General features: G+C 36.1%; 39 protein-coding genes, 2 tRNA genes, 2 rRNA genes, 1 other RNA gene and 1 pseudogene. 21 read left to right on the forward strand and 24 right to left on the reverse strand.

Features of this window, described 5'->3' with window-relative positions; genetic code table 11:
- A pseudogene (locus tag E0946_RS07395) lies at window positions 1–346 on the reverse strand (helix-turn-helix domain-containing protein); the annotation flags it as partial.
- A 33-nt stretch (window positions 347–379) separates the two neighbouring features.
- Entirely contained in the window at window positions 380–526 is a 147-nt protein-coding gene (locus tag E0946_RS07400) for a hypothetical protein (RefSeq protein WP_243713753.1), read from the reverse strand.
- A 251-nt stretch (window positions 527–777) separates the two neighbouring features.
- On the opposite strand from E0946_RS07400, the gene E0946_RS04680 reads away from it, so the two are divergent.
- From E0946_RS04680 to E0946_RS04720, 9 genes are all read left to right on the forward strand, one after another.
- Window positions 778–853 (forward strand) — tRNA-Thr (locus E0946_RS04680).
- A gap of 117 nt (window positions 854–970) precedes the next feature.
- On the forward strand, window positions 971–1,774 hold the full coding sequence (locus E0946_RS04685) for a hypothetical protein (protein ID WP_133201312.1): 804 nt from the start codon (window positions 971–973) through the stop codon (window positions 1,772–1,774).
- Between the two features lie 10 nt (window positions 1,775–1,784).
- A complete protein-coding gene (locus E0946_RS04690) occupies window positions 1,785–2,762 on the forward strand; it encodes a tRNA (5-methylaminomethyl-2-thiouridylate)-methyltransferase (RefSeq protein WP_133201313.1) in 978 nt (325 codons plus the stop codon).
- A 10-nt stretch (window positions 2,763–2,772) separates the two neighbouring features.
- Entirely contained in the window at window positions 2,773–3,399 is a 627-nt protein-coding gene (locus E0946_RS04695) for an MBL fold metallo-hydrolase (protein ID WP_133201314.1), read from the forward strand.
- 4 nt (window positions 3,400–3,403) lie between these two features.
- Window positions 3,404–4,942, forward strand: a complete 1,539-nt coding sequence (gene guaA, locus E0946_RS04700; RefSeq protein WP_133201315.1) for a glutamine-hydrolyzing GMP synthase — start codon at window positions 3,404–3,406, stop codon at window positions 4,940–4,942.
- Window positions 4,943–5,106: 164 nt separating this feature from the next.
- Window positions 5,107–5,475: a membrane protein insertion efficiency factor YidD gene (gene yidD, locus E0946_RS07405; protein ID WP_243713754.1), complete on the forward strand. Its 369-nt coding sequence runs from the start codon at window positions 5,107–5,109 to the stop codon at window positions 5,473–5,475.
- Window positions 5,472–6,281 carry a tetratricopeptide repeat protein gene (locus E0946_RS04710; RefSeq protein WP_133201316.1) on the forward strand — a complete coding sequence of 270 codons (810 nt, stop codon included), beginning with the start codon at window positions 5,472–5,474 and terminating at the stop codon, window positions 6,279–6,281. The genes yidD and E0946_RS04710 overlap by 4 nt, the downstream gene beginning before the upstream one ends.
- A 9-nt stretch (window positions 6,282–6,290) precedes the next feature.
- Window positions 6,291–6,797: a hypothetical protein gene (locus E0946_RS04715; protein ID WP_133201317.1), complete on the forward strand. Its 507-nt coding sequence runs from the start codon at window positions 6,291–6,293 to the stop codon at window positions 6,795–6,797.
- Between the two features lie 86 nt (window positions 6,798–6,883).
- Window positions 6,884–6,959, forward strand: a tRNA-Gly gene (locus E0946_RS04720).
- A gap of 454 nt (window positions 6,960–7,413) precedes the next feature.
- Here the strand turns inward: E0946_RS04720 and ssrA are convergent.
- From ssrA to E0946_RS04745, 5 genes are all read right to left on the reverse strand, one after another.
- Window positions 7,414–7,761, reverse strand: a transfer-messenger RNA (tmRNA) gene (ssrA, locus tag E0946_RS04725).
- Window positions 7,762–7,894: 133 nt separating this feature from the next.
- A complete protein-coding gene (locus E0946_RS04730) occupies window positions 7,895–8,797 on the reverse strand; it encodes a dihydroorotate dehydrogenase (RefSeq protein WP_243713755.1) in 903 nt (300 codons plus the stop codon).
- The gene (locus E0946_RS04735; RefSeq protein WP_133201319.1) at window positions 8,794–9,531 is read right to left on the reverse strand and encodes a dihydroorotate dehydrogenase electron transfer subunit; all 738 of its coding nucleotides are present in this window, start codon (window positions 9,529–9,531) and stop codon (window positions 8,794–8,796) included. Before E0946_RS04735 ends, E0946_RS04730 begins: the two co-directional genes overlap by 4 nt.
- Window positions 9,531–10,805, reverse strand: a complete 1,275-nt coding sequence (locus E0946_RS04740; RefSeq protein ID WP_133201320.1) for a dihydroorotase — start codon at window positions 10,803–10,805, stop codon at window positions 9,531–9,533. Before E0946_RS04740 ends, E0946_RS04735 begins: the two co-directional genes overlap by 1 nt.
- 11 nt (window positions 10,806–10,816) lie before the next feature.
- Window positions 10,817–11,755 (reverse strand): aspartate carbamoyltransferase catalytic subunit, encoded by a 939-nt coding sequence (locus E0946_RS04745; RefSeq protein ID WP_133201321.1) that lies wholly within the window; start codon window positions 11,753–11,755, stop codon window positions 10,817–10,819.
- Between the two features lie 249 nt (window positions 11,756–12,004).
- Here E0946_RS04745 and E0946_RS04750 point away from each other — a divergent pair, with 249 nt between their 5' ends.
- Both E0946_RS04750 and E0946_RS04755 read left to right on the forward strand, forming a co-directional pair.
- Entirely contained in the window at window positions 12,005–13,090 is a 1,086-nt protein-coding gene (locus E0946_RS04750; RefSeq protein ID WP_133201322.1) for a tetratricopeptide repeat protein, read from the forward strand.
- 54 nt (window positions 13,091–13,144) lie between these two features.
- Window positions 13,145–14,062 (forward strand): DMT family transporter, encoded by a 918-nt coding sequence (locus E0946_RS04755; protein WP_133201323.1) that lies wholly within the window; start codon window positions 13,145–13,147, stop codon window positions 14,060–14,062.
- A gap of 7 nt (window positions 14,063–14,069) precedes the next feature.
- Here E0946_RS04755 and dinB read toward each other — a convergent pair whose 3' ends face one another.
- The 9 genes from dinB to serC all read right to left on the reverse strand — a co-directional run bounded on the left by dinB (window position 14,070) and on the right by serC (window position 22,230).
- Window positions 14,070–15,137, reverse strand: a complete 1,068-nt coding sequence (gene dinB, locus E0946_RS04760) for a DNA polymerase IV (protein WP_133201324.1) — start codon at window positions 15,135–15,137, stop codon at window positions 14,070–14,072.
- A 563-nt stretch (window positions 15,138–15,700) separates the two neighbouring features.
- Window positions 15,701–16,909: an MFS transporter gene (locus tag E0946_RS04765; protein ID WP_133201325.1), complete on the reverse strand. Its 1,209-nt coding sequence runs from the start codon at window positions 16,907–16,909 to the stop codon at window positions 15,701–15,703.
- A 204-nt stretch (window positions 16,910–17,113) separates the two neighbouring features.
- Entirely contained in the window at window positions 17,114–17,734 is a 621-nt protein-coding gene (gene coaE, locus E0946_RS04770; RefSeq protein ID WP_133201326.1) for a dephospho-CoA kinase, read from the reverse strand.
- A 20-nt stretch (window positions 17,735–17,754) separates the two neighbouring features.
- Window positions 17,755–18,501: a diadenylate cyclase CdaA gene (cdaA, locus tag E0946_RS04775; protein ID WP_133201327.1), complete on the reverse strand. Its 747-nt coding sequence runs from the start codon at window positions 18,499–18,501 to the stop codon at window positions 17,755–17,757.
- Window positions 18,489–19,316, reverse strand: a complete 828-nt coding sequence (folP, locus tag E0946_RS04780; protein WP_165942087.1) for a dihydropteroate synthase — start codon at window positions 19,314–19,316, stop codon at window positions 18,489–18,491. Before folP ends, cdaA begins: the two co-directional genes overlap by 13 nt.
- The gene (locus E0946_RS04785) at window positions 19,316–20,029 is read right to left on the reverse strand and encodes a hypothetical protein (protein ID WP_133201328.1); all 714 of its coding nucleotides are present in this window, start codon (window positions 20,027–20,029) and stop codon (window positions 19,316–19,318) included. The genes folP and E0946_RS04785 overlap by 1 nt, the downstream gene beginning before the upstream one ends.
- 4 nt (window positions 20,030–20,033) lie before the next feature.
- A complete protein-coding gene (locus tag E0946_RS04790) occupies window positions 20,034–20,435 on the reverse strand; it encodes an ExbD/TolR family protein (protein ID WP_133201329.1) in 402 nt (133 codons plus the stop codon).
- 4 nt (window positions 20,436–20,439) lie between these two features.
- A complete protein-coding gene (locus tag E0946_RS04795; protein ID WP_243713756.1) occupies window positions 20,440–21,063 on the reverse strand; it encodes a MotA/TolQ/ExbB proton channel family protein in 624 nt (207 codons plus the stop codon).
- Window positions 21,064–21,144: 81 nt separating this feature from the next.
- Window positions 21,145–22,230 (reverse strand): 3-phosphoserine/phosphohydroxythreonine transaminase, encoded by a 1,086-nt coding sequence (gene serC, locus E0946_RS04800; RefSeq protein ID WP_133201330.1) that lies wholly within the window; start codon window positions 22,228–22,230, stop codon window positions 21,145–21,147.
- 143 nt (window positions 22,231–22,373) lie between these two features.
- Here serC and E0946_RS04805 point away from each other — a divergent pair, with 143 nt between their 5' ends.
- From E0946_RS04805 to gltX, 4 genes are read left to right on the forward strand one after another with little or no spacing between them, the layout of a single operon-like run.
- Entirely contained in the window at window positions 22,374–22,979 is a 606-nt protein-coding gene (locus tag E0946_RS04805) for a Maf family protein (RefSeq protein ID WP_133201331.1), read from the forward strand.
- A 4-nt stretch (window positions 22,980–22,983) separates the two neighbouring features.
- Window positions 22,984–24,453 carry an amidohydrolase gene (locus E0946_RS04810; protein ID WP_133201332.1) on the forward strand — a complete coding sequence of 490 codons (1,470 nt, stop codon included), beginning with the start codon at window positions 22,984–22,986 and terminating at the stop codon, window positions 24,451–24,453.
- Window positions 24,440–25,048 carry a hypothetical protein gene (locus tag E0946_RS04815; protein WP_133201333.1) on the forward strand — a complete coding sequence of 203 codons (609 nt, stop codon included), beginning with the start codon at window positions 24,440–24,442 and terminating at the stop codon, window positions 25,046–25,048. Before E0946_RS04810 ends, E0946_RS04815 begins: the two co-directional genes overlap by 14 nt.
- A 21-nt stretch (window positions 25,049–25,069) precedes the next feature.
- Complete coding sequence (gene gltX, locus E0946_RS04820; protein WP_133201334.1) at window positions 25,070–26,497, forward strand: glutamate--tRNA ligase; 1,428 nt, start codon at window positions 25,070–25,072, stop codon at window positions 26,495–26,497.
- A gap of 19 nt (window positions 26,498–26,516) precedes the next feature.
- On the opposite strand, the gene E0946_RS04825 is transcribed toward gltX, so the two are convergent.
- The 5 genes from E0946_RS04825 to hydE all read right to left on the reverse strand — a co-directional run bounded on the left by E0946_RS04825 (window position 26,517) and on the right by hydE (window position 30,458).
- On the reverse strand, window positions 26,517–27,800 hold the full coding sequence (locus tag E0946_RS04825; protein ID WP_133201335.1) for an Ig-like domain-containing domain: 1,284 nt from the start codon (window positions 27,798–27,800) through the stop codon (window positions 26,517–26,519).
- Window positions 27,797–28,435, reverse strand: coding sequence for a riboflavin synthase (locus tag E0946_RS04830; RefSeq protein ID WP_133201336.1), 639 nt, complete (start codon window positions 28,433–28,435; stop codon window positions 27,797–27,799). The genes E0946_RS04825 and E0946_RS04830 overlap by 4 nt, the downstream gene beginning before the upstream one ends.
- Complete coding sequence (gene recR / locus E0946_RS04835; protein ID WP_133201337.1) at window positions 28,407–29,003, reverse strand: recombination mediator RecR; 597 nt, start codon at window positions 29,001–29,003, stop codon at window positions 28,407–28,409. The genes E0946_RS04830 and recR overlap by 29 nt, the downstream gene beginning before the upstream one ends.
- Window positions 29,004–29,315, reverse strand: a complete 312-nt coding sequence (locus E0946_RS04840; protein ID WP_133201338.1) for a YbaB/EbfC family nucleoid-associated protein — start codon at window positions 29,313–29,315, stop codon at window positions 29,004–29,006.
- Between the two features lie 78 nt (window positions 29,316–29,393).
- Window positions 29,394–30,458, reverse strand: coding sequence for a [FeFe] hydrogenase H-cluster radical SAM maturase HydE (gene hydE / locus E0946_RS04845; protein WP_133201339.1), 1,065 nt, complete (start codon window positions 30,456–30,458; stop codon window positions 29,394–29,396).
- Window positions 30,459–30,669: 211 nt separating this feature from the next.
- Between hydE and E0946_RS04850 the strand changes: the two genes are divergently transcribed.
- From E0946_RS04850 to hcp, 6 genes are all read left to right on the forward strand, one after another.
- Window positions 30,670–32,037, forward strand: a complete 1,368-nt coding sequence (locus tag E0946_RS04850) for an aminopeptidase (RefSeq protein WP_133201340.1) — start codon at window positions 30,670–30,672, stop codon at window positions 32,035–32,037.
- Between the two features lie 13 nt (window positions 32,038–32,050).
- Complete coding sequence (locus E0946_RS04855; RefSeq protein ID WP_133201341.1) at window positions 32,051–35,317, forward strand: T9SS-dependent choice-of-anchor J family protein; 3,267 nt, start codon at window positions 32,051–32,053, stop codon at window positions 35,315–35,317.
- Window positions 35,318–35,337: 20 nt separating this feature from the next.
- Window positions 35,338–36,993 (forward strand): choice-of-anchor J domain-containing protein, encoded by a 1,656-nt coding sequence (locus tag E0946_RS04860; protein ID WP_133201342.1) that lies wholly within the window; start codon window positions 35,338–35,340, stop codon window positions 36,991–36,993.
- A gap of 124 nt (window positions 36,994–37,117) precedes the next feature.
- Window positions 37,118–37,702, forward strand: coding sequence for a TetR/AcrR family transcriptional regulator (locus E0946_RS04865; RefSeq protein WP_133201343.1), 585 nt, complete (start codon window positions 37,118–37,120; stop codon window positions 37,700–37,702).
- An 11-nt stretch (window positions 37,703–37,713) separates the two neighbouring features.
- On the forward strand, window positions 37,714–38,031 hold the full coding sequence (locus E0946_RS04870; protein WP_133201344.1) for a cupin domain-containing protein: 318 nt from the start codon (window positions 37,714–37,716) through the stop codon (window positions 38,029–38,031).
- 27 nt (window positions 38,032–38,058) lie between these two features.
- Window positions 38,059–39,702, forward strand: a complete 1,644-nt coding sequence (hcp, locus tag E0946_RS04875; RefSeq protein ID WP_133201345.1) for a hydroxylamine reductase — start codon at window positions 38,059–38,061, stop codon at window positions 39,700–39,702.
- Window positions 39,703–39,797: 95 nt separating this feature from the next.
- Here hcp and E0946_RS04880 read toward each other — a convergent pair whose 3' ends face one another.
- From E0946_RS04880 to E0946_RS04890, 3 genes are all read right to left on the reverse strand, one after another.
- The gene (locus tag E0946_RS04880; RefSeq protein ID WP_133201346.1) at window positions 39,798–40,094 is read right to left on the reverse strand and encodes an LVIVD repeat-containing protein; all 297 of its coding nucleotides are present in this window, start codon (window positions 40,092–40,094) and stop codon (window positions 39,798–39,800) included.
- A 352-nt stretch (window positions 40,095–40,446) separates the two neighbouring features.
- Window positions 40,447–40,563: ribosomal RNA gene (gene rrf, locus E0946_RS04885) — 5S ribosomal RNA — on the reverse strand.
- 98 nt (window positions 40,564–40,661) lie between these two features.
- A 23S ribosomal RNA gene (locus E0946_RS04890) occupies window positions 40,662–40,801 on the reverse strand; the annotation flags it as partial.

A 40,801-nucleotide genomic window follows, 5' to 3' on the forward strand; every position in this document is an offset into this window, starting at 1 on the left:
CGGTGATAAGATATTCCGGAAGATGGTGTTCCCATCTCCAGATTTCGTATTCCGGTATATCAGTGAGATACTTTATATCCACCTGAAAACGACTAAACACTCTCTTCTGCTTCCTCACTTCTTGCATATCCTTTCTTTTCTTATAAGTTTTCCTCTTAGCCTTAATCAATCCTGCTTCCTTAATTACTCTGTGAATGGAAACATGAGAATAATTAAGCTCTAGCACTTCCTTAATTCTCCGGGAACCCCAACCCGGATGCCTTTTTCTACATTCCAGAATCTTTAGCTCCGTCTCCTTATCAATCTTGATAGAACAGTGCTCCTTCTTCCGGGGAAGATCTGACAAACCAGCCTCCTTATTCTCCTGGTATCGCTTCACTTATTTACGCACCGTCTTAATTGTGGTTTGATAGGCTTGGGCACAGGGCTTTATCCCAAACTTTAGCGCATCTTGAGCCATGTTTAAACGATATCTCTTGACATCTTCCTTATTCATAATGAGTATGTTTTCAATATAGGTGTTCATAAAGGTTGCGCTCCCTCTATCTGTCTCAATAACTACCATTTATATAACCTTTAATTTTATTCTGTATAAGTTTTCTTTTGCTCTTATTTATTATCTCCGGGTAGGGGATACCCTTTCCCTTTACTAACCATATTTTTTCTTTTCGTGTAGACAAATAAACCTTAATATGAATCTTCAAATCCTTCTTGACGGAAAACGCTTTTATGAATTATGATACCTTTATACAAACATGAAAGGTATATCTTCTTTAAGCTAAATTAGCTCAGTTGGTAGAGCAGCTGATTCGTAATCAGCAGGTCGGGGGTTCAAGTCCCCCATTTAGCTCCAGAAGAAGTCTTTCTTGAAGCAAATTTATTCTTCTAAATCATAAATATTATTTGTTATTCTTTAAAATACAAATACACTTTTATTATAGAGTCGTTAATTTTAAAGGAGGATCAAAAAATGAGACATTATCTTTATATTCCGTCAATGTTACTTTTAACCTTTTTGATTTTAGGAGGATTATCCTGTTCCAAAGAAGAAACTCCTACCACTCCCAATTTTGAAGAATATGGTATATCCTCACATATATGGGATTATAATTATGTGGTCTGGTTTGATCTGGATTATACTGCTCAAAGCAAAAATATGATTGCAGCAGATATATGGATGACTGCTAAAGGAAATGCTTCAGATGCTTCGTTGAAAATTGGAACAGCTGATATTGTATTTAATACTATAGAATCCTACACAGATGGTAAAATTTATAGAGGTGCGACTATAAATTTAAGCACGGATCAGCCTATTTCATACAAAATAACGAACTTAGCTAATAACAAAACCTATACTGGCAGTATAAACTTTCTTCCGAAAAATATAGTGGTTGATCCCTGGCCCTCTTTTTCTCAAGATTATAATTATTCTCCACTCTGGTCTATTGACGAAAATCCTGATTTTAATGTGATAGATGCCGGATGGGATGGTCGTAATCAGCATTATGAATACATTCGTCAAATTGATGGTAATATTAATACTTATACCCTGGTGAAAACGGAATGGCAAAATCAAACTCCGATTGAGAATTTCTACTTTGGGATTAATGCTATTGGCTATCAGAGAAAACACGATAACAAAGTTCTAATTGTGGGAGTTAGTAATAATTATTACTGGTGGAATGCAAATGGTAAGGGTCAAAATGGATGGCAAGCTCATCGCTCTCCTTTAAAATTTATGGATTTGATTCAGGAGGATATCAATAGCAAATAAAGTAGAATTTATGCCTCAGCGTGCTATAGCACTATTTTCTGGAGGTTTGGACAGTGTTTTAGCAGTTTTTTGGATGCAACATCTCGGTTTTGAGGTTATTCCAGTCTTTTTTGCAGCTGCTTATATATTTCCCGATAAAGCATTAAAAGTGGCAGAAGAAAATGGACTTAAATTGGAAGTTAGAGATATTTCGGAGAAGCATTTAGAGATGTTGAGACATCCCAAAAGAGGTTATGGGAAAAATCTTAATCCTTGTATAGATTGTCATTCGTTGATGATTCAAGAAGCAGCATTGATGTTACCGGAATTGGGAGCTGATTTTATTATTACTGGAGAAGTGCTGGGACAGCGACCTATGTCCCAAAATCTGGATTCTCTTAAAGCAGTAGATAAAATGAGTGGAGCTGGAGATTTAGTTATCCGTCCCCTATCTCAAAAATTATTACCTGATACTAAACCCATTAGAGAAGGATGGGTAAATAAAGATCAAATGCTGGATATTTCAGGAAGAGGACGTTCTCGTCAGCTACAGCTTGCAGAGCAATTTGGAATATCTCATCTTCAACCAGCAGGAGGTTGTCTTCTTACCGATCATAATTATTCTCTGCGATTAAGAGATTTGATGAGACATAATCAGGATAGCCTGCAAAATGTAAAACTTCTACGCTGGGGCAGGCATTTTAGATTAACAGATGAGATTAAATTGATTGTAGGAAGAGATGCTGCTGATAATGCAGGAATTGAAAGTGAGAACTATCCTGGCTTATACCTAAAGATTAGAGATGTAGAAGGACCTTTGGGGTTATTAACAGTTCAAGAGCCATCTGAAGAGGTTCTTAAGCTCGCTGCTTCTATTGTTCTTTTTTACAGTCATAAAGCAAGTTCTCCCGCATATATTAAATATGGAGTTGACAAAAAGTTCAATCAAGAGATAAAAGTTGAAAAATGTCCTGAAAATATCCTCAGGTCATATCTAATTACCTCATAAAGGATTCCTGATGTTAAAGATTGAAGGTTATATTCTATTACCTGATTTTGAAACTAATACCTGGCTTTTATGGGATGAAGATTCTCGAGAAGCTATATTGGTAGATCCGGCTGCTCCTTCTCCTGACTTATTAAAAAGGATAGAAGAGCTGAAGTTAAAGGTTAAATATATAATTAACACGCACGGACATATGGACCATATAGGTGGCAATAGCTGGTTCAAGAATCATCTTTCTGTTCCACTTATGATTCATTCTGCTGATGCTCCAATGCTGGTTAATAGCGCAATGAATTTAAGTTTATATGTGGGAAATCCTGTATCCAGTGCTCCACCTGATGTGCTTTTAGAAGATGGTATGGAATTGAGTCTGGGAAAGTATCCTGTGAAAGTGATTCATACTCCTGGACATACTCCTGGTGGTATTTGTCTTCTGGCAGATAAATTTTTAATAAGCGGAGATACCCTTTTTGAACAGAGTATAGGAAGAACTGATTTGCAAGGTGGAAATCATCAGCAGATTATCAATTCTATAAAAAATAAACTTTTCGTCTTACCTGATGATGTGATAGTTTTTCCAGGACATGGACCTCGCACTTCAATAGGTATGGAAAAGAAGAACAATCCTTTTGTGAGTTAACTTGATGCATTACGATACCGTTTTAATTCTTGATTTTGGTTCCCAATATACTCAACTCATAGGAAAGGTGATACGTTCTTTCAATGTCTATTGTGAGATTCATCCTTATCATTTGACGGAAACAAGGATAAACCAAATCAATCCTAAGGCAATAATTCTTTCTGGCAGTCCTTTCAGTACAAATCAAGAAGATGCACCTCAACCAGATTCTTCTATTTGGGAAATGAATATTCCTATTTTAGGTATTTGTTATGGGATGCAACTCATTGTTTCACATTTTAGAGGGAAAGTCCAGCATCAAACTAAAAGAGAATATGGACAGGCTATTCTTCAGATAAAAAAATCACATCCTTTGCTGGAAGGTTTAGCTCTGGAGGAAAAGGTATGGATGAGTCACGGAGACACTATTTCAGAACTTCCACCAGAGTTTATCGTTTTAGCTTCAACTTCCAGTGCACCTTATGCAGTTATAGCTCATAAAAATCTTCCTATTTTCGGATTGCAATTCCATCCTGAAGTTGTGCATACTCCAAATGGCAAGACCATCTTGCAGAATTTTGTTCTTAAGGTGGCAAAATGTTCAGCGAATTGGACGCCGAGTAATTTTATTGAGGAATCCATAAAAAGGATTAGAGAGCAGGTAGGCAATCAAAAGGTAATTTTAGGGATTTCTGGAGGTGTGGATTCTTCGGTAACAGCAGCACTCTTGTATAAATCCATAGGAGATAATCTTATTCCAGTCTTTGTTGATAATGGTTGTATGCGTTATAAAGAAGCAGAGCGCGTGCAAGAAGCTTTTTCTGCTATAGAAAACTTTAAGATTAACTTTGTAGATGCCTCAGAACTGTTTCTTTCGCGGTTAGCTGGGGTTTCAGACCCTGAAAGAAAGCGGAAGATTATCGGCTCCACCTTCATTGAAGTTTTTGAGAAAGAAGCGGCAAAATATGAGAATGTAGGATTTTTAGCTCAAGGGACACTTTATCCCGATGTCATTGAAAGTGTTTCTTTCCGTGGTCCTTCCGCAAAAATCAAAAGCCACCATAATGTTGGCGGTTTACCGGAAAAAATGGGGCTAAAACTGATAGAGCCATTACGAGAACTCTTTAAAGATGAAGTTAGAGCTGTAGGAAAAGAATTAGGCTTACCTGAAAGTCTCATAAATAGACATCCATTTCCGGGACCTGGTTTAGCTGTTCGGATTATAGGTGCAGTTGATAAAGAAAAAGTGCAAAAATTGCAGTTAATAGATGAAATCTTTATTCAGGAATTGCATAATTGGAACCTATACAATCAGACCTGGCAAGCTTTTGCTATCCTCCTCCCTATTCAAAGTGTTGGAGTGATGGGAGATGAAAGAACCTATGAAAATGTCTGTGCGCTCAGAGCAGTGAATTCTCAGGATGGGATGACAGCAGAAGCTACTGAATTCCCTTGGAACTTTTTGAAGTATGTAGCGAATCGCATTATAAATGAGGTTAAAGGCATCAATAGAGTGGTCTATGACCTCAGTTCAAAACCACCAGCTACTATTGAATGGGAATAAATACTTAGATTTTGATTAACTAGGTTATATATAAAGTAACTAAAAAATCTTAAAATTTACTTGACTTTTTTATTTGCATGAGAATATTGAATTTGTTTTTAAGCTGACAATACAAAAATAGAATATTAAATAGATATTTCATAATGGAGATAAAGATTAGTTAGATGAGAAAAAGTATAGGAGTTATATTGTTTTTTATTTTAATTACTTTATCTGCTATATCTGCAAAAAATAATATAACTAATATTTCTATACCCTCTACCTTAGAGAAAAATAAAGGCATAAAATTAGATAATCCCACAACCATCATAGAATATATGGTAGAATTTTATCAGAAAGCTATCTCACCGGTCAAACAACAAAATTGTCCTATGTATCCTTCCTGTTCTAATTATGGATTAGAGGCATTAGAAAAATATGGATTAAGGGGCATATTTTACACAGTTGATAGATTAAATCGTTGTGGTCACGATTTACAATATTACATAAAAGTAATTGTGGATGATGAAATATATTTCCTGGATATACCATGAATTTAAGAGTTTTTGCTATTTTATTTATTTTACTGTTTTTTATCTCTTTAAATGGAGAAGTTACTAATAATTTTGCCTATGCCGACTTTTTAAAAAGTGAAAAATTGTATGATTTAGCTATTGGTGAATATTATCGTAGTATGTATAATGGAAGTAAAGAAGACACTACCAGAGCCTTATTTGGGATAGCAGAATGTTATGCGAAGTCCCATAAATTTATTGAAGCGGCAAAGACTTATGAAAAGCTTGAAGACCAGGAAATAAACTGGGACGCCATAAAATTACATACATTTCTTTTAACTGACATTAAATATTACTATGAGTCTAATAAATTGATTGATAAATTTATTCAGGCTTTACCTAAAGAAAAACAAGACTCTTTGCTAATTTATAAAGCAGTTAATTTAATAAATCTGGGAAAATATAACGAAGCAGAAGAAACATTAAATCAAATTAGTACGGACTATCCAAAATCAAGAGCTCTTGACATTCAAGCAATAATGGATGAATCTTTACCTCTAAAATTCAAGAAAAGTGGAAAAGCAGTATTTTTTCAAGCAATCTTACCAGGAGCTGGGTATTTATATTGTAAAATGCCACAAACTGCACTTGCAACCTTAGTGGTTAATTCTTTATTTGGCTATACTATTATGGATAATTTTAAACGAGGAAATACCGGTTCAGGTGTTTTCTTTTCTGTAATAGGAACAGGATTTTATCTGGGATCTATATATGGAAGTTTACAAGCTGTTTCCAAATATAATAAAAGAGAAATGGAAAATTTCTCTAATAAAATAAGACCATAGGAGGTTCTTATGCCTAAAAATTGTAGGTACATCGCCTTATTTCTGCTTACGATTGTTTTTCTAAACCTTTTTCTTCCCATCGTAGCTGAAAATGTTGTCGTTCGCCCAACAAGAGTTCAATTATCGTTGGCTCAAACTATTGATGCGGAAACTGCAAATCAAGGTGACCCAGTAGAGTTTGTTGTAGTACATCCTGTATATCAGGATGGAAAAATAATAGTACCAGCTGGAGCAAGAGCTTATGGGAGAATTGAACAAGTTACTCAAAATGGATTGTTAGGTAAACCTGCATCTTTAGCTATTTCTCTAACTACCGTTGATGCTATTGATGGTTCTAAACTCCCCATAATAGCAAGTAAGACCTTAAAGGGTGAATCAAGAACCGCAATATCAATAGGAGTATCATTATTTTTATGTATATTAGGCGTATTTATTAAAGGAGAAAATGTTACAATGCAAGCTGGATACATTATAGATGCAGATATTTTAGGAGGTAATGTAGTTAATGTACCCTAATTATACAAATAGTTATTGGTGATATCCCATTATATTCTCATTATAGATTAGCAGTTAATTTTCCTAATCAAATTTTTTTTTTATTAGCGGGCATAGCTCAGTTGGTAGAGCATTAGCTTCCCAAGCTGAGGGTCGCGGGTTCAAGTCCCGTTGCCCGCTCCATTTTATTTTTTTCCCATTCTATATTAACTCTCCTATATAAGCAAAAGAATAGAGCTTCAGCTTTTTTAGTACGATTGGGCTTTTTCTGGTTTTTCTCCTTTTAAAAAGTTTCTACTATTTCGTCAATTTATCTTGAGCTGATGTCCAGCTTATGTCCAACTGATGTCCAGCTTATGTCCGAAATGGGACATAACCTCCCTATCAGCTACACATTATCTATGCATTTAAGATAGAAAAAGAGTTAAATAATAGAATGGCGATATAAAAGGAATATAGAGTAAATTTAAACTGTATCTATTATCTGGATTTTCTGATGTGGAAAGAATAAGTAGAAGAAATAATCTCAAATAGCAATGATTATAAAATGAATAATAAATATATGATTACTCCTACACAGATTGATTTACTATTTTTGCTTTAGAAATTCTCTTTTAGTTTAGATATATCAATTTATTGGTGGAGGTGGCGGGAATCGAACCCGCGTCCAAAGAACCGACTATGAGCGAATCTACATGCTTAGTCGTCTTTAAGTGTTGTCATAGCAGTGCAAGACGATCAGACCTGCTATGACCAAGCCCATAATCTTAACTGGCACTTATGGGCATTCGTGCCAGTGCAACCGAACTGTTCCGACGCTTAATCCCATCCCGTCGGTTCGGACGGGTTAAACGTAGCAGCCTATGCTGCTAATGCGTAATTGTAGTTTGCAGTTAATTTTGTTTGCTGCTTGGTAACGGAGTGGACAGCATCTCCGGCATGCATCACTCACACCCTGATTCCCTGTCGAAACCTAATCACCCCCCTATAAACTTGTAAAAGAGCACATAACAATATATAATGTAAAAGATTCGGGTTATTTGTCAAGTTCAAAAAGATTTTCACCCTATATGGAGTTATTATTATTATGCTTGCTTATTATATATACTTCTGAAGTTTCAATTTACTTTACCAATAATATCTTTCAAATTCAGGTTTCGTTGTGTTAAAAAATTCAGAAGTCCCTGATAAACTTCAGGAATGGTTAAAGGATTACTGAAATTAGCCGTGCCAATAGCAATAGCAGAAGCACCGGCATAAAAGAATTCCAGAGCATCCTGCCAGGAATGAATTCCACCCATAGCGATAACTGGAATTTTTACTGCTCTGGCAGTTTGATAAGTTAAAGCAAGAGCCACAGGTTTAATCCCTATTCCACTGTAACCACATACTGGAATGGATAATCTTGATTTGCCTGTTTCCCAATTTATTGCCATTCCATAAAGGGTATTGATTAAAGAAATGGAAGTTGCTCCTCCTGCTTCTGCCGCTTGAGCAATTAAGGCAATATCAGTAACATTAGGGCTGAGCTTTACAATCAATTCCCTATCAGTTAACCTTGCCAGTTTTTCAACCAGATTAAAAACAATATCAGGATTGGTCCCAAAAGCAATTCCTTCATTTTCCACATTGGGACAGGAGATATTAATTTCATAGCCATAGATTCCACAATGTAGTTCCAGTCCTTCCAGCATTCTAATAAACTCTTCTTGAGTAGCTCCTGAAAAGCTCACTATCAAAGGGATTTTAAGATATTCTCTCAAATCAAATAAATCATTATTGAGGAAGGATTTTAATCCTGGATTCTGCAGACCGATAGCATTTAGTAATCCTGCTTCAGTTTCATAAAGTCTGGGAGGTGGATTTCCTATTTTTGGTTTCAAGGTAATTGTTTTGGTTACATAAGCACCCAGAATTCCCTGCTGAAAAAAGTTAAAGTATTCAGTTCCAAAAGTCCCTGAAGCATTTAAAATAGGACTTTGAAGATTGATTTTGCCCAGAGAAGTGGAAAGTTCACTCATAATTCTTTCCAGAGTATTTTTTCTGCTTCAAAGATAGGTCCATCATAACAGACTCTTAGATAACCTTCATTGGTTGGAATAACACAACCATAACAAACGCCAACTCCACAAGCCATATATGCTTCCATAGAGACATAATGTGGAATGGGAGCAACTATTTGAGCCAGAGTTTTTAGCATATTAACAGGTCCACAGCTATATATACAATCAAAAGATTCTTTTTTCAACAAATCAGCTATATCTTTTGTCACTATTCCCTTATTTCCAAAGCTTCCATCTATGGTATAAGAACAGTCACAGGGAAAAACATCATCTTTTGAAGCTCCACCATGCAAAAAAAGAATATTATTGGAAGAATCAAGCCTTTTTTTCAAAAAAGCTAAAGGTGGATAACCTGTTCCTCCACTTACCATAAGTATTTTGCTATCTTGCCTTAAAGGAAAGGCATTTCCCAGAGGTCCATAAATCTTCAATTTATCGCCTGTTTTTAGAGCAGCTAAAGCTCTGGTTCCTCCACCTATGACCTTAATGAGGAAGGAGATACTATCTTCTTCTATATTGTAAACACTGATAGGTTTAAAAAGACGCCTGCATTGTGAAGTTATATCAGCTTTTATCTGAAAGAAATTACCTGGATTGCATTGAGAAGCAAAATCTTCATCCTTAATAGTTATCTGGATGTAGTTGGTTCTAATCTTTTCTATTTTTTCTACAGGTAAGATTTTATATTGCACTACTCAGCCTTCCAGGTTTGTCTTCCTTCCAGGAAAGTATATAATACCTTACTGGAAACTTTTTGATTAAGCCAGGGTGTATTTTTACTTTTAGAAAGGATAGATTCAGGAGTAAAGATAGTTTCAGCCCCCAGGTCAATGATAGTTAAATCAGCAGGATTTCCAGTTTTTAAGGCACTTTCAGGAAGATTTAAAATTTTAACCGGTGCTGAAGTTAAAGCCTCAACTAACCTTTCCAGAGATAGATAACCTTGTTTAACTAAATAGTGATAAAGCACAGGGAAAGCAATCTCTAAACCGATGATTCCAAATGGTGCCTGGTCAAATTCTCTGGCTTTTTCAAAATCTGCATGAGGTGCATGGTCTGTTGCAATACAATCTATTATTCCTTCTTTTAAAGCTTTAACGCAGGCTTGACGGTCTTTTTCGGTTCTGAGAGGAGGTTTCATTTTAGTGTTGGTATCAAAATTAAGGCAGGCTTCTTCAGTTAGTAAAAGATGATGAGGTGTAACTTCACAGGTTACTTTAACTCCTCTTTCTTTTGCTTCTCTAATCAATTCTATAGAACGAGCAGTGCTAATATGTGCTATATGCAATTGTGCACCGCAGTTTTCAGCTAACATAATATCACGAGCTACAATAACTTCTTCTGCCAGGGGAGAAATTCCAGTTAACCCAAGTTTTGTAGCTACTTTTCCACCATTAATTTGTCCTTTTCCGCTTAAATTATAATCTTCGGCATGAATGATGAGAGGAAGTCCAAAATTGGTGGCATAACGCATACAATTCAGCATTAATTTAGCATTCTGGACACAATTTCCATCATCGGAAACCGCAACTATTCCACCTGATTTCATAGTAGCCATTTCGCTTATTTCAAGTCCTTCACTTTTTTTAGTGATAGCACCTATAACAAAAACTCTGGCAGAACCAAGGTCTTTTGCTCTACGCTGAACATAATCTACAGAAGCAATATTATCCACTACTGGTTCGGTATTAGGCATAGCACAAAGAGTGGTAAAACCTCCATGAGCAGCAGCACGAGTTCCAGAAGCGATATCTTCTTTATAAGTTTGTCCAGGGTCTCTTAAATGAGTGTGAATATCAACAAAGCCAGGAAAAACATATTTACCGCTTGTATCTATAATTTGATCTACTTTATCCAAATTTATGGTTTGAGCAATTCTTTGAATCTTTCCGTTTTTGAGCAAAATGTCTTTGCGAGAAAAGCGATTATTGATATAAGCAATTCCATTTTTTATGAGTGTAGTCATTTCCCCCTCCTTTAGAGCTTGCCACCAAGAATAAGAAACATCAGTGCCATTCTAACTGCTACACCGTTTGCTACCTGTTCTACAATGATACTTTGAGCGCTATCAGCTATCTCTGGTAAAATTTCTATTCCCCGATTCATAGGACCTGGATGCATAATTAGAGCATCTTTCTTAGCATATTTAATCGTTTCTTTGGAAAGAACATAATGACGACTATATTCTTCCAGACTGGGAAACAGACCTTCCGTCATTCTTTCCAGCTGCATTCTTAGACCCATAACAATATCAGCATCTTTCAAGGCTTCTGCTAAATCATATTCTACCTTACATCCATAAATCTGTTCCATATTAGCAGGCATAAGCGTGCGAGGTCCACAGACGGTTACTTCCATTCCCAATTTAGTCATTCCAATTAAATCAGAACGCACCACTCTACTATTTAAGATATCACCCACAATAGTGATTTTAAGCCCTTTTAAATTACCCAGACGTTCCCAGATAGAAAAGATATCAAGTAAAGCTTGGGTGGGATGAGCATGTCTTCCATCTCCCCCATTGATTACTGGTTTTCCAGAATACTTATGCACTAATTGAGGACTTCCTGGACTGCTATGACGGATGCAATAGAGGTCTATTCCCATAGCGTTGAGAGTATTAACCGTATCCTGCAGGCTTTCTCCTTTTTTTAAAGAGGAAACTGTAGCCTGGAAACTTACTACATCTGCACTTAATCTACTGGCAGCAAGTTCAAAACTCATTCGGGTGCGGGTGCTATCTTCTACAAATAGAGTACAGACAGTTTTCCCTCGCAGAGTAGGGATTTTTTTGTATTCCCGGAGGTTTATTTCCTTCATACCTTTGGCAGCTTCCAGGATATACATAATTTCGTCAGAAGAATAGTCATCTAAGTCATATAGACTTCTACCGACAAATTGAGGTGTTGATTCCATTTTTTACTCCTTTCCGGCTCACTGGCTCGGATTAAAGGTTTATTTGTATCTTTCTATTTAAAAAGCTGCTTTTGGTCAAGATTTTTTATCCACTCTTTTTTCATTTATCAATTTCCTTGCAAGACAATATAATACATTTCCTGCTCTAAGATATTCTCTCTTATCATATTGGAAAAATCCTTGACTTAACACCTTGCTTAATATTAATGTATTAATTAAATTGCATATATAAGAAAAGGAGTCATTTAAATGAAACGAATCTTTCTTCTTACCTTAGCTGTTTTGCTGTTCTTAACTGGTTGTGCGACAACCAGACATAGACTTAGTCCACAAGCTAATGTAGATTTGAAAACAGCTAATGTCTACTATTCTCAACAAAATGTTGAGGAAGCTCTCAAATATTATAATCGTGTATTACAGGATAATCCTGATCATGCTTTAGCTTTAAGACGTGTGGCCGATATTTATCTTTATTATGGGGAACAGAATCCAGAAAAATCTCTGGAATACAACAAAATGGCTTATGAATATTACGATAGAGCCATAAAGATTATGGAAAAATATGAAAAGCCTACCGAAGATGAGTTAGCTGCAATCCGAGATATGAAGAAAAGGAAACTTAGTGCCTGGACTCGTGTGTATAATAAAGGAATTGAAGAATTGAATGCTGGCAACACTCAGCAAGCAATTAAGATTTTTGAACAAGCTGCGGAAATGGATCCCACAGAACTAAAACCATTGAATATGCTGGTCAATATCTACCAAAATGAACTTAAAGATATGGAAAAAGCAGGCGAATATCTTTTCAAATTATATGAACAGAATCCAGAAAATATTGAAGTAATAATGAATCTTGGAGCTTATTATTATAATAAACAAGACTTTGAAAAAGCTATCCCCCTCTTTGAGAAAGTGAAAGAAAAAGAACCTACTAATATCAAGAATTTACTGGTTTTAACAGATTGTTATTATGCTAGCGAGCAATACGATAAAGCTAAAAACAATATTGAGTTGGCTTTGATTATAGAGCCGCGAAACACCGATGCTTTAGCCACAGCTTATGATATTGCTGTAAAAATGGATGATAATGAGGCTGCTCTGAATTATCTAAAACAACTTCTTGATATTAAAGAAGACAATATCTATTATGAAAACATCGTTATCCTCTTGAATTCTATGGAAAGATGGGAAGAACTGGCAAATTATGCGCAGAAATGGCATAAGTTTGACGAAACAAATAAGATTCCAGTTCAATTCGTTATCTTAGCTGCTCAAAAAATGAAAAATCAAGCGCTGGAAACTGAGTATACCAATATTCTGAAACAGATGAAATAAACTATTCTGATAAATCTAAAGCCTGTTCCTCAAGGAGCAGGCTTTTTTAATGTTATGCATAAAACATTTCAAAAAGCCTATTACTATGCTTTTGCGGCTATTCTTGCTTGGTCAACTGTTTCTACTGCATTTAAATTAAGTTTAAGACATCTCACTCCGCTGGGTTTACTTTTAATCTCCTCCTTATGTGCTACTATATTTTTAGCTATTATCTTTCTGGTTAATTACAAAAGAGATAAGACAAATAAACCTTCTTTTAACTGGAAGATACGAATTCTATCTGGCTTGTTGAATCCTTTTATCTATTATCTAATGCTTTTTGAAGCTTATCATCGGCTTAGAGCTCAAGAAGCTCAAGTGCTTAATTATACTTGGGCTATAGTACTGTCTTTTCTTTCTGCCCTATTCTTAAAGCAAAAACTCAGGATTAAGGATATCATCGCTCTTTTCATTAGTTTCTTTGGTGTCCTTCTGGTCTCAACTCAAGGTAGGTTCTGGGAATTTCAATTTGATGACCCGGTGGGTTCTCTTTTAGCTGTTTCTACATCTTTAGTCTGGGCTTTTTATTGGATTTTAAATATGAAAGATAGTCTTCCCGCTATTCAAAAACTTTTGGGGAATTTCTTAATTGGGACTCTGGCAACTTTTTTCTATGCATTAATACTGGGAAAATTGAATTATAATGGTTTATTTAGTTCTGAGGCAAATATAACATTTGGCATTCTGGGAGGGATTTATGTGGGAATTTTTGAGATGGGTCTCACTTTTCTTCTTTGGCAAAAAGCTTTGGAATACAGTACGAGCACTGCTTCTACAGCTAATTTAATCTTTTTAACTCCTTTTCTATCACTCATCTTTATCTTCTTTATCTTGAAAGAACATATTTCTCCTGCCACTTTAATTGGTCTGGTTTTGATTGTTTTAAGTAATTGGTGGCAGAAATCTTCTCGTCCTGCTAAAGTTCTAAAATAGAAGAAGTTTATATAGGAATTTCCAATTGTTCTTCCTTTTCTGGTCTTTCTAAGTCAAGTTTACCAACACCTACACCTAACAATCTTATCTTACGAGAATGGTCCCAGTTAGAAAGAAGTAGTTTTTCTGCATATTCATAAAGAATAGCGCGGTCAGCAGTAGGTTCAGGTAAAGGACAAGAACGAGTTATGACCTCAAAGTTATCATATTTTATTTTGATAAAGATATTTTTCCCCATTATACCTTGAAAGGCAAGACGATTTATCAAACGTTCAATCAATTTTTCCAATTCTGCTAAAATATCATTGATGTCATCCAAGTCTTTCTCAAAAGTATTTTCACAGCTTACCGTTTTGGGTTCAAATTCAGTAATAACTTCTCTATCATCAATTCCACGAACAACCTGATAATAATAAACTCCAGCCTTACCAAAATTGCTGATTAAAAAGCTTAAATCTTGATTATATAAATCTTCTCCATTTTTTATTCCCATTTTCTTCATTCGGGCAGCAGTGACCTTTCCAATACCATAAAATTTCTCTATAGGCAGTGAGAAAAGGATTTCACGAGTATTTTCTGGTGTGATGACACTAAGACCATCAGGTTTTTGCAGTTCAGAAGCTATTTTGGCAAGAAATTTATTATAAGAAACACCGGCTGAACAGGTTAATTGAGTGGTATTCCAGATATCCTGTTTTATTAGTCGGGCAATTTTGACTGCATCAGGTTCATTGATTTTATTTTCAGTTACATCCAGATAAGCTTCATCCAAGGACATAGGTTCAACTAAATCGGTATATTGATGAAAAATAGCCCTGATTTGTTCCGAGACCTCTTTATAAAGCTTGAAATGACCGTGAACAAAAACTGCTTGCGGACATAATTTCCAGGCTTGATAGGAACTCATACCACTATGAATACCATATTTTCTTGCTTCATAAGAACAGGTTGCTACCACACCACGACTATCAGGTAATCCTCCAACTATTACACATTTTCCTTTCAGAGAAGGATTTTCCCTAATTTCTATGGAAGCAAAATAGGCATCCATATCAATATGAATTATCTTTTTCATACCCTCATTTTTGGAGACATTTTTCTGCAGTCAAGATTTTTTAAACTACTTATTTTAGAAAATTCTATCTCTTATAACTCTCAGTGAATTTAATTATGTTTATCTGATAATCTTAGCTTATAGAGGAAAAACCACTTTGAGGAGGTTATAGTATACAATTCACAACCCGATATATAAACCGAGAAAGTAAAGTGCAATAATGGTCACTACAAATAACTACCAACTTTTATAATATTCTATGATTGTTATCAAGGGAAACATTGCCAGCATAATTTAACTCAAATTGTCTCTTAGCTCTCCCTTAGCTCTTTTGCTTATAAAGTGCTAAGAGAGAGTCAATTAGGAGTTTGGGATAATAATATTCATATAACTGTCTAATTTTAATGTAATTAAATGTATAATTTGTCCCCAAACAGAAGTTTAAAAGAGTTTAATTTACTGCTATCGTTTTGAAGAATAAAATTGTATCCATTAGTTATTCGTCATAATTATATCATCGTTAATACGGGATAAAGAATATTAAAACTGGTTCTTTTATATCAGTATAAATCTACACTTGAGTTTTATTCCGGATTAATAGCTGTCTGAGGAACAGGAGTAGAGTGCACTTTCAAAATAAAATAGAGAGTTCCCAGTAGACCAAAACCCGCGGCAATCAGGAAATTTAGCGCAGGACTCACCTTCCAAAGAAAAGCTCCGGCAAAAGCTGCAACGGATACAATGACATCCCGGATGAAATAATAAGTGCCAAAAGTCCAAGCTTTTGAATCTTCAGGTGCCAGGTCCATAATAAGAGCTTTGCGAGTGGGTTCCCCAAACTCTTTTAGACCTCTTATAATAAATGCGAAGATTAAAGCTGGAAAGGTTTTACTAAAGAGCAGGACTATTGGGAAAATAGTGAAATTGAAGAAAGTTATAGCTACGTAAGGTTTGCGGGTACTTCTATCAGCTAAATAGGCAACTGGAATGTAAATAAGCATTGCTGTTACCATTTCAATGGCAGTCAAAATGCCAAATTGCATTTCGCTTATGTGATTATTTTCTACCACCCAAACCACCACAAAAGCATAAGGAATCTGTTCACAGAATCGCACTAAGATATCAGATACCAGAAGATTAGTAAGATTTTTAGAAAAGCGTCTGGACCCTTTTTTCTGTTTTGTCTTTTTCTCTACGGGAGGTTCAACGATTAACTTCTGTTGAACAAAGAGAGCTACAATGGCTAAAATTATGGCTACTATAAAGGCATAACGGACACCCTGAATCCTTCCAAATTTCATAATAAGTGCACCACCCATAATAGGACCCAGAGCCATAGGAATTCTTTTTACGATGGAATTTAAGGAGACACCCATAGAACGACGATTTGCAGGCACTACAGAAGATATTAAACTCATAGTTGCAGGTAAGGATATAGCTGTCCAGGAGATAAAAAAGATAGCACCAATCAGCACTGCTTGCCAGGTTGGAAACAAAACTACAATCAAATATCCGAATATAGCCATTAAATTGAAGATAGCTAAAGCTTTTTTATAGCCTAATTTTTCCGCTAACCAACCACCTGGATAAGAATACAAAGCACTGAGAAGATTGTCCAATCCATTTAAGAGACCAATTATAATAGGAGTACCGCCCATCGCAATAATATAGAGAGGAAGAAAGCGTTCTGCCATCTTTTCTCCCATCCCTACCAGAATGACCATCAACAGCATTCCTGCCAGACTGGAATTCATTCCCAGAAAATCAACTATTCTCTGAAAAAACTTTTTCATCTTTTCTATTGCTCTTTCTCTATATTCTCTTTACTTTAGATAATAAACATCTCACTACTTTCTTGCTTTATACTTAGATATCTTAAATATTTTATAGCAGGAGATATTAAATCCTTAGTATATTATAAGGGAGTTTTAACGGTTTGTCAAATAAGTGATGGTCTATGATATTGTAATCAGTTAGATAAAATTAACCGTAAAATATCATAAAGAGAAGGGTATTTTTTCCTTTGGCTTAATGTCTTTTAAGGTTGAAAGAAGAGAATTTAGCTGATTATTTAATTCAATGAGGTCTTTGGAATTATCTATAACTAAATCACATAGTGGTATTTTATCCTGGTCATCAATCTGGGCATTGATGCGTGCTTCTATCTGCTCTCTTGTTTCTTTTCCCTTTTGTAATAATCGGTTTATACGGACTTCACGAGGTGCACGAATGAGAATAATATAATCAAAACATAGTTCTAATCCTGCTTCAAAGAGCAAGGGTATTTCAAAAAAGAGGTATTTTTCAGTGCTATTATCCACTATTTGTTGTAAAGCAGAAAGGGTTTTGGGATGCACGATACTATTTAGGAAATCCAGTTCAGATTTATTATTGAATACAATTTCGGCAATTTTATCTCTCTGGGGTTGACCATTTTTTACTATACCTTTCCCCCACCTTTTTATCAAGGTCTTTAAAGTATCGGGTTGATTTAATTGTTGTTGCGCAATCTCATCTGCGTATATAACTTTAAATCCGTGCTCTTCTAAAAGATTACAGAAGGTGGTTTTACCACTTCCAATGTTACCGGTAATTCCAATCAATATAGGTTGAGACATCTTTATACCTTTCTATTTTATCAAGAAGTTGCATCCATAAGAATCTGAAGCAATTCTTCATATGCCACATTAACTTTAATCTTTCCATTTTGAGCCACCGATATCTGACTGTTCTGTTCTGAAACAATGATAGCAATAGCATCGGAAACCTCAGTGATTCCAATTCCAGCAAGATGACGAGTGCCAAAATGCTTTATGTATTCAGGATTTTTAGAAAGAGGAAGCACCACTTTGGCAGCAATAATACGATCTCCTCTGATAATGATTGCTCCATCATGTAAAGGAGATTTAGGATTGAAAATAGTTAAAACCAATCTTAAAGAAAGAGCTGCATCAATTATCTCACCATTATTGATATACTCAGTTAGTTTCCGCCTATTTTCAATAACAATGAGAGCACCAATTTTACGAAAAGAAAGAGAGGAAATAGCATCAATCAGAGGCATATATACATAGTTAGTTTCTCTCTTTCTAAGACTTAGATTCAATTCCCGGGAAAGATTAATTTTACTTAAAAGAGTTCGGATTTCAGGTTGAAAAAGAATTATTAAAGCCAGAGCCCAGTATCTACTGATAGAATTGAGAAGTGAAGAAACCATCCGAAGATTTAAAGCTGTGGCAATGGTAGCTAAGATGATTATAGCCACTACAGCCACGAGAATTTGCCAACCTCCACTTCTTCTTAAGACCAAGAGTATCTGATAAATCAGAAAAGCTATAATGAAGATATCAACAATATCGGCAAATTTCGGTATTAGGATGTCCATTCACTAACCTCATTTATTTCCTTAAGTACCTGAAAGAATTGACGATGAGCTTGCACATTATGCACTCTCAGTATCTCCACACCTTTTAAAACTGCTACCAATCCCGCAGCTAAAGTTCCTCCCAATCTTTGCTCCACAGAAGAATTATCCAGGGAAGCTATAAAACTTTTTCTGGAAACACCTATGACCAGTGGAAGCTGATGAATTTTAAATTCTTCCAGGTGTGCCAGCAACTGAAAATTATGTTCTGCTGTCTTCCCAAATCCTATACCCGGATCAAGATAGATACGGTCTCGCGAAATACCTTTCACTTCAGCATAGGCAATCCTTTCCTCAAAGAAAGCGTTAATTTCTCCCAAAAGGTCTTCATAATGAGGATTATTCTGCATATTTTGAGGTTCACCTTGCATATGCATCAATATAACTTTCACTTGAGGATGAGATGATAAGATATCAGCCATTTCAGGGTCAAAACGAAGGGCAGAAACATCATTTATAATTCTGGCTCCTAAATCTATAGCTGCTTCTGCTACCTTACTTTTCCGTGTATCTATAGAAATAGGTATATCCTGCCATTTATTTCTAATTTCCGTGAGCACGGGAATTATTCTTTGCAATTCTATATCTTCGGGAACAGGTTCTGCACCTTGACGAGTAGATTCTGCGCCAATATCCAGGATATCAGCTCCCTCCGAGATTAGTTTTTCAGCCTGAAGCAAAGCATCCTTTAGATTTATAAACTTTCCCCCATCAGAAAAAGAATCTTCTGTAATATTTAATATTCCCATTAAGGCAGGTATTTTAAATTCTATCATTACTGAAAAATAAAAGTTAGTTCACATTCAATTCCTGGTTGTGGTTCACCAATAATGTGGAATTTATCCCGATACATTTCTAAAATTTTTCTTGCTTCCGCAAAATAACGAGGTCCACTCTGCTCAATTGCATCCACTGTACTCATTATTGGTTTACCATATTGGTCTACTTTAAAACGAACAGTAACGGTTCCTGGAGCACCTAAAGAATGACGATAATCTTGAGGAAAATCAAAACGGACTCTTCCCTTGCCTTTACCAAAGGAGACATTAACTGTTCCCGCTGCCGAACTTTTGTCTCCTCCGGTCAAACCTTTTAAAAAACCATAAGCTAAAGGATTGTTTACTACAGGAGCAGTGGTTTTAGGAACTGGTTGAGTAGATAATTCAGGTGCCTCCATCACTTCTCCTGCTAAAGGTTGAGGGATAGTTTCTTGCTCTAAAGTTTGAGGAGGAACTTCAGATTTTTGAGGAGCTATTACTTTATTGCTGATTTGAGGTAATGGCGAGACTTCTTCTTTAATAGATTCTCGGGCTTGATCCTTGATGACTGGAGTTTCTTCCCACTGAGTTAAAGGGTCATAAGGTTCTATTTGATACCAGTGAATAGCGACTTGGGGTTTAATATAATAAAAACTAAATATGAGCAGCAAAATACCATGCAAGATAATAGAAATTAGCCAGGGACTATATTTGCCACTCGGTAATGTCATTATATTATTCCTTAATCGGTTCAGTACCTACGAATATTCTTTCAAAGCCCACACCACGGATTATATCCATTATCGTAATCACATCCTGAAGAGGTGTGGAACGGTCTGCAGAAAGACGCACTACTTGGTCTTTACTTCTGAATTCCTTTTGTAAGGCGGGACCAAGATTTTCCAAGCTATATTCTGTACCTTGAAACACAATAGTTTTATTGGGAAGATATTGAATTTGGAGCACTTGATGCACTTGTCGTTCTTGTGATACGGAAGCTGGAAGTTTTAATGGTAAACCAGTCTGAGCGGTAAAATTTGATGCCAGAACCATAAAGATAAGTAGCAAGAACATCATATCCGTCATAGAAACCAGAGTGGTGCTGCTAATTTTCTTTTTGGAAATTTCCAGTCGCATAATATTAAGCCTTTTCCAGCATTTTACGATATCTTATTTCGTGTTCCATAACTTCGTGCTGCATATCTTTTGCCAGGTCATCCAATTTTTGTACTAAATTATTATAGAAAATAATAGACGGTATCCCCACTACTAAACCACCAACTGTAGTTAATAAAGCAACCCAGATACCTCCAGCCAAAGTACTTATATCCACCGTATTTTGTCCCTGTCCCTGGATATTCATAAAAACCTGAACCATACCAATCACTGTCCCTAAGAATCCGACTAAAGGAGCAATAGTGGAAAGAGTAGAAAGCCAGTCCATTCCTTTTTCCAGATTATGAAGTTCCCGATTACCTACAGCTTCCATACTTTCCTGAATCAGTTTAATATCATCAGTATCAGCATTGTAAAGCTTGTCCAGCATTAATCCAAGAGGACTGCTCTGTCCATGTATTCTCAGAATAGCTCTAATATTTTCCGGTTTATCTTGTTGAGCCAGATAAAAAGATAGTTTTTCATTAGCCTTTCTCACTTTATGAATCTGATAGTATTTTTCAATTACAATAGCAATAATAACAACGGAAATAGCCACCAGTACATACATCAGAAATCCGCCACGCATTATGAAATCCAGTAAAGACATATAGTTATTTCCTCTCATGGGAAAGGCGGGAGAGAGAATCTCCCGCCTTCTTTATTGTTTGATTATAAATTATAGTGATTTTCAACCGTGTTGCCGTTGAAATTCTTTCATAAATTCGCTTAATGTTTTTGCCGCTTTAAGAGGTAAGCTGTTATAACAACTGGCACGGCATCCGCCCACATCTCTATGACCTTTTAAGCCTATCATTCCATTCTTCTTGGCTTCGGAAACAAACAGTTCTTCCAATTCTTCACTGGGAAGACGGAAAGTGATATTCATTAAAGAACGGTCTTCTTTATCCACAGTTCCACGATAGAAACCATTAGATTCATCTATGGTATCATAAATGTATCCGGCTTTCAACTTATTATTTTCAGCTATTTTCTTCAGACCGCCAAAGTTCTCAATCCACTTCAACACTAACCCAACCATATAAATGATGAAACAGGCAGGAGTATTATAAAGTGAACCATTTTTTGCATGGATGTTATAATCCAGCATAGTTGGTAAACCAGGAATTGCTTTCTCTAAAAGACTCTTTTTGATAATAACGACAACTGTACCAGCAGGACCGACATTCTTCTGAGCACCAGCATAGACAAGAGAATATTTCTGGATATCAATGGGTTTACTCATAAAGTTAGATGACATATCAGCAATCAAAGGAATGTCCTCTGGAATATCTGGATCAAATTTCCATTCAGTGCCAAAGATAGTGTTATTCGTGGTAATATGCAGATAAGAAGGATTATCAGAAAGTTGCCAGGACCGAGGAATATAGGCAAAATTTCTGTCTTCACTGCTGGCAGCAATATGAACCGCCTTACCAATCTTTTTGGCTTCTGCAATTGCTTTCTTAGACCATTGTCCAGTATTGATGTAGTTTGCTTCTTTCCCTTCCACTGCAAAATTCAAAGGCACCATTAGAAATTGGAGACTGGCACCTCCTTGCAGGAAAAGGACCTCATAGTCATCACCCAAGCCATAAATCCGTTTCACTCTGGCATAGGCATCGTCTATAATGGCTTGAAATTCCTTACTACGATGACTCATTTCCATTACAGAAAGTCCCATACCTTTGTAATTGAATAAATCAGCTTGAGCTTCCAGCAATACTTCTTCTGGAAGCACTGCTGGTCCTGCGTTGAAGTTATACACGCGTTCCATTTTTATTCCTCCTGGAATATTTATTGTTTACTAAAAACTAGGATTTCTAATACTGCTTTTTCAGGCAAGGATTTTTTTAACTTTTAAAGGATTTTAATTGACTTATTTCGCTATATTGCTATCCGGGATTCAAGGTATAATCTATGATACACAACTTATTGAACGATAAAAAAGTGGTTTTAGCCTCCAGTAGTCCCAGAAGATTAGAATTGTTTAAAATGATAGGACTGCAACCTCTGGTTATCCCAGCTAAAGTTGAAGAAACTATAAATGGTGAAAAGCCATATATACAAGTGATGCATAATGCAAAAAACAAAGCTTCCACCATTGCTGCTTTAATAGATAGTGAAACTGTTGTAGTAGGAGCAGATACTATCGTAGTTCTGGAAAATAAAATTTTAGGTAAACCAGAAAATGTGATGCAAGCAAAAGAATTCCTGACTCTGCTTTCTGGAAAAACGCATAAGGTCTACACAGGGGTATGCATATGCTGGAAAACCCTTCAAGCAATTAATTATGAAAGGAGTCTGGTAGAATTCTCTCCCCTAACCGAAACTGATATTGATGCTTATATTGCCACGGGTGAACCTATGGATAAAGCTGGAGCTTATGGTATTCAAGGTTTTGGTTCACAATTTATTAAGCGAATAACAGGATGTTACTATAATGTTATGGGTTTTCCTATTAATTTATTTTACCGTATGTTATCTTCTATATTTGAAAGTAATAATATAGATAATCCTGGTTAATTATATGATATACCTTTATAATGCACACATTTATCATAATGCTAAATTTGATGCACAATTATCGGGTTTACTGATAGATAAAGATAGAATAGTAAAGTTATGCTTTAATAATGATAAAGTAAATCCTGATTGGGAAAAGATTAACCTGAATGGAGCTTATGTCTATCCCGGTTTTATTGATGCCCATACTCATTGTTTTTCTGGAGGGTTATATCTTTCTGGTATAGACCTTTCTGAATGCACATCTATAAAAGAGGTTTTAGAACATATATCTAATTCTCTAAAAAATAATCAACAATATATCTTTGCTTGGCGATTTGATGAAGAAAAGATAGCAGAAAAAAGATTTCCTACTAGGCAAGAGCTGAATTCTGTCTGTCCAGACCGTCCTTTACTATTGCGTAGAATTGATGGTCATTCCTGCGTTTTGAATTCAAAAGCTCGGGCAATTATTCCTGGTTTAACAAGTTCCAATGAAATCCTGATTGCTGAAGATAATGATAGAGCAGTCAACTGGTTACAGGATAATCTTTCTGAAGCAGAAATCATTGAAGCCTATAAGAATGCTGCTCAAGCTGCTTTAAAAGGTGGATTTACCACAGTTCATACTATGATTGGCGATGCTCAAATGAGTAATCAACACTATAAACTCGTGCGTGACCACCTTAATGAGTTCCCCGTAAGCTTTGAACTTTATCCTCAGAGTTTCAATATCCGTGATGCTTTAGAGCTTGGAGCAAAAAGAATTGGAGGATGCATTCTGGCGGATGGTTCTATTGGTTCTCACACTGCAGCTATGACTTTACCCTATAAGGATAAAAATACCCGGGGCATTTTATATCATAATGATGAATTCTGGCAGGAATTTGTTGCTCAAGCTCATAAGAAACATTTGCAAGTGGCAGTTCATTGTATCGGTGATGCGGCAATTCATCAAATCAATTCTGCTTATGCCACTCAAGATAGAGAAGAGGTTAAAGAATTACGAGATGAACTGATTCACTGTGAAGTTACTCCTGATAGTTTAATTCAAGAGATAGCAAAAAGTGGAGCAGTAGCTGTAATGCAACCCGCTTTTGATTTACTTTGGGGTGGAAATTCGGGATTATATTCCGAAAGATTAGGTGAAAGATACAAAATAATGAACCGGTTTCAATCACTTTCCAGACAAGGTATATCCATTTGCAGTTCCAGCGATTGGTATGTGACAGATATGAATATTGCGATGTCGCTTTATGCTCTTATCCATCATCATAATCCTCAAGAAAAGTTAGAACCTATAGAAGCTATAAAGAGTTACACCGAAAATAACTCCTGGTTGAATCATACAGAAGACAATCTGGGAATCATTGAAGAGGGTTTTATTGCAGATTTAAGCGTTATGGACACGGATTTCACGAAACTATTTGATTGGAACAAAGTGCGGACTTTATTAATAATAAAAGATGGAAATATCGTTTATGATGATCGTTAAACCAGATTTTACTTTGGATGAGATAAGCGATATTATCCTTCAGGAAATTAAGTTACATCCACGATGCCATTACCTTGATGTGTTCAAATTACTTTATCAAGCCTTTTATGGTCCCTCTCATATTGAACCTCAGCGAGACACTATTATCTATAATTTGAAGCGAGAACTTAATGATATGAAGTGGAAAACAGATGTTCCCTATCAAGATATTGGCGTAGGAAAAGGATTTATTCGTCTTAATCTGATATCTATAATAAGCTTGCCAGATGAGGACCTAAAACAAAATTCAATGTTGTTAAATAAAAAGATACCAACCGAGTATTTAAAAGATTCTGAAGATAAAATCAAGATTCTTGCAGATTGTATATTGCAATCCCGCTTTGAAAATGGGATTAATTGGAATGATTGGATTGAGACCTGGGAAAATTGTATGCCTCTGGTAAAATCCATTATTCCTGCAACCCCAGAAGAAGAAATGATGATAGAAGATTGTTTATCTAAAAAGATTATGCCCACCCATTCTGAAGAATATCGTCAATGGTATGACCCTCATTATAGAGTTATCCATCATTCTCTCTTAAGGTTTATATTTTAATAAAAGTTTGGAGTTAAAATTATGGTTCGTGTTCGCTTTGCCCCCAGTCCAACCGGTTATTTACATATAGGAGGTCTTCGTACCGCCTTATATAACTATCTATTTGCTCGTCACACAGGTGGAACTTTTATCCTGAGAATTGAAGATACTGATAGAACAAGGATAGTTCCAGATGCCATGGAAAACCTTATCCATACCTTACAGAAACTTGATATAACTTTTGATGAAGGTCCTATCATTGGAGGGAACTATGGTCCTTATATTCAAAGTGAAAGATTGGATTTATACAAGAAGGAAGCACAAAAACTTCTGGATGCAGGTTTTGCTTATCGGTGTTTTTGCACTCCTGAAACCTTAGCCCAAATGAGAGCAGAACAACAGGCTAAAGGTGAATTTGTTAAATATGACCGTCGTTGTCTAAATCTCACCCCGGCAGAGATTGAAGCTAAATTAGCTAAAGGAGAACCTTATGTTCTGCGCTTAAAAATGCCTGAAACAAGGACTTTTCGCTTTAATGATATTATCCGAGGAGAAGTTGAAATGGATTCTGCTCAGTCAGATGACCAAGTTCTTATCAAATCTGACGGTTATCCCACCTATCATTTAGCCTCGGTGGTAGATGACCATTATATGGATATATCATATGTGATAAGAGGAGAAGAATGGCTTTCCAGTATGCCAAAACATCTATGGTTATATGAATGTTTTGGTTGGACTCCCCCTCAATGGGTGCATCTTCCATTAATTCTTAATCCAGACCGTACAAAGTTGAGTAAGAGGATGAATGATGTAGCTGTAGAAGATTACCTGGAAAGAGGATATCTAAAAGAAGCAATAATCAATTTTGTTGCTTTACTCGGATGGCATAGTGCTGATAATCGTGAAATATTCAGTCTGGAGGAACTTTGTCAGGAATTCACTCTGGAAAGAGTTAATAAATCCGGTGCTATCTTTGACTTGAACAAGCTTAACTGGATGAATGGTTGGTATCTTCGTAATCTTCCTCTGGATACCATAGTGGAACGGTCAAAGCCATACTTTGAAAAAGAGCATCTCGCTATTCCCGATTCTGATAAACTTACTAAAATAGTTGCTACTGCAAGGGAAAGATGCACTTTACTTTCGGACCTAGTTCAATATTCTAAAATGTTCCTCTGTCCTCAACAACTAAGCACAGAATCTTTGGATTTTCTTAAAAAAGAAGATTCTCGGAAAGTGCTGTCCTGGTTTCAAAGTCACCTTCCTTCTGGAGGAGATATTGATGCTGAACAGCTAAACCAGCTTGTTCAACAAGGAATAAAGGATTTAGGCTTTAAAGGTAAAGCTTTTTATAAACCTCTCTATCTGGCACTACTACATCAAGATCACGGACCTGAACTTCCCGCTATATTTTCCATACTTGGTCTAAAAGAAGTTCACCACCGAATACAGGAAGTGCTTGAACTCTAACTTTACGGTTCTTTCGTCTTTAGTCTTGATATATAAGTGGTAGAAAGTTAAGATTAAAACTTTCCGGCATACTATTTCCGCTGATATCCGTTGCAGAAATAGTCAAGACATAAGACCTATAATTTTGAAGAGGTTTTTGGGGCTTAAAACGATAAATCCTACTATCTGACTGCAGGACCTCAAGAGGGATTTCTGTTTTTGTTTCAGAAGCTCTTAAAGAGGCTTTTACGGAAGCTCGGGGAATAACTTCAGAAAAACAAACTTCCAGAATGGGCTCTAATGATTTTACAGAAGTTCCATTACGAGGTGAGCTATATACTACCTGAGGTGGTTGCGTATCCATAATCGTAGAAGAGCGAAATTCCGACTTAATCACTGGAGTTACATTTCCTTTCTTATCTTCTACTCCATATAGTTCCAAGGTGTAAGCAAAAGCATCCTGAGAAGCTGTGAGCAAAGTAAGTTTATCTTCTTCCAGATAAGAAAGCAAGACAGGTAATTCTTCCTTATTATCCAGACGATTGATTTTGATTGAACGGTAACTTTTTATTGCTTCCGTAAAAGTAATTTCAATTTCTCTTTTATGTTGTGAGGTCACGAGTTTAATATTAGGTTTGGTGGTATCAGCATAAGCTAAAAAGAGATTTAAATTAGTAGGATGCTCTACCCTAACGGGTTGCTCAAAATAAGGTTCCTGAGTAAAATCATAGCGTCCATTCAAGTTCTTGTCTATATAGGCACGAAGGATATAATGAGCAGGATTGAGTGGTTCTATGGCATAAGAAGGACCTCTTGCCACCTGAGATAGGACTAAAAGAGAATCTTCTGATAGTAAACTCATCTGAACCGGTAAAGAATTGTCTCCTGGATGTTCATAATCTATGGTTCCCGATAAACGAAGCTGGTTGAGCTTGCCACTGGCAAAGACCAGAGTTTGATTCTCATCCGGTGAATTACCTCGTATATCTTTTAGCCTGGTACTAATAATTACATAATAATTTGTATTGGGTAGTAGATTTTCATTTATCTGGATGATAACAGAGTTTTTATCAACGGTAATTTTCTTATTCATCACGGGTGGATAGATATATACAGAATGCGGAATTGAGGTTTTATCCAGAGGTTTTGAAAAGTTAATTTCAATCCGTCCCTCAGATATATTACCAAATTGAGGTGGTAAAGATGATATAACAACCGGTTTTGACAGATCTTCAGGACCACCAGTAGGACTTTTTTTACTACCGCAGGAAGCCAGGAAAATGACCAGGCAAAGAATTATGCTTAATTTAAAGATTTTTTTCATAGTTTGTTCTTAAAACCAGAGCTATGGTAAAGATTCTGGATATACTTACCTATGATATCATACTCCAGATTTACATTTGCACCTGGAGAAAGATAACGTAAGTTAGTGGTATCTAAAGTATAACTAATGAGAGCAACCGTAAATGAGCTGGAATTTAGCTCTGCTACAGTTAAACTGACTCCATTTAGGGCAACTGAACCCTGCTTAACCACAAGTTCACGGTCTCTGGAATCTAAAGAAAATCTTAAATAAGTGGTGGCAGAAACAGTTTTTTTCTCTAAAAGTGTGGTGGTTCTATCTATATGTCCAAGCACTAAATGACCATCCAGATGGTCTTCCAATTTCAATGCTCTTTCCAGGTTCAGGATAGTTCCCTTATTCCAATTTCCAGCGGTAGTCTTTTGCACCGTTTCCTGCATAATTTCTACATTAAAGGAATCCGTATTCAATTGAGTGACAGTTAAGCAAATCCCATCACAAGCTATGCTGGAACCTTTTTTTAAATCATTAAATGATTTCGGAAGTTCTATGGTTATTGCTTTTAGCCCAGAACTGTTCAGGGTTCGCATCACGCGAGAGGTAGTTTCAACAATACCAGTAAACATATTAAACCGGATAACGCCTTTTCCAGGCATTGGAAAGAGTTAACATACTGCTGTATTCCAAATCTCCCCCAAAAGGAAGCCCTGTAGAAAGACGGGTCACTTTGATATCTTTATCTTTTAACAATTCACAGAGATAATGAATAGTGGCTTCACCTTCGGGAGAAGGTTTTAAAGCCAGAATAACTTCTTGAGGATGAAAACGCTCTATAGCTTGGAGAAATTGGGCTGAATGTATCTGCTCTGGACCATAACCATCAATAGGAGAAAGTAAATGTCCCAGAACAAAATAACGCCCCTTATATTCATTCATATTTTCTATTATCTGAATATCAGCAGAGGACTCTACCACACAGAGCAAAGAATCCGTCCTTTCGGAAGAAGTGCAAAAAGGACAGGGATCACTTTCTGAAAGCATATTACATAGAGAACAGGTGGTAATGTTTTCTACCGTCTGCTTAATAATTTCAGCTAATTCCAAGCCAAAAGACTTATCTTGACTGACCAGATACCATGCCATTCTTTGAGCAGTCTTTTTTCCTATTCCAGGGAAACGGGTTAATGCCTGGATTAATTTTTCTAAAGCAGGTGATATAATCATTTAAAAGATACCGGGAATCTTCATCCCTCCAGTTAATTTACCCATAATTTCATCTAAGGCTTCAGAGACCTGTTTATGTGCTTCCTGCAAAGCCGAAAGGATAAGGTCTTCCAGCATTTCCACATCATCTGGATCTACTGCTTCCGGATTAATCTTTATGGATTTGACCTCATACTTTCCATTCATTTCCAATTTTATCATTCCCCCACCGGTAGTAACTTCAAAAATCTTTCCTTCCAGCTCTTCCTGGGATTTCATCATTTCTTTTTGCATATTTTGCATCTGTTTCATAATTTGATTCATATTCTGCATAGCTTCTTCCTTCTAATAAATAGATAATATGATATACTAAAGAGGATAAGGGCTTTTTTCGTCAAGGGATATCTAATTTTATAGATTCTCAGAAGGTGTATTTTTTTTATTTTTAAAATGAGGTGAATCGCCCCATTCATCATATCCAATGCTCTCCCCTATGGAATAAATACTTTCTTCCAGAGCTTTTCTAATTGCTAATGCATTCTCATTCAAACCAGGTTTCCCTTCATAAAGCTGATAACCCTCTCGGAAACGTGTATCCGTTATATTGGGCATTAAAACATTCGCACCTGCCAGAAGTCCCAGTTCTCTACCTTTTGGATGTAATGCTTGTAAAGCTGTAGTTGATGCAATATTGACATCTTTAAGGGCAATGCGTGTAGCAGCTATCATTTTCAAAGCTTGCTCCAATGCCTCCTCTGGATGGAAAGTTGACAATAAATAAGCCAAAGGAGTTTGATGATGAGGAATAAAAGGACCCATTCCAATCATATCTATATCTTCATCATAAAAAAAGAGAATATCATCCGCTAAATCTTCCACAGTTTGATTGGGAAGGCCTATCATTACTCCACTTCCTACCTGATAACCAATTTTCTTTAAGCTGCGGATACATTGCAATCTATTTTCAAATGAATTCTCCGCTGGATGAAGACTTTTATATAATTCTGGATTTGAGGTTTCAATACGCAAGAGATAACGATGTGCACCTGCTTCAAACCACCTAAGATAGGTCTCCTCTGATTGTTCTCCTAAAGAAAGAGTAATGCCCATTTTCCCATCCGTTAATGTCTTTATCTCCTTAATCAGTTCCTCTATATAATCTATCCAGCTCTTATCTGAACGCTCTCCTGTTTGAATAGTTAAAGAACCATAATGCTGTTCAAAACACCATCTTGCCTCTTTTAATACCTCTTCTTTATCAATATAATAGCGTTCCAGAAGATGATTATCTTTTCTAATACCGCAATAATAACAATTTCTGGTACAGATATTACTTAATTCTATCAAACCGCGTAAGTATACCTTTGTGCCGACATACTGCTTTTTCACCTCATAAGCTCTTTTATATAATGCTTCTATTTCATCTTTCTTTTTTAAAGAGAGCATTTCAATCAATTCCTGTCTATTAGGTCGCATTTTTACTCCTTAGTTTCATATAGCGTCAGGTATTTTCATTAAACAAAGATAATATAATTCTTATTAGAGTTAAAAGAAATTTTGTAAAGGGATTGTTGGGAAATTTAGAGAGCAGTTTAAGGTGAAATAATTTAAGAAAATTATAGGATTGGTCAAAAAAATCTTGACAAATATCTGGCTTTTATTTTAAGTGAAATTGTAAGGTGAAAATATGATAAAAGATATCGCAGTATTAAATCAGCACTCTCAAATTAGAGAACTTGGTTCCGAATTGAGATATAATATTTTAAGAGAGCTCATTCGTGGAGCTGCTACTTGTCAGCAACTGGCAGATATTTATGGTATTAGCAAACAAAAAGTGCACTACAACCTCAATAAACTCTTAGATGAAAAATTAATAGAGATAGTGCCTTCCAATCAAGTAAGAGCGAAAGAGGTATATTATCGTGCCACAGCAAAGAATTACATATTGGATTTTGCTATTGGTCAAAATATTAATGACCACTCTCTGAGTAAAAGGGATATAATAGATAATATTTTGACGCAAGAGTATCACATCAATCTTAATAGTATTGCGGCAAAACTTTTAGAAGACAGTCTAAAAATGAAGCCTCAGGAATCCCTTCTTATCGTAAGCGGAAGCTATAATCAACCCTTAGTAGAAAAAATATTACTGGAAGCAGGAAGAAGGAGCATCAATACTACCTGGATTTATCAGCCAACCGAGATATTAAATGCTAAATATGAAGAATATTCTTTATCTGCTTTTGATGCTGATTATAAACAATTCAATCGTCTTTTAGCCAAACATAATGTCTATCTAAATCTCAATGGCGAAGCTCGTTATATAGAACTTAATGACCCCCAAAAACAGAGGTTACGTAGCAAGCACTTTGCTCAGAGCAGAAGAATCATCCAGCAGAATAAAATTAAAATTGCTATAATGCCAGGTTTGCTTCCGAACACTTTGGAAGAGAATACCATAGAAAGTGAAATACAATTCTGGAAAGCTCTGGATATTGATTATGATAAGCTCTATCAACGGACTCACAATCTTTGTTTAGAAATGTCCAAACATAAGGCTATACAAGTTAGCAATTCGGATACAGGCTTTAGTTTTACCATTCAGAAGATTCTGGCAGAATGTGGCTCTTTTGGAGACAGTGAATTTCAGAGTCCAACAATCAATTTACCTGGAGGAGAGATTCTTCTCATTCCAGAACCTGATAGCCTAAATGGAGATATAACCGGAGATTTAGCTTATATATCAGGTAAAGTTGTAGAAAGACCCTGGATTCGTTTTGAAAATAATAAGATAGCGGAGTTTAAAGCGGAATCCAATGAGGCACTCTTGCAGGAAACTATTATTGCCGGAGGGAAGGATGGTGCTACCGTCGCCTTGGTATGTTTAGGGACTAATGAGAATGTCCATTTAACCAATATTGATTCTTCCTATAAACATAAATGTCAGGGTCTGCTCACTGTCTATTGGGGAGAGAATATATCCCTTGGTGGCAATGTAGCCGGGGAAAATGAATGGTATATTCAGATAGAAAATCCACAACTTTCTTATTTATAAAAAGAGGAATATTATGTACAAACACCTTGCCTTAATTATCGCTCTTTTGAGCATTTTCACTATCTGTCTTGGACAATGGCATATAGATGAAAACTTTGATAATATCACTACTCTTCCTGCAGGTTGGACTATTCATGATGATGGAGATGGAATGGTCTGGCGTAATCTTAATAATGCAACTCATGCCCATTCCGGAACCAGAGCAGCTTTTTGTGATAATTATTTGCCTAATCAAAATGCAGATTGGTTAATTACTCCACAGTTAAACATCGCTGAAGGTGATTCTTTGATATTTTACACTCGTTCCTGGATAAGTACGGAACAACTCAAAGTTTATGTCTCAACCACGGGAACAGCTATAAACAATTTTACCACACAGCTTGTTCATTTACAAAATATAGGAACTACCTATCAGAGAGTTTCATTAAATCTTTCAAACTGGGCAAATCAGATTATTTATATTGGTTTTCTATGGAATTGCATAAATTATGGGATTTTGATAGATGATGTTCAAATTGGGCAACCACTAATAATTCAACCTGCACTTAATTTGCCAGAAAGTTTTAGTTTTATCCAGGGTGAAACTTTGACGGTAGATTTTACTCCCTTTATAACCTGCACCGATATAAATTCTTGCACCTTGAGTGTTTCTGGCAATGTTAATATTAATGTTCAGATAAACGGGAGAATAGTTACTTTTAGTTCTCCTGATTTCACGGGTTCAGAAAATGTTACTTTCACAATGACTGATAATATCTCTGGTCTTTCCGCTTCAGATACTGTAGTAGTAGAAGTTCTTCCTGTGCCGACCATAGATCTTGGTATTATAGAAATACCATCTCCTCGTGAATTTGAATATCAGAATCATTCTTTTATTCCTGCCTTAAAAGTACAAAATTTGGGTACTGCTTCCTATTCAGGAATGCTTTCTATTTCGTGTAATATTTTAAATAGTTCAGGAACTTCTGTTTATAGTTATGATGAATTTCATCCTCTTGATTTACAACCTGGAAATAGCGTTACCATTACCCTCTCAACCTCTTGTGTTATAACTTCAGAAGGGAACTATAATGCCATCTTTAGTTTAATTTCAGAAGACGGCAATCCTGCTAATAATACACTGGAAAAATCCTTTACCGTAGTAAATAGAATCACTCAGGGTGGTCCGGACACTTTTGGTTATAGATTTATTGATAGTAATGATGAAGCAGGTCCAGAATTTAATTGGATAGATATTAGTTCTACTGGAACATCAACCATAATGTATCAGGTTCCCAGCTGGGCAGGAGATGATAACTTTAGTGAAGCTATTCCTATGGGATTTCCTTTCCCATTCTATGGTCAGCAATATAATAATATGTATGTAGATATCAATGGCGAGATATTACTTTCCGAAAGCAACTGGCAAAAACCTTATCCTAACACTGGATGGGATAGTGATGGTAATATGTTTAATTATGCGTATCCCATTCCTGGCTATAATGCAATGCCCACTTTAATTGCCGTATATTGGGATGATTTATTTGCAGAACAGGGAATAAGTGATATCTATTTTCAAACCTTTGGAGAAGCTCCGAACCGTTATACTGTAGTACAATGGAATAATCTTCGTTTTCTGGCAGGAACCGGAGGAACCCCTCAGTTAAAGTTTGAAGTCATATTCTATGAAAACGGTGATATACTAATGCAATATCACACTACTCATACAGGTCAAAGTGGCTCTAATGTCCCTCATCAAAATGGACAAAGTGCCACAGTAGCTATCCAGAATCAAGATGCAACTATAGGACTTTGCTATTTAAGAGAGATTGTGATAAATAATCAGTATCAAGGTGTGGAACCTCCCGGAAACCTGCTTCATGATAATCTTGCTATTAAGTTCTTTACTGGAATAGATGAACAACCTCCTCATTTAACTTATACGGCAGCAGGGAATACCTTCAATAGAACTCCACTCTTAAAAGTTAACGCCATAGACCTTTCTCCAATAACCTCTCTTGCTTTGCATTATGATACGGGAGAAGGATGGCAAAGTATGGAATATACGAGTCAATCCGGAACTTTATATTATTTCCAGTTACCAGAGTTGCCTCAAGGTGCGGAATTGAATTATTATTTTACTGCCACAGATTCTGAAGGTAATACCGGATCCCTTCCTGAAGATGCTCCAACGCATTTCTATAGTTTTAAAATATTACCAACTGCTGATACAGAAGTTTTGATTGCTTATTCCGGTCGTCAAGATTATCAAAGAATAGAACTTCCTGTCTATACCAATTTACTAGATAATCTCAATATTTCATATGACATCTATAATTGGGAAGAATATGATAGTTTTCGTTTCCCTCTTCAATACAAAGCTATTCTGTGTTATGCCAATGTGGGAAGTCACACTGCTATTTCAGATACTTTAAGTTTAGCTTTAATGCAATATCTGGATAGTGGGACTACTACAGAACCCAAAAATGTATTTTTTGCTTCAGATGGTTTTGCTGGTAGCACTCATGCTAATCCTAATACCAGTTTAATCAAAAAGCTTTTTAATGCTTATTTCCGTTCCTATTATGTTCCAACTGGTTCAGGTGGTGGGACTAATGGCTTAGCAGGACCTGAAGTCTTTTCCTATCAATATGGAAGTATACTTTGTTACACTTATTCCCCTATAGGAATAGTGGGAAATGAGTATCAAGTTTATGCCGATAGTCCTGACTGTATCTTCCGTTATGATAGCTGTCCAGACTGGTATGCTGCTGAAGTGCAGTATCCAGAAATCGGTGCTCAAAGTGCATTTCTGTTTGAAGATGGACCGATAGATGGTCATGCTTATCTCTATCATGGAGTTTGCGCAACCACAGTTACCTTACCTATCTATAAGGCTTTTTATTTCAGCTTTGATTTTTCGCAGGTTTATCAGGAAGCTCAAAGATATGAATTGATGTCTGATTTAATGCAGTGGTTTGGTATTAGTCCAGATGCAAATGAAGATTATAATATCCCTCAGGTAGAAACAAAAATAAACGGAAATTATCCCAATCCCTTCAATCCTGAAACAACAATCTCTTTTACTTTAGCTAAAAATGCTAAAGTCAAGTTGGATATCTATAATGTCCGAGGACAGAAGATTAAAACCTTACTAAATGATAATCTCTCTGCAGGAATTCACAACTGCATCTGGGATGGGAAAGATGATAATGGTCAAATCGTTTCCAGCGCTATGTATATAGTTCGTTTGGATGATGGCAATAAAATCAAGCAGCATAAGATGATGCTGATTAAATAAAACCTTGAGAGGTTAAGGAAATGAAAAGAAATATCTTTATCCTATTTCTACTGGTTGTCTGTGTTGCACTAAACGCAGGAGATTATTTTATTGGCTCAGGAACTACTAATCAAAATAAAGTTCCTGTCTATGGTTATAATAATTATGGATGGAGTAAGTTCTTCTATACTTCTACTGAAACTACTGGTGCGGGGATGAGTGGTACAGTTCAAATCACTGGAATAGCTTTTAAAGTCAGTAATACGATATCAAATTATACTATGGATAATCAGCAAATTTATCTGGCTCATTTTTATAGCACAAGTTATACTTCAGCCACCGCGGGTTATCCCAATAATTCTTATTATACTAATGTATATAACGGTCCTGTAACCTTCAATGGTCCTGGTTGGGTTCATATTCAATTCACCACACCTTTCAATTATGATTCCAGTTATGGATTTGAAATCTTATGGGAAAATCATGATGGAAGTAAAATTGGAGGTCCACCCAGTTTTTACCATACGGCTTTAAGCAATAGTTCTGTTTATATTCATCAGGATGCATCATTTCCAACTGGTAGTGGACAAAGGTCAAATTATCATCCTAATATCTGGATTGAGACTCCGGTTACAGATATACCCCCTGCAGCAGCTTGTGTATTTCCTCCCAATGGAAGTGATGGGCATAATGTGAATATCACCCTTCGCTGGAACAATATGGGTGGTCGTCCAGATCATTATCGTCTCTGGCTTGGCTCAAATAATCCTCCTTCAAATCTGGTTAATGGAGAGATTGTTTATGAAGAATACTATACTCCTTCAACTTATCTGGATTATGGTACTACCTATTATTGGAGAGTGGTTCCTCATAATGATTTTGGCTATGCTATAGATTGTCCCGTCTGGAGTTTTACTACGATGGCAGATCCTACTATTTACACTTTTCCCTGGTTAGAAACTTTTGATGGTACTTTTAAACCTACTGGTTGGACCGACCATTCTGGCGGATTAGTAGACCCTATTGTTTTAGGAGCTAATGGTTCAAGTCAATGGCAACAGGATGATTGGTTAAATATTACTTCAACTGATAAGGCTGCTAAAATTAATATCTGGGGTCCTATTAGTGGCTGGCTTATTTCACCTTTATTATATATAAGCGATGACCAAGTTCTAAGCTTTGATGCTGCTCTTTTGAAGTATAATCAACCTCCAACGGGAACTCCTCATGATACAACAGGTATAGATGATAGGTTTGCCGTCCTTATTGGAGATGGCTTTTCCTGGTCAACAGCTAATATCCTAAGAGAATGGAATAATGATTCTTCTCCCTTTGTGCTTAATGATATTCCAGAAAGTGGTACTCATATCAGTATTCCTTTAGCAGGTAATAGCGGAAGAAAACGCATTGCTTTCTTTGCTGGATCAACTGTCTCAAATGCTGATAATGATTTTATGATTAATAATGTAGAAGTTAAATCCTTGCTGCAGACTCCTGTAGTTACTATAACTGTGGACAATGCAACAAATCAGCTGATACTATCCTGGGAAGCTGTACCTAATGCTACAAGCTATAAAATCTATAAGTCTTCTCAGCCTTATGGAGATTATAACTATATTGATACCGTGTATTCCACTCAATATCAAACCATAGCAACTGAGGCTAAAGCTTTCTTCAAGATTATCGCTACCAATTAATAATCGTCGTTTCATAGTACATTTCACTAACCGCAGCAAGAAAATGAGCTGCGGTTTTTTCTTGCCAAAAAATCAGGTTTAAATAAATAGGTTAGTAAACATTTACTTACATCCAGGAGAAAAAATGACTGAAAGACAGGAACAGATTATTCTCACAGCTATAGCGCTTATTGCCAGAGAAGGATATAAAAATCTTACTATCAAAAAACTCGCTTCTGAACTACATCTATCAGAAGCTGCTTTATACCGTCACTTTGTTAATAAAGAAGATCTACTCTTAAGCATTATGCACTATTTTGAAGATATTTCCCGGAATGTATTACAGGAAATTCAGAAAACTAAGCTCAATCCTCTGGAGAAAGTTCACTTTTTTATTATGAACCGCTATGAGCTTTTCACTTCTAATCCAGATTTAGCACAAGTTATGTTCTCGGATGAGTTGTTCTATTATGACCCTGTCTTTTTTAAACAATTTCAAAAGATATCTATGAATCATAGAGAAGTTCTACTAAATTTTATTGAAGAAGCCCAAAAGGAAGGATTTATCCAATCAGGAATTAATTCCGAACAAATTTTCACCATTCTTATTGGTTCTATGCGGTTTCTTATCACTCAATGGAATCTTAGTGGGAGAAAGTTTGATTTAGGGAAAGAAGGCGATAGCCTTTTTCAGACCATAAAAAATCTTATTGCAGAGAAGAAAATATAAAGGAGGAAATTATGGAAAGCCGTTTCTGGAAAGATTTGCCCCTCGTAAGAGATAAGGATGGAGTTCGGGGAACTAAGATTTATTCTCAGCCTGAAGGAGAAATTGTCCATATGTATCTGGAACCAGGAGCAAAATTACCGCTTCATAACACACCTGTTAATGTAGCTTTCTACATCTTGGAAGGCAATCCAACAATCATCATTGGAGATGATGAGCAAAGTTTTGCACCCGATACTATTATTGATAGCCCAAAGAATATCCCTCATGGAATAATTAATAATAGTGATAAACCTGCCAGATTACTGGTCATTAAAATGCCTAAACCATAAACAAAATAAAGGAGTTATTATATGAGTATGTTCTGTTATCAATGTCAGGAAACATCAAGAAATCAAGGTTGCACTGTGCGTGGAGTATGCGGAAAATCTCCCGAACTGTGTCATTTAATGGACCTTTCTATTTATGCAATGAAAGGTCTGGCTTTTGTATCATCCAAGTTATTAGAGCATAACATCTATCATAGAGAAGATGCTCTCATCATTATGCAAGGTTTGTTCCGAACCATTACCAATACCAATTGGGATGAAGAGCAAATCAAGCTTTCTATTGCAAATATTATAAAGTTAAGAGATAAAAGAAAAGCTGAGCTGGACACAGTAGCAAAAGATAGGAATATAAAATATCCTGATGCTGTCCTATTTCACCTTTCTTTAGAAGAATATGAATCCTTTGGAACTCAAGTTGGAGTTCTTTCCACTGAAAATGAGGATATTCGTTCTTTACGGGAAACGATAATTTATGGTCTAAAAGGAATATCTGCTTATGGTGATCATAGTGCTATGCTTGGATATTATGATGATGACCTCAATCAATTTATTTATAAAGCTTTAGCTGCTACCATTGATGATAGTTTAAGCCCTGAGCAGTTAACTAATCTGGTCATTAAGACAGGTGAATATACTGTTAAAGTGATGGAACTTTTAGACCGTGCTAATACTGAAACTTATGGTATTCCAGAACCCACCAAGGTTAATCTTGGAGTAGGAAATCGTCCTGGAATTCTGGTAAGTGGACATGATTTGAAAGATTTGGTAGAACTATTGGAACAGAGTGAAGGAACTGGAATTGATATTTACACTCATGGTGAAATGCTTCCCGCAAACTACTATCCTGCTTTTAAAAAATACAGCCATTTACACGGAAATTATGGCTCTTCTTGGTGGCATCAACTGGATGAATTTGAAAAGTTCAATGGACCTATTCTAATGACTACAAATTGTCTGGTGCCTTTAAGAAAAGAGAACACCTATTTAAACCGTCTTTATACTACAGGTATGACAGCATATCCAGGAGCAACTCATATTCCAGATAGAGAACCAGGTAAAGCTAAAGATTTCAGTGCTATCATTGCCCAAGCAAAAAAATGCCTACCTCCCACTGAAATAGAAAAGGGAACCATTATGGGTGGTTTTAATTATAGGACTGTGCTTTCTATGGCAGATAAAATTATTGAAGCGGTTAAATCGGGAGCGATTAAAAGGTTTGTAGTTATGGCGGGATGTGATGGAAGAATGCCCAATCGTCAATATTACACGGAAGTGGCAAAGAAACTTCCTTCTGATGCCGTAATACTTACCGCTGGATGTGCCAAATATCGTTATATAAAGCTCAATTTAGGTGAAATAGACGGTATTCCGAGAGTTCTGGATGCTGGACAATGCAATGATTCCTATTCTCTTGCAGTTATAGCTCTAAAATTGAAAGAAGCTTTTAGCCTGGAAGATATAAATCAATTACCTATCGCTTTTGATATTGCCTGGTATGAACAGAAAGCGGTAGCTGTACTTCTTGCTCTTCTTTCTCTCGGATTCAAAAATATCCGCTTAGGACCAACTCTTCCAGCATTTTTATCACCTAATGTAGCAAAAGTCATCACTGATACCTTTGGTTTGCAACCTATAACCAATCCAGATGATGATGTGAAAGCTATTATGAGCTAAAATAATTGTCTCTGATTTATAAAAAGCGGGAGAAAAACTCCCGCTTTATTTATTTATATAAAAGATTACCCTTTCTCTTATTGATACTTATTAAGCTATCCATAATATCCATTACCTGTAAACAAATATCCATTCTGTATTACCATATCATCTGTCGCAAGATTCCAGCTATATCTACAAACAAAGTCAGGAGAAGCAGGATTAATTAAATCATAAAAACTTAGTTCATTCCAGTTAGTATCAGAGATTATTAATTGTTCATTGTGCACAATGCATTTTTCAATTCTGCTATTGGGATGAGGATTTATGGAATCTAAAAATACAGGAAAATAAGGATCAGAAACATCAATAATTTGTAAACCAGAAGCTCCATCTGCAATATAAACAATCATTATAAAAAATAACGATTCTGCATAACTAAGTGTATTATAACTTCCTAATTTTATCAAACAAATTTATTTATAAATATCTAAGCTTTCTCTTGGCTCTTTCCTATTACTTCAGCTAAGTAATCGTCAGTATGGAGATAAGTTAGGGTTAAGTTAGAGTAATAATCAAAATATTTACAATATATTTGATATATAGTAATTTCTTGTACTATCCTAAGCTACATAAACGCTGTAAGATATGAATGGTATTTAAATTGGGGAATCGATAAATATCAATTTTCACTTCAATAGTTTTTATCTTACTTAGAGCGCCAATTTCACTACATTTTCTTTTTATAAACCTAAGAGGCGTCAGTGATGGTGGTGCCCTACTCTTCCACACGGTTACCCGTGCAGTACCATCGGCGTAAGCGGTCTTAACTTCTGTGTTCGGGATGGGAACAGGTGTTTCCCCGCTGCTATAGCCACCATCACTGACGCCTCTCGTCAAACTTGTATCTTAGTTCTGATATCTATTATTTTTGGCATCAGGATAGTTTAGCGGTGTAAGGAGTTCACACAGAAAGATAGTAGTGAAAGTCAATTGACCGATTAGTATCACTCGGCTGAAGTGGTTACCCACCTTACACCTGTGACCTATCAAGGTGGTAGTCTACCACCGGTCTCATGGGAAATCTCATCTTGGAGTAGGCTTCCCGCTTAGATGCTTT

The sequence above is a fragment of the Candidatus Syntrophosphaera thermopropionivorans genome (assembly GCF_004353895.1).
GTDB classification, from domain to species: domain Bacteria; phylum Cloacimonadota; class Cloacimonadia; order Cloacimonadales; family Cloacimonadaceae; genus Syntrophosphaera; species Syntrophosphaera thermopropionivorans.

Coding starts and splice junctions, on each gene's coding strand:
- E0946_RS07400 (WP_243713753.1), bottom strand. CDS start 526: ATGAACACCTATATTGAAAACATACTCATTATGAATAAGGAAGATGTC.
- E0946_RS04685 (WP_133201312.1), top strand. CDS start 971: ATGAGACATTATCTTTATATTCCGTCAATGTTACTTTTAACCTTTTTG.
- E0946_RS04690 (WP_133201313.1), top strand. CDS start 1,785: ATGCCTCAGCGTGCTATAGCACTATTTTCTGGAGGTTTGGACAGTGTT.
- E0946_RS04695 (WP_133201314.1), top strand. CDS start 2,773: ATGTTAAAGATTGAAGGTTATATTCTATTACCTGATTTTGAAACTAAT.
- guaA (WP_133201315.1), top strand. CDS start 3,404: ATGCATTACGATACCGTTTTAATTCTTGATTTTGGTTCCCAATATACT.
- yidD (WP_243713754.1), top strand. CDS start 5,107: ATGAGAAAAAGTATAGGAGTTATATTGTTTTTTATTTTAATTACTTTA.
- E0946_RS04710 (WP_133201316.1), top strand. CDS start 5,472: ATGAATTTAAGAGTTTTTGCTATTTTATTTATTTTACTGTTTTTTATC.
- E0946_RS04715 (WP_133201317.1), top strand. CDS start 6,291: ATGCCTAAAAATTGTAGGTACATCGCCTTATTTCTGCTTACGATTGTT.
- E0946_RS04730 (WP_243713755.1), bottom strand. CDS start 8,797: ATGAGTGAACTTTCCACTTCTCTGGGCAAAATCAATCTTCAAAGTCCT.
- E0946_RS04740 (WP_133201320.1), bottom strand. CDS start 10,805: ATGACTACACTCATAAAAAATGGAATTGCTTATATCAATAATCGCTTT.
- E0946_RS04745 (WP_133201321.1), bottom strand. CDS start 11,755: ATGGAATCAACACCTCAATTTGTCGGTAGAAGTCTATATGACTTAGAT.
- E0946_RS04750 (WP_133201322.1), top strand. CDS start 12,005: ATGAAACGAATCTTTCTTCTTACCTTAGCTGTTTTGCTGTTCTTAACT.
- E0946_RS04755 (WP_133201323.1), top strand. CDS start 13,145: ATGCATAAAACATTTCAAAAAGCCTATTACTATGCTTTTGCGGCTATT.
- dinB (WP_133201324.1), bottom strand. CDS start 15,137: ATGAAAAAGATAATTCATATTGATATGGATGCCTATTTTGCTTCCATA.
- E0946_RS04765 (WP_133201325.1), bottom strand. CDS start 16,909: ATGAAAAAGTTTTTTCAGAGAATAGTTGATTTTCTGGGAATGAATTCC.
- coaE (WP_133201326.1), bottom strand. CDS start 17,734: ATGTCTCAACCTATATTGATTGGAATTACCGGTAACATTGGAAGTGGT.
- cdaA (WP_133201327.1), bottom strand. CDS start 18,501: ATGGACATCCTAATACCGAAATTTGCCGATATTGTTGATATCTTCATT.
- folP (WP_165942087.1), bottom strand. CDS start 19,316: ATGATAGAATTTAAAATACCTGCCTTAATGGGAATATTAAATATTACA.
- E0946_RS04785 (WP_133201328.1), bottom strand. CDS start 20,029: ATGACATTACCGAGTGGCAAATATAGTCCCTGGCTAATTTCTATTATC.
- E0946_RS04790 (WP_133201329.1), bottom strand. CDS start 20,435: ATGCGACTGGAAATTTCCAAAAAGAAAATTAGCAGCACCACTCTGGTT.
- E0946_RS04795 (WP_243713756.1), bottom strand. CDS start 21,063: ATGTCTTTACTGGATTTCATAATGCGTGGCGGATTTCTGATGTATGTA.
- serC (WP_133201330.1), bottom strand. CDS start 22,230: ATGGAACGCGTGTATAACTTCAACGCAGGACCAGCAGTGCTTCCAGAA.
- E0946_RS04805 (WP_133201331.1), top strand. CDS start 22,374: ATGATACACAACTTATTGAACGATAAAAAAGTGGTTTTAGCCTCCAGT.
- E0946_RS04810 (WP_133201332.1), top strand. CDS start 22,984: ATGATATACCTTTATAATGCACACATTTATCATAATGCTAAATTTGAT.
- E0946_RS04815 (WP_133201333.1), top strand. CDS start 24,440: ATGATGATCGTTAAACCAGATTTTACTTTGGATGAGATAAGCGATATT.
- gltX (WP_133201334.1), top strand. CDS start 25,070: ATGGTTCGTGTTCGCTTTGCCCCCAGTCCAACCGGTTATTTACATATA.
- E0946_RS04825 (WP_133201335.1), bottom strand. CDS start 27,800: ATGAAAAAAATCTTTAAATTAAGCATAATTCTTTGCCTGGTCATTTTC.
- E0946_RS04830 (WP_133201336.1), bottom strand. CDS start 28,435: ATGCCTGGAAAAGGCGTTATCCGGTTTAATATGTTTACTGGTATTGTT.
- recR (WP_133201337.1), bottom strand. CDS start 29,003: ATGATTATATCACCTGCTTTAGAAAAATTAATCCAGGCATTAACCCGT.
- E0946_RS04840 (WP_133201338.1), bottom strand. CDS start 29,315: ATGCAGAATATGAATCAAATTATGAAACAGATGCAAAATATGCAAAAA.
- hydE (WP_133201339.1), bottom strand. CDS start 30,458: ATGCGACCTAATAGACAGGAATTGATTGAAATGCTCTCTTTAAAAAAG.
- E0946_RS04850 (WP_133201340.1), top strand. CDS start 30,670: ATGATAAAAGATATCGCAGTATTAAATCAGCACTCTCAAATTAGAGAA.
- E0946_RS04855 (WP_133201341.1), top strand. CDS start 32,051: ATGTACAAACACCTTGCCTTAATTATCGCTCTTTTGAGCATTTTCACT.
- E0946_RS04860 (WP_133201342.1), top strand. CDS start 35,338: ATGAAAAGAAATATCTTTATCCTATTTCTACTGGTTGTCTGTGTTGCA.
- E0946_RS04865 (WP_133201343.1), top strand. CDS start 37,118: ATGACTGAAAGACAGGAACAGATTATTCTCACAGCTATAGCGCTTATT.
- E0946_RS04870 (WP_133201344.1), top strand. CDS start 37,714: ATGGAAAGCCGTTTCTGGAAAGATTTGCCCCTCGTAAGAGATAAGGAT.
- hcp (WP_133201345.1), top strand. CDS start 38,059: ATGTTCTGTTATCAATGTCAGGAAACATCAAGAAATCAAGGTTGCACT.
- E0946_RS04880 (WP_133201346.1), bottom strand. CDS start 40,094: ATGATTGTTTATATTGCAGATGGAGCTTCTGGTTTACAAATTATTGAT.